The organism is Peribacillus butanolivorans (assembly GCF_001273755.1).
Classification (GTDB): domain Bacteria; phylum Bacillota; class Bacilli; order Bacillales; family DSM-1321; genus Peribacillus; species Peribacillus butanolivorans.
Map to the genome: position 1 here is coordinate 3,132,876 of NZ_LGYA01000001.1, position 45,417 is coordinate 3,178,292.

A 45,417-nucleotide genomic window follows, 5' to 3' on the forward strand; every position below is an offset into this window, starting at 1 on the left:
TATCTGCTTCATTTACTCTGTACCACCTTCGGCAGTAAGGACTTTGTTTTGTTTCGCAAACTCATCCAATGATACCTAGCCTTATATGAAGTTCGTGTTCCTCAGACCGGAGGTTTGCCGCTTGCTTCCTTCAGATTCCACGTCACCGTGGACACCCTTGCATTAAGCTAACCACTACTACTGCCTTCATGGTTCGGGTCTTTCACCCTATAGATTGCACCCATGCCGGGCGCACGAAAAAGCTGCCTTAAAGACAGCTCAGATCTTAAGCTAACGCACCTGTTAGTTCAACAAGCGACATAATACCATAGGATTTTTTTTAGTTAGAACGTACGATAAAAACGTTTACCATCAGATATAAAGAAAAACCCTTGGAATTTAGAACCTGCTAGAAATAATGTAAGGTATTTGACAACACTTGGTTACGCATGTAATCCTCCATTTTAAATCTTGACCTAACTTTCTTTTTTAGTAGTAGGATAAAGCTAATCAAGGTTCTTGTATATTAAATCTTTCTTTAATCCTTTTTAATTGTTCTTCTACTTCTGATTTATCTTGGGGATAGTCTTCAAGATAACTAACACAATCTTCTCTTAGATATCTATAGAATGTCAGATAATCTAAAATAATTTCTTCGTCTTCTTCTACTGCAGGACGATCAATGTAATAGGCTATTCCTTCTTTACCAAAATAATCTTCTTCCCACTCTTCATAATAGTCGGCAAACACAAACCTTGCATATTCAGTTCCATATCCTTCACCATCCGCATAACTTCTTAAGATTCTTAAAAATTTACCGTCTCCCATATGGTGATAGAAGTACCTTATCAATTTTCTCTTTTTATCTTCCACGATGCTTCCAACTCCTTAATCCAGTGTAGGGAAGAAATTCGTTATTTTTCCTGAATCATCAACAAAGCCTCTAAATTTGAGTCCGTTAGAGGCCACTCCTACTTTCTCTCTCCCAACGATCTTCCCATTTTTCATAGCTTCTTCTCCCCATTTTAGCATCTGTTCGTCTGATATTATCTTCGGATCGTAGACTGTTTTGGGATGGGAAACTTTCTTAAGCTCTCCAGGTATTATCTTTCCTTCCCTGTCTAGTTTAGGTAAGCCATATTCTATTTCATGCACACCCTCGATGGTTGGGTGCTTTCTTCTTGAAATGATACATTCCTTTAAATCCCACCCTTTCTCTTTAAATGCCTTTTCGAAATTATGGAGATTATGTCCTCCAACTACTCCCTTCCCTTTTCTCCTAACAATTTCTTGTACCTCCTTAAGATGTTTATCATATCCTGGTTTAAACGTAGTTTTCTTTCCAGTGAACGATTCCAAGATCCTTTTTAGATAGGGTTTTATTCTCGGTGAAACCGAGTCACCTAGTTTTACAAGGGCTTTACCAAATGGAATTCGACTTACCAGTGCACTAATTCCCAGTGCAAGGGCCGTTTCTGGCGTAAGTAATTTTTTAGGATTGCGGATGATGTCTGCAGTCTGTCGACCACCTGCAGCAATTCCGATTCCAGTCGATACAGCACCTATTGCCGACCAGAATCCTAATAACGGGAACGTTAAGGCAAATGCTCCAAGTACAATCAACCCTTTTTCCCAAGCAGATAAACCATCCCACCAGTTTTGCAGATTATCAAATAAACAGGCAATACAAGCCTCGGGGCCATTGACTGTAACTCCCCAGTTAGATAGAAACATAGCTGTGAATAATGCTACAAACACAACGATTAAAGCTTTGTAGTACTTCTGAATATTGGCTTCTAAGCCTGATAAAAGTTCCCTGGCTTCTGTTTTACCGTGTAACAGTGTAAATCCTAGTTCTCTCCGTTCTCGATAAAATAGTAGCAAGTATCCAAAACGCTGTCTTTCCTCAAAAACACTTCTGAATAGATTCCACAATTCAGAAACAGGATTGATAATGGTTTCCCCATCCATCAGAAGAATCTTCTCTCTTACTCGGTTCAATTCCCAATAATCGATGATTACCGCAGTACCGAGCATCATTAAAAACACCGGTTTTGCGGCATAGCCGCTTCCTAATAAATCATGTATTCCGGTTAACCAATCCGGAGCTCGGTAACTAGCATTCCATATTGAGTGATCAAAAATGGCCCAAACTAAAAGGATAACAGGAAAAATATAAGAAGATCTCTTTAATTTACTTTTAAACCTCACTGCTAACCCGATTCCTAACGTTACCATAGCGGTTAGCAACGAATGCCCAGCAGACATTTTGTCAGGTAAAAAGCCCTCCTCAAAGTAGCCAGGAAATAGTGTAAATAAATCCCAATGGAGCACTTTCCCCCCAAATAGTGTCACACCATAATCGAAAATACCTCCAGAAACCAATCGACGTGTGGTTTCCTCCAAAAATTGAAAACCAGCTCCCGTTGCCGCACCAATAAGGGCATAATCGCTTAAACTTAAACTGGATGCACGTCGTGACAAAAATAGATAAACTCCAATGGGGATCAGTTTTAACACTTCTTCAGCAATCGGGGTTATAAATGCTTGACTCCATACATCTTGTTCCATCCCACCGAAAATAGCCGTAATGAAACTAACGATAAAAGAATTCAACGGTACGATTATCCATGCCCCCACCAAAAAGAAATAGGTGTACTTCTTCCATGTTAAAGTTTTACTACGACATAAAAACCAAAATTGCAAAATGACGTAAAATGACCACAAAAACTGGACGAACATTTTTCGGGAGTCTTCCATAAAAATTAAGCTTAATACCAAGGCACATAGCGATATCCAAGAAAAAATCGTAAAGATTCTTAAAATGTATGGATGGTTCTGAATCCATACATTCCAAAGGTGAAAGATAGACTCGAGCTTCTTCCTTAAAGTCACTCTAACCTTTTCAACCTGACTCGTCATATTGCACCACTCCGATGCAGTTATTTTCATTCCTACATGATTTAAATAAAGTTTATGAGGATAACGGCTTCTTACGATTTCATACTATACTCCAATTTACTAAAAATTGGAATAGGTCGAATTTTACAAATATTTTTAATTCATTATTCCTATGTTAATATCTAGAAAAGGACATATATATTATTGGATGGTAAAAATAAGAACTCAAAAAACCCTAAAGACAACAACATCAGGGTTTTAGAGGATAAAAATCTGAGCTATGAATGAATTATTTGTTGATAGATACCTTGGTTGTGACAAGAATGGATACCATAGCCCTTTTTTACAAGCGCCTAGTTCGCACCTAGTATTAACCAGTTTCTTCACCCCTTATTTATACACCTAAGAATCCACCTATCATCATACATCCAATAACACCAGCACAAATAACAGTCTGCAACTTTTGGATTTTTATAGTTATTTCCCCTTTGATTCCTCTAAATAGAACCATTCCTCAATTGGTACATCGTTTTTAACTTTTAATGAAAATTCTAAACTATGGATTATAGATGAGGTAAAAGATTACTATGCATTGAATAACGAATTTATAGAAGGAAATGGCGTTGTAAAAAGTGAATATAAATAATAACTAAAAAGCCTACGATCCTTGCTGATCAAGGATGTAGTTTTTTTTAGAAAGAGGCTTTAATGCAATTACAGGCTATAAAACATATAGAAAGATGTAATATTTCAAAAAAGCTGATTGGTGTTAGTTGCCAATCAGCTTTTTATATATGAAAAATTCCACTTTCCTTGATATTTCTTTCCATCCATCTTGAAGTCAGCAAACACTTCCTAAAACAGTTCAGACTTGAGCTCAAAGCGAGGGTATGCGTCTGAATCCTGCCAGCTGTAAATACATCCGACACGCCCCTTTGTTTCTATAAAATACTATACGCTCTTGATGCATTCATACCCATAACCTGTCTGCACAGGCTTTCGCATAGAAGTAAATTCTTTAGCCCATATATTAATGGGAACTTCTGATATGCCATATTCGCTGCTTAGTTCTCGTACCGAATACCCGTGTGATAAAGATTTACTATGATTTTCTTGAATTTATTATTATATTTTTTACCTGTATTCTTACGTTCCAAGACGGACACATCCTCTCAAAAATCATTGTAAGGACTTAACTAAAATGTGTCCATGAAACTATACTAACTCCACATTTTAGCCTCGGTTTTAAACTGTATTCCTTTATCCACATTTGTAATTTCATTCAATTTGTTTAAACTTTTTTAAAAAAAAATATTTGTTAGTCTTCTTTTTAACAACCTGTCCAAACCAATTAATACTTTCCTCATAGGATGATTAAAAGTACTTATATCGAAATGGAGGATACAAACCATTGAGTGACACAGATTTTTTACATGATTCTCCCAAGGGCCCAAAAGGAAGACTAATTACTGGCCATTCAAAGGAGTTTATTTCAGATACACTTGGCTTTCTTACCCACTTAGCAAAAGAATATGGAGATGTTGCTAAAATTCGTTTTGGACCTTTCCAAAATGTTTACTTCATTTCAAATCCGGATTTAATTAAGCAAGTACTTGTAACAAAACAAAAATCCTTCTTGAAATCAAATGACTTCCATGCATTAAAACCAATTATCGGAGAAGGCCTTCTTACGAGTGAAAAAGAATATCACATGCGCCAAAGAAGACTTATACAACCCTCTTTCAAAAAGTCTCATATTAGCAATTATGCCCAGGATATGATTGATATAACAATGGACTATATATCCACTTGGAAAAACAGGGAAGAACGGATTATTACGGAAGATATGATGAGCATGGCTCTCGGTATTATCAGCAAGACCATGTTCAGTATGGACCTCAAAGAAGGGTATGACGTGCTCGGGGAACCTATAGAATCATCCATGAGAATTGCCGTCAAAAGGATGAGAACACTTCTTCAATTGCCACTATGGGTTCCAACTAAAAATAACCGTGAATTTAAAAATTCGATACAAAGACTTGATACAGTGATTTATAACTTTATTGAAAAACGTAGGGCAGATGCAGAGAGACATGAGGACATGCTTGGGATTTTAATGGATGCTCGAGATGATGAGGATGGCTTAGCTATGACAAACCAGCAGGTACGTGATGAGCTAATGACCATTTTCCTTGCCGGTCACGAAACAACTGCAAACGTGCTTTCCTGGACCTTATACTTGCTTTCACAACACCCTGATGTGGAAACTAAACTTTTCAATGAAATAGATAGCGTAATCGGTAATCGTAACCCTACACCTGGCGATTATATGAAATTAACGTACACACAAAATATTATCTTGGAATCAATGCGCATATACCCGCCTGGCTATATCGTATCACGGAAAGTGGAGGAGGATGTAGTAATAGGAGGATATCATTTTAAAAAAGGCGATATGATCTTGTTAAGTCAGTATGTGATGCAACACAAGCCTGAGTATTTTGATAATCCAGATTCTTTTAATCCTGAGCGATTTGAAAACAACTTTGTGAAAACTCTACCTCAGTTCGCTTACTTTCCGTTTGGCGGAGGTGCGAGAGTTTGTATCGGTAATCATTTCGCAATGATGGAAACTGTACTTGTCCTAGCGTGCATTGCTCAACGATATCGGATAAGGCTTGCGCCGGACCATCATGAAGTAAAACCACTTCCGTCTATTACACTTAGACCAAGGCGTGGATTGCGCATGATAGTCGAAGATAGAAAAGAGTCTTTTCGTGAACCCTTAGTTGATGAATAGTAATATAGATTTAAATGACTTGAGGCGGCCATTTGGCTTTGGAGTATTTGGGTGTGTTGGCCATTTTAGAAGATCCTATTCTTTCAATAACCATTTTTAGCAGATCTTTCGTAGGAGACATAATATCATGTGATAGATTTCTAAGAAAACACTATTTATTTTCACCTCTGAAACAAAGAAACAAAAGGCTGCAATGTTCTTCTTCAAGAAAGCATTGCGGTCTTTTCATGTTTCTAGGCATTATGCCAAAATAGATACATATATTTAAAGCTTCAGGATAGCTATTAAATTATTGGACACATAAATTTATATCACCGGCATAAAAGATTGTATGGCTATTTTTTACACTCGCTGGTTTTGAAACAAGGATCATTTCGAATCTAGTAAATTACGTTGTTAGCTTAATTGCATGGGGTTCCGCCAACATTTTATGTCAATAAAATCCAACTTCCTTACAAGAAAAAGAGAGAGAACATTAATTGTCTCTCTTCCTTTTATACTAAATTCACTTAACTATTAAAGGTATATAATCTGCAGTTGCCCAATTGTTCATGGGTACTACTTTATATTTTACACCAGTCTTCAATGTATTATTTGTAACATCGAACAAACCAACCGAGCCTTTACGAGAAGAGAAACGATATTGTGCTTGTACCGTGCTTCCATCTTCGCCTTGCAATTGTATGCTTCTGCCTGCAAATAACTCCATGCCTGGATCTTTATCTAATACAATTTTAATAGTCTTGTTATCAATAGCTTCTGCCGATTGAAGTTTAAGTGGGGCGATGTATTGTGCCTTAAACCTTTTATTTTCAAGATCTGCCCATTTTGATGTCACTGTATATGTTACACCTGGTTTCAATTGTCGTCCTTCTGGTAATCGAAATTTTGGGGCTTGTCTTCCATCTGCTGCTTGTGTAAAAGGAAGGTAATTCGCAACAAAACGTTCTCCGTTTCTGCCTGTAATCGTTACAACACGATCACGTAAGGACGAAATAATTTCGAAACGTTTCCCATTTTCGTCTTTGTTTCTGTTATCTAATTCAAATGCTAAATCACCTCGACCTGCCCGATACGCTTCGATAATATTTGCGTAGTCTGTTACACCATCTTCTAAAAATGATTCCAATTCAAATGTGTCATTTGTTACTTGTTGGGTGTTACGAATATTAATTTTCTCATCTGTTCCTTCAAAGGTTTTTACTCGTTGCCCTTTGTAGCTTATTGAGTATTTGGTGTCATCCTTTTGAATTTCAACTGGCACGATGTATGTGCTTTTTGCTCCTGTTTTCAAACGTGGTACATTGACTATGCTCATGCCATGATTAAATTCGAATTGTTTCTTAATATTCTCCAAATTGTTTGGATCCACATCTTCTGCAGCTAATGGTTTATTAAAAGTGACCTGTAAAGTCATCGTATTCAATACGTTTATGTTCGTAATCCTTGCTTCTTGTTGTTTCTTCTCTTGTTCTACTAGGTGGTTACTTGAAGCCTCTACGTTTAATGTTTGGTTATATGTCGCTATTCCAGACGATATTACAGATACAACTAGTACAGCTGGTACTATACGTTTTTTTATATTCATTTTTCTCTATCTCCTTTATTTTGTTATTTGTTATAAAACTTATAATACAAGTAACATCTAAACTGGCTATAAAAAAATTCTTAATAAAATATTAAATTTATTAATTTTTTTTACTATGAAAACTACATAAAATAGGGAACTCTGAACGAAAATGATCCCTCTTTTCAGCTTGATATATTATTGAGTTCTTATAGATTCTCTTCTTATTTTGCTGTTAAAGTGACTGTATCTGGGTTTGCCCAGTTACCCATAGTTACTACTGAGTATTTGACGCCTGATTTAAATGTATTATCGTTTAACACATCAAAGATTCGTATGGTCCTTTACAGGGGGAGAAGCGGTATTGAGCTTCTATATTTCTGCCGTCATCACCCTTTAATTCCACTTTACGACCAGGAAATAGCTCCATACCCAGATCTTTATCAAATGTATTCGGAACGATTTGTTGTCGATTGCTTCTGCAGACTTGAGTGGAGGTGAGGCAATCGCTTCAGCAATAAAGCTTGGATTTTTGATTTTTGCCCAATCACACATACCTACTGGTAAACGCAACAATTTGATTTCACCACACCAGTAGGAAAGCTTAGACCATCTGGTTATTTTGCCCCTTCTTTTGTCAAAATCTGTTCAATCTCTTTAAAGCCTTTCTCGCGGGCATGTTGCAAAGGGGTCACATTATTATGATCAGCTATGTTCACATCCGCCCCATGATCTATCAGCAATTGTACTGTTTGCTGCTGTTTTTCATCTCCATTACTCAATATAATTGCCTCCAATAGAGCCGTCCAACCTAGGTTATTAACGTGATTTATATCAATATCAGTATTGGTAAGAAGTTCTTTGATCACATTCACATAGCCATGTTCCGAAGCAGGGATCAAAGCAGTTCCTCCATAACGATTGGTAATCGTGGGATCCGTACCTGCATTAATTGTAAGCTTCAGGATTTCAAGGTAACCTTCTGCACCCGCATATAGGAAGGGATTGTTTTTCATGTCATCTTGGATATTAACATCTGCACCTGCTGTAATTAGGATTTTTGCAGTCTCAACATTATTGTTATAAGTCGCAATCATAGTGGCAGTTCGCCCTTCGGAGTCCTGTGCATTAATATCTGCACCTTCCTCAATCAACCTTCTTATCGTTTCTGTTTCTTTTCGTTCTGCTGCTTGAATTAGTTGTTCATTCACTCCTTCTCTCTCCTTTCCCTGTATTTTCAGGTCTTCCTTGTCATCTGAGACACACCCTTGAAGCAAGAGAATGCATCCTATGATTACTGCCAGCCACTTCCACATAAAATACACGTTCCTTTAAAATTTGTTATTATCACTGTTTTTCTTGACCCATAAATCAAAGGCCTAGATGCACTTTTCATCTCAATATTATGAAAGTGTCCTTCTTTCTAATCTCTCCTAGACACGTAGGGCAAGGTCGCCACTGGCTTAACTCTCTCAAACGGAGAGAAATTCGCTTCCCGAATGCTTTCATTTCGGTTTGATTTGTCGGATTCCTTGTTTCCAATGCATCATTAATACCGATAGCAATGAGTTTCCCGTTTTGTACAATAACAGCCCCAAAAGGACGTTCTCCTTTTTCAGGTACATTCTGATGTGCAATTATTGAGGCTCCATGAAATATTCCTCCCTTATAAATTTTCAGTTAAACTTTTTTATTCCGTCTTAAATTATGTTAGTACTTAATCTTAAACTCCCTCTAAATAATTTCTTAAAAAAAGATAAACTTATTAATAAAATTTATTAATGTTTATAAAAAATACCCGCCACCTTTGTGACGGGTCAAAACACATTATTTAAACATTAAAGCGATATCCGGCTCCCCAAACGGTTTCCAAGAATTTTGGATGTGCAGGATCTCTTTCGATTTTTTCACGTAATTTTCTGATATGGACAGTCACAGTTGAAACATCCGCAGCTGACTCCATCCCCCAAATTCTTTCATAAAGTTGCTCTTTGCTCAACACTTGGTTCGGGTGCATCACAAGAAACAGTAACAAATCGAATTCCTTTGTAGTAAACGGAATTTCCTCTCCATTAACATGAACTTTTCGCGCCGACTTATCGATCGAAATTCCATGAACGAAAACTGTATTTGTTTTGGCTTGACTTCCTGCTAAACGTTCATAACGGGCTAAATGCGCTTTCACTCTAGCAACCAGTTCATTTGGACTAAAAGGCTTCGTAATATAATCGTCTGCCCCTAAACCAAGACCTCGAATTTTATCAATATCTTCATTTTTGGCGGACACAAGCAAAATTGGAATGTCTTTGACAGCACGTATTTGTTTGCATATCTCAAATCCATTTACTCCTGGAAGCATGATATCTAGAATAATTAAATCATTATTTTCTTGAAGTGCCTGTTGAAGTCCAGCATCACCTGTATGTTGAATATTGACACTAAAATCATTAATTTCTAAATAATCTCTCTGCAATTCTGCAATGCTAACATCGTCTTCAATAAGTAATATTTTTTTCATATTTCCTCACCTTTCTTTAGGGAAAAGAAGACACTTGTGCCTTTTCCTATTTCGCTAGTAGCCCAAATATCCCCTCCATGCTCGTAAATAATTTGTTTTGCAATCGCAAGTCCTAACCCACTTCCGCCTGTCTGAGAATTTCTAGATTGTTCTGCGCGGTAAAAGCGATCAAAAATGTAAGGTAAAGCAGATGGTTCTATTCCTTGTCCGTTATCTACTACTTGAACGACTACATCATATGGTCCTTCATGCAGAGAAATGGCAATGTTCTTTTTTTCTTTATTCGTATACTTCACACAATTACTGATTAGGTTAGCCAATACGCGTTTTAATTTCTCTCTATCTGCTGTCACGTTTATCAGTTTATACATAATATGAAGTTCAATCTGGATCCCTTGTTGAAGTAAATCCAATTGAAGCTCGTCTACGTAGTCTCTCATATATTTATCCAGTTCGACAGTTTCAAAAGTGAATGGTTCTTTTTTTAAATCCAGCTTAGAAAATAAGAACAGTTCATCTATCAATGAATCCATATCTTTTGCTTTTAAGTATACAGTTGATAAGTACTTTTCCATTTTCTGCGGAGTGTTTGCTACACCGTCTTTTATACCCTCAACATATCCAATAATCGAAGTAATCGGCGTTTTCAAATCATGTGAAATATTTGATAGAAGTTCTTTTCGATTTTCCTCATACTGAAGCTGGATAGTAACGGACTCTTTTAATTTTATTCTCATTTCATCAAACGTTCTATTTAATTGTCCGATTTCATCATTCGAGGTAGCTTTGATTTCAAAGTTTAAATCTCCTGATTTTATTCGTTTGGCACCTTCTTTAAGAACTGAAATGGGCTTGATGATGCTTCGTGAAACTAAATAGTTTAAAAGCCCAATAATCATAATAAACAAAAATAGCAATAGACCAAATAAAATTGGAAACAACTCTCGAGCCAACTCGGCATAGGAACTCGCCTTTCTCAATACAAAAATACTACCTTTGCTTTTATCCAAAAAATAAAAATCAAACTTCACATACGTGAAAAAAAAGTCTTCGATTTTAATCGTATCTCGCGTATTGATGTTTGTTTCTTCAAATCCAGGAAGTGACTTAACCAATACCTGCTTATCCAAAGAGGGGGAAGCATACTCGATGTTCGTATCTTTTCTAACAACAATCTCGATATCCTTCTGTTCAATTTTCTTCAGCTGCTCTTCGTTTAGAAGCTGCGTAGGATTATTTTTAGCCAATAGCTTTAAATCGAGAAACGCACTTTCTTCTATTGTAGTCAATGGTTTTTGGACATAAGATTTTTTGTAAAAATACTCTATAGATTTTATATCGCCCGTTATCGCAATAATAATTAAAAACCCAGCCGCTAACAATAAAGTGATAGAAAAAAGTATCACTCCAACGTAAGACAACAGAAATCTCGTTTTAATTGACATGTTAATCACCTCAGTACTTACTTTTCACTCTGCTTCTTAAAGGTATTTGGCACTATATAAACCATTTTCCTTAGAATTTTTGTTTTTTATTCAGTATGGTGTATTAAACACCTTATCACTAGCTTGTGCTTAAAATGGGGATTTACCATTTACAAAGAAACTAAAAGAACAATAACATACAAACCTTAAAACTTTCTAAAATATGTATGAAAAATCCCTAAATATCTTAAAATATTTTGTTGAAATATCACATCAGACCAAACTTGGTCGATTTCAAAATGGGATAATTCCAACCGATTGACAGCGCTAGGTCTTCTTATTTTTTCATGAAATGGCAGAAGTATTTTTTCAAGGAATTATAAAGGATGAATAGGATGAGTCAGGTAAATGCCACTTCTTTAAAATTTTCTAAAAAACGGGATATTATCAGTTACCCTATCAGGATTACAATCTGCAAGAATGGGGCGATACAGAAGAAGACCTTCCAAAGACCATAAGATGGTAGAAGGTGCTTTAAAACTACATACTTCTCATCAATATAACATCAAAGAAATTGCGGATATGACGGGTGTTAGTATATCAGTATTATACCGAGCTTAGGAAAAAATTTAACCTTGGGGTTGGAATAGAGGGATTATCCTGTGGACATAAGAGCAACGGAACTACTTGCAACTGATAAAAGAAAGAATTTCTTAACAATCCCTTCTACTTTAAGCAATTGAGAATTAGCATACGACTATACCTTTACACAAGATGATATGGAAGAAATACAAAAACACTACGGTTTTTCTAATTTTTCTGCCCACTCAGATCGGGTTATTTAACAGTCATTACTAACATGCTGACACACGAAAAGGCGATCCTTCTTAATATAGAATCGCCCTCTTTATATTTGGTTTTCAGGAATCAAATATCACTTACAAATTATTGTATCGTCAAGCCGGTTAAACCCATAAATCATGTAACGATTCATTTACTACGTATATGAATTCCTTCAATAAAAAGGACTTACTTCCAAAATAAATTCTCCTTTGGAAATAAGCCTGATATTAGAAATTACCTATTCACTTCTTCCATAAAGGACTGCAAATCTGCTTTTGTTGCTTTAGAGAACTGTTTGATTTGTTCTACGTTTTTAACCGGGTTTCCAGATTCACCAATTAAAGGATAAAGATTTTTCTCAATTCTCTCATACCAATCGGGGTACTGATCTTCTACTTGCTTTTCAATCGTATCCCAGCTAGAACTAATTTCTTTGCCAATTTCCTGAATTTTAGCTGAGTCTGCCCTCGCATTTACTTCTTGATCCAAGGTACTTATCGATTTAAGTACAGTATTGACTCCATTTTTAATTTCCTTGTTTGTCCCATTATTTTCTTTCATATTAGTAACTGGATTTGCTTCCTCTACTTGTTGTTTTGGTGTACTCCCAGGTTCTTCAGGTTCGGCTGTATTATTGCATCCAGCCAAAAAGAGTGTTCCGAAAATGAATCCAACTACATATAAACGAAAAATTTTCAATGTTTTTCCTCCCTTATACTGTAAAAAAACAGGTACCTCCCACAACGGTATACAAAATGAACCCTTCATTCAATCCATTTTGATTTACGCGGGCCAATAGTAACCTCTCCATCAGTTGGTATTTCCATCTTCCCCATTTTATAAACACCCCTTCATAAGGGAGGTAATATCTTTATGAAAAATTCAATTCTTTATAAAAAAGTTTTAACAAACGTCTTATTGAGCTTTATTGCCCGTTTGATGAATATTAGGTATGAACTTATAATCTTTCATCCTGCCGTGTATTTTTTTGTAAAAGGTCGCGGATTTCCTTTAAATATTGATCGGATGCTGGTACCTCTTCCTCGTTCACTTGTTTTTTTCTAATAATAGAATTCGCCATCTTCATAAACAGGAAAATCGTATAGAATTCCTCCTTAGTTTTGAGTTAGATTATACTCATACCTTATAAGGAGCCCTATTTTTTTCAAAGTCGAAAAATAACGATCTATAGGAATGCTCCCCTGCCAATTAGCACAATAAGAAAAAGCTGCCACATATACAGCTCCGATTGTTAATGAATCTATGTATTGTAGATTTGCAGGACAAATCAACTTTTGGTCGAACTTTCTTATAGAGCATTGAATCAGAGGAGAGTGGGATTATGTTCTTATCGAAAGAAGCTTTGTTTGATATTATGGAAGGAAACAGGAGATTAACAATGCGTGTGATTGAAGCCTTTCCGGAAGAAAAATTATTTCACTATACACCGGTCGAGAAGCTTCGTCCCTTCGCAGAGATGGTTAAAGAAATTATGAACATTGAAAGAGGATATATGCGAGGTATTGCGCTCGGTGAGTGGGAGTTTCAAGATTCGTTTGCTACTCTTTCTACAAAAGAGGCACTAGTAAAAGCATGCGAGGATGTGCGGGAAGATACTAGAAAAATGTGGAATAATATTACTGAGGGAAAACTTGAAGTGGTTGAAAAGGATCCCTTTTTTGGACCTTCACAAAGCCACTTTGCAAGACTTCAATATGCCTTGGAAAATGAAATACATCACCGAGGACAGGGTTTTATCTATCTTAGAACACTTGGGATTGAACCACCAGAATTTTTTGTCAGGTAAAATGAAATCTACTGAAAAGGAAGAGATGAACTTGAAATGAGTTTCTCTTTAAAAAAACCAAACCTCTAAAAAAGGTTTGGTTTTTTTGGCGAAATATTAGTTTTAGCCTTTTTACTGCTATTTGGCTTTGGTAGTAATGTATCTGGACTAATTGGACCTTGTGTAGTATCGGACAGAAACGGCAATAGAATTTTGGATGTTCTGTAAGATCGGTTCAATAAAGATGTTTAATTATACTCTCATACTCTCACAAAACACTGTCATAGCTAACCTAGACGGTGTTTTAAATAGTATATTTCTGTATTGTGAATTACATTGCTTAAATTGAATAACAATAAACCGTTTATAATCTAAGTCTGCTTCCACAATTGCCCTGATAGTTGAAGAACAAAAGTACGAAATTAGATAAGAAAATTTCTCATTGATTCAGGTACTAGTTCGTGAAAGAAGATGCAATTATAATCCATTTAAAAAAGTATTGGATTTTATTTTGGATCAATTGTTCATACTAATATAAAATACCTGTTACAAAAGGAGAATATATGCCAAATCAAGAAAATAATAGCCTTAATCCAGTCCCACATAAAAATCAAGTTAATCGATTAAATAAAAAGATTGATACATACGACATACTTAAACAAGCAATGGAAGTGGATACAGATGTCAATGAAGACCCAAATCGGGAAAGATTATTGGATGAATCAGTCGATTCTTTTCTAGAATCGAAAGAAGAATGGGAATATTAGAGCAGGAAATGTCGTCGCACATGTCCTGTTTTAGGAGCACCTAATGCTTTTATATTCAATTATCCTTCCATTATTTGAATAAGAAAAAACGCTACTTTAATTATCACGCCCTTTAATACAACAAATTATTGCGTAAAAAACCCTCTTGTACGTATAAAGAGGGTTAACTATATAGGTTTAATTATTAAGAATCGTTCTTTAATTGAAAACCTGATTTTTTAAATGGTGTTCCATATGTTCAAGATAGTCTTGAATAAGCCACTCGAGAGTCTTCATTTGATTATTACCAATATCACATTGATACGTTAATTTTTCATAAGGCGTCTTAGCAATAATTTTTATTATTTTTTTATTTAAGCCACACCATAGATTTATTATTTCTTCAATAGATATATCTTGATAATCCTGTATATCCACCCACTGATCTTGATTATATGGGGTAAGAGCAAATGGTTGTTCTTCATATTGAATTTTGATAAATCTTTCAAGATTATTAATAGCAGAATCACATAAATGGCCCAAAATCTCTTTTTTTGACCATTTATCTGGCATAGGTCTTTGTGACACCTCTAATTCAGACATCCCACTGAACTCATTCGGGACCTTAATTATCCAATTATTTATTTTATCAACTACGCTCTGCATATTTTTCTCCTCTCATTGTTTAAAGTATTTCTTCATTTAATCAAGCCTCTTTAATAAAAAGAATAAACATTTAAATCATTCAGAATATATTCATTACCTTCTTCAAGTATCCTGACCCATTAGATCCCCTAGATAAAGGGTGCTGCAGCAACCTCCCTTTTCGCATTCAAGTGGATAGACCTAATATTGATTCCAATTATTTACCTGGATATTATTATAGTGGAATATAAAAAACGACTATCTTTATAAAATAGTCGTTTTTTATGCAAATATTGCATTTAAAATTTGTTCATTTAAAAATGGTAGAGATAATTTTTTCTGTCGTCATCTCACTATCTACCACATATGTTCCAGGACGTAATCCGTTGGCCTTACCTTTCTTTTCAACTTCATCAGAAAAATCCTTTGCATTCTTAATAACTTTTGCTCGTTGAAGGGTTTTACCAACGTCAATACTTGTCGAACCTTTAGACACTTTTAGAACTGTACGGTACACGACCTTTTCTGTTGTTTCTGTTTTCGCTTTATCTTTAATGGATTTCGTTTCAGCAAGCTGATCTTCCCACTCTTTTTCTGAATGTATGACATATCCTTCAGAAGACAGCAAATCTTTCATATCATCTTCTGACAACTTCTCTGAAGTCTGTGTTCCGGTCGCTTCACTGGGACCAAAGAAGTATACTGCACCGCACAAACCCGCCGCAACAATAAGACCTCCTGCAAAGCTGCGCATTGATTTAGATGTCATTGGCAACGTTTCTCCTTTCATTAGTTTTTATGTAAGGAGTAAGCAAGCGTTCTATCTCATTTTCTGACTGTTGTGTTTTCAATGCGATGCTTTCAAATGAATACCCGCGCTTATGTAAGTCGAGAACCTCACGTAACAAGAGCCGCTGTTCAGAAGAACCTGCAAGAATGCCTGTCTCTTGTGCTGTAATTTCAGCATCTATCTCGATTTTTCGTATTTTTTCTTGTAGTTGATTTACTTCATCTCCAAAAGTACTAGCAAACTGTTCTAATTGTTTATCCACTTTTATTGAATCCGTTTTAATAAACGACAAAATGAACAGTAAAACTGCTACACCAAACAAAATGACTAACGCCCATTCCATCATTCTATGTCCCTCCTTAATCTTTGAATCTATTTTCTCGCTTTCTAATTATATATTGATTCGTACGAAAACTCGATTTAAATGAATAAAATACCACAATAGTCTCGTAGTTTATACAGAAAAATACATAATTAGCCTATTTCCAAGTTTATCAACAGCCAACACACTCATATCTATCATACCATATAAGGACAATGTTACCATAAAAAAAAGACTTGTTGCCTATCAGGATAATAGGATGAAGATTTTTTATCATGTTAGTTTTTAGCCCACTCTCATATGAGGTAAACTCTGACAAAAAGAACAAATTGGATTAGCTCTACTTGCAACAGCTAATCAAGATGAAAACGTATTTGAACGAGCCAATTTGATATTCACCGTAATCTAAATCCTCATATTGTTTTTGGACACGGTAATCATTTCTGTTGCGCCACTTCACTCACGTTCCCGAAACCATTTACTGATGTAATCGAGAACAGTGCGGTATATGGACAATACCTATTCAATTGAAAAAATAAAAATGTAACGCCTTCTACTATTTTAGAATGCGTTACATTTTAGAGTATTGTCCCTGGTGGAATTGGGATGCAGAAATAAATCAGAGCAAAGGATAGGTAAAGCTTTGGAGCTATATAAAAAAAGAAAATTTACTAATTAAGATCTTTCGAGATTATAGTGCAAGAACCTCATTTATGTACTAGATCTAAATATGGATTTTATTCTTCTACTTCAAGCAAAAAAGAACGATTCCTTTAAAAGGAATCGTTCTTTTGTTTGTGTTTAATTTTCAGTAGTTTCGCTTACTCCTGAATAGCTTTTCTTATGCTTCACGACAAAGTAAAGCAGTGTCAATATCATAAAACCAATTGTAAAGCCAAGTAAAACATAGACGTTTTGCCACATTAAACCAAAGTTACCACTTGATATTACTTCTTTAAATCCTCTTACTGAGAATGTCATCGGTAACCAATTATTGAATATTTGTAATGGTTCTGGTATTAATTCAAGTGGGAATGTTCCAGCACTTGTCGTTAACTGCAAGATCAAGATAACTATCGCGATGAAACGACCTGGATCTCCCATTGTTGTTACAAGCAACTGAATCAATGTAATGAATACCAAACTCGTTATAATCGAGAATATTACGAATAACGGTACACTTTTCACTTCCATATCCAGCAGTACTAAAGTTAATCCTGAGGCAATAATTGCTTGGATAATACCTACTGAAGCAATAATGCCAAATTTACTTAAGAACCAAGTGAACCCGTTTTTCGGAATTCCAATCGGCTCTCTTAATGGAAAGACAATTGATAGTAATAGGGCACCAACGAACAAACCTAATGATAGGAAGTAAGGGGCAAAACCTGTTCCGTAATTTGGAACTTTATTGATACTCTCTTTTTCAACCTTAACAGGTTCTGCAACCATGTTATACGTTTCTTCACCAGCATTAATATCTGCAGAATCTTTAGCAGCTTTACTGATTTTATCCTTAAACTCTGTCGACCCTTCTGCCAACTTACTTGTTCCACTTACAATTTTACTAGATCCATCAGCTAATTGACTAGATCCATCAGCTAATGCTGCCGATCCTGCTGTAAGTTGATTGACTCCATCTGCAAGTGTCGTTGAACCTGCAGCGAGGTTTTGGCTACCAGTTTTTGCTTCTGATAATTTCTCACCGAATGTTACTAGTCCTACTCTTAATTGAGCTTGACCTTCTTTTAATTGAGCTGCCCCTGTTGCTAATTGAACTGCTCCTTCATTTAATTGAGAAACACCTGTTTGAAGAGCTTTTTGCCCATTATTCAATGTGGCAATATTTTCAGAAAGACTAGCTGAACCTGCTTCAATTTGACCTGCAGAGCTAGCAAGCTCTTTATTCCCAGCTTCAAGCTTTGTTGCACCTTCTGACAGTTGTGCAAATGCTTGCTTCAAAGCTGCTTGCTGTTCTTCAGGTAATGCTCCCATATACGGTTCTAATTGCGATTGAAGGGTAGAAACTCCTTCTTTCAATCCTGATGCCCCATTAGCTGCGCTATTTGCACCTGTTTCAAGCTTTTGTAAGTAACCAGTAAGCTGCTTACTTCCATCATGGATTTTTTCAGTACCCGAAACAACCTCATTCATCTTCGCTTCAACTGTACCAATGCCAGAATGAGCTTTTTCTATACCGGCTTGAAGGCTTCCTGCCCCATCTTCTGCCTTTTTCGCTCCATCAATCAATTGATTTTGAGCGTTAGATAACTGGCCCAAACCATCAGCAAGTGATTGTGCTCCTTTTTGTAACTCAACGGTACCGTCCTGAACTTTCTTAGTTCCACCTGTAAATTCAACTTGTTTCTCAGCTAATGATGTTAATTTTTCTTCTAAAGTTTTTACACCATTATCAACGTCCAGGATTCCATCTTTCAGTTTCCCAGCTGCTTCATCCGTTGACTGAAACCCTTCACCCATTTCTGTTATGATGTCAAACATCGTTTCTGCATATGTCTCAGTTACTTTTTCTGCTAGAGCCATTTGGATTTTTTGAACAGCTGTTTCTCCTATTTGAGCTGATAAGAAGTTAAAGCTTTCATTTGGAACATACTTTAATTCGAGTTTTTGCGGCTTATCATCCATTAACGTCGTCGCGTTTTTCGAAAAATTCTCTGGAACTTCTACTAGTAAGTAATATTTTTGATCCTCTAAGTTTTTGTAGCCCGTTTTACGATCAACAAACTGAAAATTAAAATCCTTACTTTTCTTCAGTTTTTCTACAAATTCATCACCGAGTTTTAACTCTTCTCCCTCTAACTTAGCACCAGTGTCGTTATTTACAATGGCAACTGGTAAATCTTCTAGGCGATCATACGGATCCCAAAAAGCCCATAAAAACATACCACTATACAAAATAGGAATAAATAGAATTGCGATAATTGGAATAAGCAGTTTTTTATTTTTATACAGGCCAAGTAACTCCTGTTTTATTAAACTAGATTTCAAAGAATCCCCCCCTAAGAATAAATGACCAATTAATTCATTCAGTCATTTTTTTGTAAATAATAATGACTATCAGGAGTGACAGCCAATCCGTTAAACAAATATAACTGAAATAGTTCTGCTATTTCTTCTTTTTCAAGTGGTTTATGATTTCTTTCCCAATCGAATATAAGTGCTAAATATATCTTCAACATGATAAAAGCTGTTATTTCAGGATTACATGGAGAAATATCTTTCTTTTCGATAGCTATTTTAATTTTCCCCTTAATATAGGAAATGATTTCTATTTCTAATTCATTTAACATTTGTAAAACTGCTGGCGTTCCCATTTCTTTTTCTTCCTGAAATAGCTTCAGTGATAATTGATGCTCCTTTCTGAATTCTAAAATTCGATATAGTGCACTATGCAGGTTTTCATAAAAGGTTAAGTTTGGTTTAATTGACTGCTCAGCCTCATATTTCATTTCTTCAATCATTCGTAACACAATCTCTTTAAACAATTGCTCTTTATTGGCATAAAAAGTATAGATGGTCCCCTTGCCGACATTTGCTATTTTCGCTACTTGTTCCATAGTTGTAGCTTTATAACCAAAGAGTGAAAAAGACTTTGTCGCAGCTTCTAATATTAACTTTTTCCTGTCAATTGACATATATCACCTCGAAATGACCGTTTGAACAAATCGGTCATTAAGTTATTTTATGATATTAACAAATTTTTTTTATTATAGCAAGGCTTCTTTTTTAAAGTTTAGGAACATCATATCTTTCTATCATCTCTTTTTGCTTTATTACCCATATTGATTACTTACTATTAAAGTATAATAAATGACAAATAAGGATCTAAGCGATAAGATATAGACAATTAGGTTCCTTTTCCTGATTACTTAAATAGGTTGGTGTAAAGATAAAGACCATGAAATGAAACAAAAGGTAACCAATACAAATATGCATAGTATGCATATTAAGGAGGACACCATGATTATTAAGATAAATAATATACCGCGTTTCATGCAGGACGAAATCGAAAAACTTCAATCAAAACTGTCTCCATTATTGAAGAAAAATATGAAATACGTTTTTTTTTCAACCGTGATGATAGGGTTTTCCATCATAAATCTATTTTTTCTTTTATTTAAAAATGACTCATATCCAATCTCTAAAATTGCCCTTGCAATATATGCATTAGTGGGTGCTATAGGATTTGCCCTTTTAAAGGAAAACAAACACAACCAAAAAGAAATAGTGAAAATGAGCCAAAAATATATGCTGGAGAGAATGAAAGAAAGCAACTATTTAACCGATGCCAGGAAAAGTAATTACTATAAAAAGGTAAATGAGCAGCCGCTATCTGCAATGAATGTCTTTTTGGAGTTTCTCGCAGAAGAGGAACAAAGGAAGAACCAACCCTTCCAAAATGAATAAATATAAAATGGAAGTTCGCAAATTTTTATAACTTTATCGGTCGTTGAAATAAGTTAACAAACGATTAGCGCTTTTTAAAAAATATAAGGTTAAACAAACAACTCAACCAGTATGCTCCGGTAGACTACCGATTCATACTGGTTGTTTGCTAGGCTTTTAAACTGTCTAACTAACGAGGTAAGACCACTTTACGATAGATCTATTCCAAAAAAGGTTGAATAATATTTCTTGGCATTCACAAATTCTTTGAATTCTCGTGTCTTTTTAATGCTGTGTACTTCCATTGGCAGAAAGTAATTAGTCATGAAGGGCCTTATCAATAAGTTCATGAAAATAGACTGCTGCATGTTCTGTTGGAGAAAAGATACCATTTGTAAACACCTGGTAATTTAATCCTTTTTGCAATTTTTCCACCAGTTCAAAATCTTCCTGCCGTACTTGATCAACAAATTTAAAATAGTCTTCTTTTTCTATTGTTGTTTTTTCATTGAGGGAGTAATCACGATAAATACCTAGCGACGTCTCTGCATCAACAGGAATTACTTGAATGGTATTCACATTCCCGTCTCCTGGATAAACGTTAATCATCATATTGGGCCAAATCCAATAAAAACACGCTTGGTCACCTTCAGCATTCTTACTTGCTGACATATATTGATAGGTAAATTTGTCGTGTGTCGTTGTGCAAAAGTTCGATATATCAAAAGATTTTGCAAAGCCAGGATGAGCAATGGAACAATGATCACATTCAAGGTAGTTGTCAACAACAGCTTTCCAATTAGCCCTAACTACTCGACGAGTTTCCCTAACTAGTTTTAGAGAATCAAAGAAGGGATACTCTTTCATTTCCTCTAAAAATTCCTGATATGCTTCTGCCAGAGAAGGAGCATTTTTGTCTAGATTGACAAAAATCATAGCATTCTGAACTTCTAAGCGAATGGATTTCATACAGCCGTGTACTGTTACTGACAATAAAATTTAACACAATAACCCCGTTCAAGAAATCCTGAACGGGGTTATTCAATAAACACGACCTGTTTTATATTGAGTATTTGAGAACAAAGAGCTCAGTTGTCCATCATCGTAGATCAGTTCAATTCAAGGAGGTTTTACTTACGACTTACTTAAAATAGGATCTGCTATGACGAGAATTTTCCCAGCCTTGATATCCTCCACATACTGATCGATTTCTGCTTTATCTAGACCAATATCCAATAATGGTTTCTTCAATCCTCCGGCACCTGATGCTGCCCCAGCTGCCGCTCCTCCAAATGTGGTGAAAATAGGGCCTGCAGCTAATATCGGGCCGATTCCAGGTACAGCCAATGCACTCATCCCAATAACTAAACCAGTTAAACCAAGAGCGCCACCTGCTGCTGCACCGGCTACGAATCCACCAGTCTTTGTAGGACTCACTTCCTCGGCTTCATTTGGTAATTTATCAATATTTTTAGCGACTACTGATATTTGATCAGATGAATATCCTTTTTTCTTTAAATTTTCAACTGCTAAGGTTGCTTCATTTTCATTATCATATATTTCTATAAATCTATTGTCCATGGTATCTTCTCCTTTAAAAGTAATGTACTATTCAATACCCTTAAGTGAGTTTTGATAACCATCTACTAAAAAATGGAATTACCCCCGGATTTGTCCCTCGCCATAAATAAAATATTTGCTTGAAGTTAATGCCGGCAAGCCCATTGGTCCACGTGCATGAAGCTTTTGTGTAGAAATGCCTATTTCAGCGCCATAACCGAATTCAAATCCGTCAGTAAAACGTGTGGAAGCATTATGATAAACTGCTGCTGCATCTACTTTATTCAAAAAGACAGCCGCATTTTGTTCATCTTTTGTCAGGATTGCTTCGGAATGATTTGTACCATATCGATTAATATGTTCAATAGCATCTGAAACACAACTGACGGTTTTCACGCTAATTTTCAATGCTAAATACTCTGTTGACCAATCTTCTTCCGTAGCAGTTTTCGCTTCAGGAAAAACGTTACAAACCGCTTCATCACCGTATATTTCAATGCCCTTTTCGTTCAGGACTGCCAAAAGACGCTTCCCATTTTCTTCTAACCATTTTTTATGAATAAGCAGGCTTTCAATCGCGTTACAAACGGAAGGACGCTGTGTTTTACCGTTTAAGACAATATTCTCTACCATGGTTAAATCTGCCGTCTCATCGATGAAGATATGACAATTACCTGCCCCCGTTTCAAGGACGGGGACGGTGGACTCCCTAATTACTGTTTCAATTAAATTCTTTCCACCGCGCGGAATCAAAACATCTAAATAATCTTTAAGGTGAAAAAGTTCCTTAGCTGTTTCACGACTTGTATCTTCAATTAATTGAACAGCATCTACAGGAATTTTCGTATTCTTCAATGCTTTGTGAATAGAAGAGACTAGCGCCATATTGGAATACTTGGCTGAAGAGCTTCCCCGTAATATAACCGCATTCCCTGTTTTTAAAGATAATGTAGCTGCATCAATAGTCACATTCGGTCTTGCTTCATAGATCATTCCAATAACACCGATTGGGACACGTAATTTTTTAATTAATAAACCGTTTTCTTTTTCTATCATTTCCAATTTTTCACCTATTGGATCTTTTAATTCAATCAATAGCCGTATCGCCGCGGCAATGTCATCAATACGTTTAGGGTTTAACATAATTCGGTCTAACGTAGACTCACTAAAACCTTTTAGCCGGCCTTGTTCGAGATCCTTTTGGTTTTCTATTAACAAACTTTCTCTATCAATAACTAGTTGCATGGCGATTTTCTCAAGCGCCTCATTTTTCTGTTCGGTAGACAGTCCGATTAGCTGATAACTTGCTATTTTCGCTGCCTTTCCTTTCTCAATCACTTCACTCATTTTATAAGCCCCCTTTACCTTCGATAAAATTGATATACAACTATGCCTTCACCCATTTATCACGATGGATTACTTCAATGGAAGTTAGTACAAGCTCCGTTGTTCGTTTGCCCATCGCCAGTTTTAACTCCGCTTCGGAATATAGAACCTCTCCACGTCCTAATAATCCATTTGGCCCGAAGACCTCGACGACATCTCCCTTATTGAAAACTCCTTTAATATCATAAATCCCAGCCGGTAATAGACTGCTGCCATTTGAAACTAGTGCCTTTTCTGCACCTGCATCGACATAGATTTTCCCGGATACTTTTGAATGAAGGGAAATCCACTGTTTGTTTTTTGTAACAGTTGTTAAGACATCATTGCCAATATACGTGCCATCACCATTTCCTGAAAGTATTGTAAGAAGCTTTTCACTGCCCTCTCCTGAACCGATAAATACTTTGACTCCAAGAGACAGTGCTGTTTGCGCTGCAATCAGCTTGGATTTCATTCCCCCCGTACCAACACTTGAACCCGCTCCTTCAGCCATTTGTAATAACTCTTCGGTAACTTCGGAAAGCTTATCAAATCTGTTAGCCTCTGGATTTGTTTGGGGATTGGAATCATAGAGCCCATTAATATCAGTTAAAATAATCAGGTTGTTGGCATGGACAAGCCCGCTTACAAGAGCAGATAGCATATCATTATCACCGAAAGTCAACTCTTCTACAGATACGGTGTCGTTTTCATTTATTATCGGGAGAATGCCCCGCTCAAGCAATTCCATTAATGTAGCATAGGCATTTTTATACCGATCTTTTTTTGAGAAATCTTTTCTTGTAAGTAAAATTTGTGCTGGAACAATTCCAAAGTGCCCCAATTGTTCCATATAAGACTGGATCAACAGGCTTTGCCCGACGGCTGCAGCTGCCTGTTTTCCTTTTAGAGTAACAGGTCTTGAAGGGTATCCGAGCTTGCGAAAACCGGTTGCTACAGCCCCTGATGAAACAAGAACAACTTCATGTCCAGCCTTCCTTAATGCTGCCACTGCCTGGATATGATCGGAAAATTTCTTTTGGTCGATTTCACCTTGAGTGTTGGTTAAAGAACTACTTCCTATCTTTACAACGATGCGCTTCTTTTCCATCGATTTTTTCCTCCAATTAATATCTTAGACATGAAAAAAAGCCCTTTTCGTCCTCGAAACAAGGACGAAAAGGGCTTCTCTCCGTGGTACCACCTTCATTGAATGCAAATTTATGCATCCCACTTTGCCTGATAACGCCAGGATTTGCGCCTATGTTTCGCATAGGACTCAAGAAGCAGGTTCTGCGCTTTTCTGTCGCGGGTCTTCCAGCAATTAACACCGCTCTCTGTCACAGTAAATTTTCGCATACTAATCTTCCTTCAACGTTCATGGTTTTAATATAGTATGCAAAATTATCATCTTGATGTCAACACCATTCAAAAACCTTTATTAAATCTTAAAGCGCTATCGCTGGGCCGAAGAATTCATAGTGGATTTTTTCTGGATCTATCCCAAGCTCTTTCAGACAAGTAATAATAGCTTTCATAAACGGGACCGGACCACATACATAATAATCTGCTTCAGGTTTTACATGACTGCTTAATAGTTCCGCATCCATATAACCTTGCTTCTCAAAATTCGGTAAGTTCTTATCTTCTTCGCTCGGATTTTTATAAACAAAGGATAATTGATAATTAGTCAATTTTTGAGAAAGTTCTGTCAACTCACTTCTAAACGGCTGCAATGCACCATTTTCAGAGGCATGAATGAATTGTACATCACGTTCGGGCTTTTGATCAGCAACCGCATGTACCATGCTCATGAAAGGAGTTATTCCAACGCCGCCGCTAAGAAATACTAGAGGTGTTTGTTTTTCCATGTTGATAGTGAAATCTCCAGCAGGAGCGGTTACGTCTATCATGTCTCCCACCTGAATAACTTCATGCAGATAGTTTGAGACTCTACCATCTGGAGAGATTCCCGGCTTTTCTTTTTTGACAGAAATCCGGAAGTAATCTTTTCCAGGTGAAGCTGATAAACTATACTGACGGTTGAATAAGTAACGTTCACCCTGTATCTCCATACGTATGGTCACATATTGTCCAGGTAAAAATGATGGAACCGCATCACCATTTGCTGGCTTTAAATAAAAGGAAGTAATTACATCGCTTTCCTGTACTTTTTCCACTACAGTGAATGGTTTGAAATCAGACCATCCTCCGTCCTGATTGGAAGCTTGATCGTACATTTCCTTTTCTATGCTAATAAATACACCGGCAATGACTCCATATGCCTCTCCCCACGCATGGATGATTTCCTCGGTAGCCGCATCTTTTAATACTTCTTTAATTGCTCCTAATAAGAATTCTCCTACAATAGGGTAATGTTCCGGTTTAACAGCCAGACTTCTATGTTTTTGTGCTATTTGTTTCACAGCTGGTAAAATCGTTTCAAGTTGATCTATATATTTAGCTGCGGCTAATACGGTGTTAGCAAGTGCATTTTGTTGGCGTCCTTTTTTCTGATTGGCGTGATTGAAAACATTCAATAGTTCAGGATGCGCTTCGAAAAGATTTTCATAAAATACAGTTGTAATAGTTGTACCATGTACTTCTAATACAGGTACAGTGGATTTGATGATGTCGATAGTTTTTTGGGATAGCATGTGTAAACCCCTCTTCTTAAACAAGTATTTTAAATACATGTTTATCTTAGAACTTAATGACTTGAAAAGCAATATATAAAATACATCTTTTTATACTATTAGTATTAATGTTTAAAAAATGTTCACATTTATGATATAGTCAAATAGGGATAGAATGTGAGGCGATAAACATGAGGTTAACGAGTTATTCCGATTACTCACTAAGAGTGTTGATTTACCTGGCTTCCCAAGATCAAAGCAAATTGTCAAATATTAAAGAGATTTCTGAGGTTTATCAACTATCAAAAAATCATCTCATGAAGATTGTTTATAATCTCGGTAAATTAGGTTATATTGAGACAATACGCGGACGAAATGGCGGTTTCCGGCTCGCAAAACCTCCTGCTGAAATAAATGTAGGGGAATTAGTTCGGAAAACTGAAGAGGATTTTTATTTAGTGGAATGTTTTAAAGATCACGATAACTGTGTGATTTCTCCCGTTTGTTCATTAAAATTCGTACTTAATAATGCCTTAGATGCTTTTCTAAAGGTCCTTGACCAATATACTATTGCTGACTTCAGCGAAAATAAAGCAATGCTCAAAGCCTATTTCGATTCGGTAAAGCATAGTGAGAAAGAGCCCGATTTATAATAATCGGGCTCTTTCCTCATTTACCTATAATCCGTTCAATCTGCAATTCTTTTTCTAACCTTAAATCTATGATACCTGATTTAGTTTTCATTAAAACTTTAAGAGGCTCGTAAGGATTTATCATGATAATTGTTCCGATTTGTTGATTAGTAAGCATGACTTCTTTCCCAACTAAGGTACCCATTAATTGGTTAATGAATACTAGCAACATTTTCGGATTAAATTTCCCAAAAACATCGCGGTTCATTTGCTCAATCACCTTATAAAATGGCATTGCCTGATGATAAACACGATCTGATGACATAGCATGAAATACATCAGCTATTGCAACGATCTTCGAAAGATAGTAAATATTACTTCCTTTCAATTTATGGGGATAACCTTGCCCATCTTCCCTTTCATGGTGCTGAAGAGCCGTTAAAGCAAGCCCAGGGATACATTTAAGGAGTTCGTATCCATAAATTGTATGGCGTTTTATTTCCTCATACTCTGTCTCAGTCAGTTTCCCCGGTTTCTCTAATAATCTCTCAGGAATCCCCGTTTTACCTACGTCATGCAGAATAGCTGCCAATGTCAGATCTGAAAGACTTTCCTTCGATAAACCAAGCTTTGTTCCCAAATAAGTGGCAATGATTCCTACACCAATATTATGCTTATACGTATATTCATTTTTTGCCTGCATCTCTTTGAACAGGTAATAAATATCAGGGTTCTTTGCAGCCTCCTCGATGATAGGTACAATTTCAGCTTTAATTCCTTCAACAGTTTCAAGCTGAATATTTTCTTCTTTACGGATGTCTTCAAATAAATTTTTAATTTGCTCAGAAGCGCCGTTAATTTTTTCATGAATACTTACGCTGGGTTGTACATGTCGTTTAACTGATTCGCTTTCTTTCCCTTTATTCATTTCTTCCATTATGAAATCAATTTCAGGAATTGTAAGAGGGGAAATCTCATTATTTAGCTTCCCTTTGCTATATTTCATTTCTCTCACACTTTTCTCTATTTTTTACCTACAATACCATATTATTCATTGGTTTTGTGTGAAAATGAAAGCTATTTTCTTTGCCTAAGAACGGTCGTTAAGTTCATTGCCGAGCTGTTTTAATTTCTCACCAACAGTACACTGAGAAATGCAGAATTGGTGAGCATATGAACGACCATATTCTTTTCGAAAATGTTTTTGTAAAAAACATTCATGGCAAAATAAGGAAATTACATCTTCTACTTCTTCATATATTTTTTTCCTGTTCATTTTTGTTACGACTCCTTTAACTCAGCAATTTCCGATTTGCTAAATATGACTTCTCCCTGAAGAGCAAGTGTTGCCAGACGATCGGCTTCCTGGTTCTCTTTCCGTGAAATTGGCTTATAGACCGGGATAATCTTTAATTTTTCTAACTTCGCTTCTATACGGTCCAGCCATTTATTTAAGTTTTCCTCCATACAGGGCCATTCTCCAGAAAGTTGGTTTAATACAACAAGAGAATCACCTTTAAATAAACAGCTTTGGTGGTGGACTCCAAGTTCCTCCATCTGCCTCACTGCTTCATAAAAGGCAGCATACTCTGCTTCATTATTGGATTCAAATTGCTCAAGCCTTAGGTTAGTCCGTATACGCCAGTGTTTTTTCCCTTGTCGATAATATATAGCTGCACCAATTCCGGCTACTCTTTGCTCTTTTTGAAAACCCCCATCAAAAAAAACCGTCACATCCTGAGGTTCCTCCTCTACCTCTGTTAAGAGTTTCTTTAACTCTTTTTTTGTCCAAATTGTATCGAATTCATCCTTGAATTCCACTTCCTTCAAACGTCCCGCCTTTTCAAGATCTTCTGTAATGACTAAGGCAGTACCAGCATCCAACCAATCGGAAACAAAATCGGCAGTTGGTTTTTTTGAAGCATGATATGTCCATTGCATAATTACCTTCAATGATTTCCAGCTCCTTGTCATCTATTCCATGATAAATTTTGTCAATTTTCATACCTATTTTTCGTAATACCATTTATAATATAATGTAAACAATCAAATATTCTTTTAATTATTTCTTTATAGTTCCCATAACAGCCTGAAATTCTCTTGTTGAATTAGAATCTTTTTAATTTCATGATTCACATCTTTCAGTCTTTAATTATTATATGAAACAACTACTAATCATAGCATATGAACAGTGTAAACTCGAGGAGGAACATCATGATTGAAGTGTATATTGATGGAGCCAGTGCGGGCAATCCGGGGCCGAGCGGCGCAGGAATTTTCATTAATAATAACGGTGTAGTCGAGCGTCATTCCATCCCACTTGGAAATATGGAAAATCATGAGGCGGAATACCATGCTTTAATCAAGGCATTGGAGATATGTATATCCAGTCATTATCAAGTCGTTTCTTTTCGGACCGATTCCCAGGCCATCAACCAGGCCATTGAAAAAAGGTTTGCTAAAAAAAAATACGCCACCCTGCTTGATCAAGCACTTAAGTTATCAGACCAGCTTGAGTTATTTTTTGTGAAATGGATTCCAAATCTCGAAAATAAAAGAGCGGATGAGCTAGCACGACGGGCCATTCGTTTAAACAAAGTTGAGGAAAATAATGAAAAAGACAGCTGATGTTTCATTATTGTTTGTTGTATTCATTTGGGGTGTCACATTTGTTATGGTGCAGAATGCCCTTTCTTTTCTTGAACCTTTCACATTTAATGCTATCCGGTTTTTTATGGCCTTTGTTTTCTTGTTTATACCTTACTTATTAACCTTACATAAAAGGGGAAAAACCTGGAACAAGAAATTGTTAATTGCAGGACTTCATATCGGGGTATGGCTTTTCTTGGGTTATGGCTTTCAAACAATAGGCTTGAATTATACCACCCCTGCCAAAACTGGCTTCATAACAGGCTTAAGTGTTGTCATGGTACCAGTTTTTTCTTTGTTGCTATTAAAACTGAGGCTATCACGTAATACAGTAATGGGTGTCGTTGCCGCAACGATTGGGCTTTATTTAATGACTTTCGCCGACCGCTCTAACTTGAATGTTGGTGATTTTCTAGTATTTTTATGTGCGATCAGTTTTGCCATGCAGATTATTACGACTGCTAGGTATGCTAAAACCCTTCCTGCCTTACCGTTAACTCTGATTCAAATTTTCACGGTTTCTTTTTTATCCTTAGGTTCAGCCATATTATTTAATGAAGATTATTCTGTAATCTTTAAGTCGGAAGTCATGTTACAGCCAGAGGTCTGGACCGCCTTATTGGTCACGGCTGCTCTTGCAACGGCATTTGCCTTTTTCGCACAAACCTTCTTCCAGGCTTATACGACACCTACAAGGGTCGCATTAATCTTTTCAATGGAACCGGTTTTTGCGGCGTTTTCCTCATTCATATTGATTGGGGAAAAATTGACTTCTGCTTCAATCATCGGCTGCGTATTCATTTTCCTTGGAATGATTCTCGCTGAGTTGCCATCGAAGAAAAAGAAATCGATAGCAACTCAAGATTTTTCTTAAAAGACTAAATAAAAATAAATCGGACTTCTAAATTACGAAGTCCGATTTATTTTAGCAGTCCCTGCTTTTTTGCAAACGATACCGCTGCACTGCGAGTTTCAATGCCATTTTGTTTTAAGTTTTCTAAAAAGGAAATATAAAAGCTACCATCAAAATTCTTTTGAACTTTCAATGTCAATTCGATTGCTACATTGACTAAAATATCACTGGCGTTTGTATAGCGTTTGCCAAAATAAATAAAACCAATAGCATCATTCCCAAAAGTGAATCCCTTTCCTTCTAAAAAACTCACATACTCTTCAGTTGATTGCCCCACTTCTGCATCCACTCCATAATACTTGCCTTAATTTCATCTTACCGTAAATATAAGATTTTGCCTATCCATTTTTCGACAAAATACTTCCTATAAAAATAAACGGGGTTCCCAAGGGAACCCCGCTTCATTTATTTTACAGCATTCGCAGTAAAGTCCTAAATTCATGGTCTCTAGCCAGATTTTTCACTTTTTCACGGTCATACTGATACACCGCTTCATCTAAGGAGCATGAAACAGGTACGTCACACTTGATTTCGGCAAGTTTTCTCGATAGGTGAAGCATATCGACAGCCGATTCAATCTTAGATCGCTGCCCCTTGGTTAATGAAGCAACATTTTCAAGAATACCTTCTATATTTTGATACTGAATCAACAATTTCAAAGCTGTCTTTTCCCCAATTCCTTTGACGCCGGGGTAGTTATCAGCTGTATCTCCCATTAAAGCCTTTAAATCAATCATTTGTCTTGGTGTAATCCCTTTCCATTCAAAAAAGCTATCGGGATTATGCACTTCATAATTACCATACCCTTTTCTCAATAAAAGTACAGAAATGTTTTCTTCAATTAACTGAAGCATATCTTGATCTCCTGTCAATATGCCTACTCGACTATGTTCAGCAGATGCTTTTGCTATTGTCCCAATACAATCATCAGCTTCGTATCCGGAAAGCCCAATGTTCGGGATATCAAAGGCTTCAACAGCTTTTTTTGCTAAATCGAATTGAGGAATCATTTCAACGGGTGCTTCTGAACGATTAGCCTTGTATCCATCAAATAGTTCATTGCGGAAAGTTTTGCTTCCCATATCCCAACATACTGCTACATGACTAGGAGAAAAATGATTCACCGCTGTCAGCATATGCTTTAAGAAACCCTGTACGGCATTTGTTGGAATACCTTTTGAGTTAATCATAAATTGACCTGTAACGGCTGTTGCATAAAAAGCTCTAAATAAAAGCGCCATCCCGTCGACAAGCATAAAGGAAGGATGCTGTTCGTTTTCTTTCATTAACACATTTATCACCTCTATCATGATGTATATCTATTTTAACATAGCTGTCCACCTTTTTGAGGATCGTTAATTGGAAAACCTAATCATTCAATAGGATTATCAGAATAGGAAATCCAGTCACTAAAACTACCGACATATACCTTCACATCTTTAAAACCAGCTTCTTTTAAGGCTATATAATTGGGAGAAGCCGTCACACCTGATCCACAGTAAACGATAATCTCCTTATCTCGGCTGATTTCTGTGAAACTTAACTGAAGTTCTTCCGATTTTTTAAAATATCCATTTTCAAGAACCTTTGTCCATACCTTGTTAACTGCCCCAGGTATATGTCCGGCTTTTTTATCAATCGGCTCTTCAATCCCTTGGTACCGTTTAGACTCCCTTGAATCAATTAAAACAACATCATTAGGCCTATTTACTGTATATTCCTTCACTTTTTGATAAGAAGCCAAAACAGATTCATTTAAATCTATATTATAATGGGTTGAAGCATATTTCGACTGATTCGTTTCGAGCGGATAGCCCGCATCCTTCCATGCCCTAAAGCCGCCGTTAAGTACAAACACTTTCTGATGACCAAGATAGCTCAGCAGCCAGACAAACCTAGAAGCAAAGGAACCTTCTCCCCCGTCATAAGCAATAAGTACCGTATCATTGGTAATACCATTTGATTCAAGCCTCTCTTTTAATGTATTAAGGTCAGGAAGAGGATGTCTTCCACCATGCTTTTCAACCCGTCCGGATAAATCTTTTTCAAGATCAAAATAGACAGCACCCGTAATATGTTCTTTCTCGTATTCAATATAACCCACATCAGGGGCTCCTAGCTGAAAACGACAGTCACAGATTCTAATATCTCTAGAATTCAACAGCGACAACAGCTCTTCTTTTTCCATTATATAACCCATCTACACATCTCCCTCTTTCAAAATGGACCAAATTAATTGATTAAGATCCTGTTCCATGTGCTTCCCTATAGGAAGCTTAGTTATTTCATTCTTTATGGAAGGTAATTTCCCTTCCAAAAACTCAAGACTTTTTATACTTTCATGTTTTGAAAATTCTTCTTTTTGTTTTGCTGTAAATATTCGCGTCATTCTGCTTTTCATTTCCTTATCAATTAATACGGAATCGAGTAATTCCCAAACGCATAAAGGTGGAAGGGCTCTAAACAGGATTAAATATTGCAGTACTAAATAGGAACGATAAACTTGTACCCATGTTTTCAGCACTTTTTTTTCGGAACTACTTGTTTTTGTCAATTGCTGAAGATTGCCTGTCATCATCCGGTAGTAATGATGTACTAGAGCCTTTTTGGAATAGCATTCTTCGATTAACCCCTTCATCACCCGACAATAATCCGGTTGAACAATCAGTTGGATGGGTGACTGAAATAATTCAAATAGTGCGGGATTGCTCTTTAACGTTAGCCGTGATGTTTTAAATAGATCCCAGCCTTCCACGTCACAAAAGCCTTCATTCAATTGAATCACTTCGTCGGGTTGACTAAGTGAGAGATAGGATCGCCTATCATTATGAACATATATAAACCGGACATCAATATCTGAATTGGCTGATGATAAACCAAAAGAATGGCTGCCAGTTACAGCAGCCATTAATATTGTGATATTCTTTTTCTTTTCTAGGTTTCTCAAAATTGAAATAAGGTTTTCTTTCATAAACGAACCTCGTTTCTATTACAAATGCATTTTTTCCAATTCAATTACAGCCTTTTCATAATACGGTAAATCAACCTTTTCTTCTAAGGCTGCACGTAAGCCTGCGAAAATATCCGATATTTCCGTTTTATATTCTTTTTGAATGGAAAGTAACTCTTGATCAAGAATTTCCGTATACATTTCGAATATTCTCCCACCTTGCTCTTTTACATATATAAGGGCAGGTTCATCCAAACGCTGCTGAAGTCCCTCGCTCATTTTCACTTTCTCATTTTTTTCAAAGAAAGCCTTTGGATTTTTAAACAGCGCCAATTCTTTTTTGAATTCACTCGTGTCTAATTGGACAAAAGCACCCGAAAATTCAAGGGAATCCCTCTCATTTGGTTCATATGGCTGTAACGAAAGAGTTTTTCTTACTTTCTGTATCTGCTGAAGCAATCCGACTTGTTTCTCATTCAATAATTTATTGACGAACATTTCAGTCCTTAACGCCGTAGCACGCATTTCCTGTGCAAGGTCAAAGCCTAGTGCTTCTAATAAATTCTTTAATGCTTGTTTAAGGACCAGCTTCAGATCCTGCCCATCGTCTTTAATGACAGCCGGATTGAAAGATTCCTTGAAGAAATCATTAAACCGGAAAAATACGCGTTGTTTACTATAGAAAGTCAATTCATCAATCTCTTTTTTCAATCGTTGTTTTTCGGCGTCTCCTCTAATGACTTCCAGAAGACCAGAAATAGACTGCGCCTCAAGAGCGAGAGTCTCGAGCGCTTTTTGTTTCGCTTTTTCATCCTGCTTGGACGCTGTAATAACATCTCGAAGCAGTTCTTCTGTTCTTTTTACAGCAGCCTGCGCTGATTCAATTGCCAGTCCTGTTAAGTCGTTCTCGATGAAAGAATCAAATTGTAATTGGAATTCCGAAATTCCACTATTAGGAAGGAAAGAGTGCATAAATGAACCTGGAATTTGTTTTTCTATTAATGCTCCCTTACTTGTAAGCGGGAACAGCTTTGGAAAACGGATTCCGAATCCATTTAATTGATCTTTCACATAATCCATAACTTCGTCCAGTTCGTCAGTAGTTTGAGCAAGATCGACCGCATTGACTATAAAGAACATCTTATCCATAGCAAAGGAATCTTTCACTCGCCCAAGTTGGATTAGGAACTCCCGATCTGCCCGAGAGAATGGGTGATTATAATAGGTCACAAAAAGAATGGCATCAGAATTCTTAATATATTCGAAAGCAGCACCAGTATGCCGAGCATTTATTGAATCCGCTCCAGGAGTGTCAACAAGTACCATTCCCTGCTTTGTCATTTCACAGTCATAACGCAATTCAATCAAATCAACGAGACACGATTTGGACTCTTCGGCAGCAAAACGTTTAAACCCTTCAAGGTCCACTGTGATGACCTTTCCTAAATCACTTTTGTGAGGAGGCAATCCTTGATAAAAAGCCCTCAGGAAAGATAGATGCGTTTTCCCTTTATCCACTTCACCTGCTGTTTCAATGATCTGTCCGGCAAGATGGTGAGCCTCATCGAGTGATTTTGCTGTCTTACCAAAAGCAACTAAAGCTAAGGTTACATCTTCTAGCAGCATAGCTTCGGTTTTTAATTTAACTGTTGCCGTACCATGTGGATGCTCAGCATCAGATGACATGATTTTGTTAATGGCAGCAGTAGTAGGATTTGGCGAAACAGGAAGAACGCTTTCTCCCATTAACGCATTTGCAAATGAAGATTTGCCTGCACTAAATGCACCGAATAGCGCAACCGTGAAAGTCTGCTTTTCTAGTCGGTTTGCCTTATCTGTTAATTCTTTATAAAGTGATTGAAAACCTTTCAAAGGTTGAATTAGTTTGGCTGCCTGCTGTAAATTTGATGCAGTCTCCATTAACTTTTCCTTCCCACGTAAATCTATCGTATTAGATAATGGAACGCCTACAGTTGATTCTGCTACCTTTGTTTCGATTTCAAGATCCGCCGCATGTAGTTCGTTTGCCTGCTTAGCCCTATTGTCATCATTCGTGTTCATAATTTTGACTGTAATATTTTTTTCTTCTTCATCCCATTCAGTCAAAAGTGTCTCGACATAACGCTCATCCATTAGCGATACCGTTTGATTAGCAATACCCTCTAATTGTTCTGTTTGGGACTCGATTTCTGCATTCATCGCTGCGGTAACTTTGAGGGCTTCCGCAAATTCAGCAAAACCTTCAAGTTCATTATCGATGGATATCGTCTGTTGCTCCACTATACCCTGCATGACAGCAATCATGCTGTGCAAAAATTCTTCAGCTTCATCACGTGCCTTTTTTTTGATAGAAGAGGCCAAATCATTTGTATAGTTTAAAACGTATTCACCTGTAATATTGACTTGGGGCTTTAAAGAATTTTTTATGTAAGCTTCTGTCACCTCGATGTGTAGGGCCTGAGCTTTACTTTCAAGCGTTGGGTCATGGACTTCAGCTTCAGTAAGGGTTTTAACCGCTAACTCTTTAAGATGCCATTCAAGCTGGGTTTTGACCTTCTCTTGTAAATCTGCCAAGAATACGTTAAGACGCTCCTCGCGCTCGGCCTCCGTTTTTTTCTTGGCAAATAATAGCCCCATTTTAAAATCGGGCTGTGCTGATTCCAAGAATGATTTACCTAGGTCCCGTGTAGCCGCCGGCATGATGTAAGCACTTTTCAAAATGGTTTCTAAATCTTTGGCAAATTGCACCTTTACATTCTCTAAACGTTCTGTTAATGATTTTTTTCCCTTTATAAGGCTGTCCACTTTATTTGTTAGGTCGATTCGCTCTTCATATGGAAGTTCTGATAAAACTTCAAATTCACTGGCATGATCCTCTTCATACTGTTCCTTCAGCCAAATAAGGTGTCTTTCGATTAGGGCCTTTGCCGATTGCATTATGGCATCTTTCCCATCATTTTGACCTTTCTCTGCCATTTCATATATAAATTGACGAACGGTTTCGATTTCATTCTCGCTATTGTTCAAGTCTCTGACTGATGTATAAAATATTCCATCAGGGTATACATTCCAGTTTGCAAATGCTTCAGAAACAGATAATTTAAAATCTTGGAAGCTGAGCTCATTTTCATCATGTTTATCAATCATATTGATAATTAAATATGTTGGTTTTTCCGCTTCTAACAATTCTTTAGTAAAAAGAAAGTTCACTTCTGATTGAACATGATTATAATCCATAACATAGAAGACTACATCAGCAAGATGCAAGGCCGATTCAGTAGAAACTCTATGTGCATCATCTGTCGAATCAATCCCTGGCGTATCCATGATGGCACATGACTCTGGCAGTGAAAACTGATTGGAGCTTATTGTTATTGCCGATACTGAATCACCATCTTTAGCAAATTTCTTTACCTCTTTAAAATCATAAGGTGCGGGAAATACAACCGGTGCCTGATGATGATAAAAGACTTTGGCATAGTCCTCCCCTTTTTGAACCTTAACCGTATTGGCACTCGTTGGAATCGGACTTGAAGGCAATACTTGATCATCTAGGAAGAAGTTGATCATGCTTGATTTCCCCGCTGAAAAATGCCCGCAAAAAGCAATGATAAATTCCTCATTTTTTACTTTCATGATTAGCTGTTTCAGTTTATCAGCATTGCTTGTATCTCCTGCTGATTGAAATTTCTCATACATGGCAGTCAAAATCCCCAATTTAGACTGTTGCTTTAACGTTTCTTGAATCATGAATCCATACCCCTTAATCTATCGTCATTTTAATAATCTTATTGTAAACGATTTCGATTGTTATTCATACCGAAAGCTTTTAGTTTTACTATATGAATTCTTACAAAACGTGTTCAGAAAACAAAAAAATCCACCGATTGGTGGGTTCCACTTTGTTTGTTTACAACTTCGTAATTACTTTCTGATTGCATAAAAAAACCAGGTAATTTACCTGGTTGTAGGAGATGGGTTATATGTAGCTCGGTTTTCAATTGTTGACTCCGTATAAGCTTTTACTGCCTTTGCCGGTTTTTGAATATTACTTAATACATGTTTCATCACAAAACTATATGTAGCGATTGTCAATAAAATGAATAACCAGACCATTACGAACACCATCCTCTTTTATATTGGGTAGCTTTTAAGTTTCAAAAATATTTATCAGTAAGTGAATGAGAATAATTTTCATCTTCAATTAGAATCTTATCACGAACGATAATCATTTTCAATAAGAAAAATGAAACTTTTATTATTTTTGCTTAAAAACTGTAGAATATTCTGTGTGTGTTTTTAAAGCCTTCTCTTCCAAGGGGATTCTCACCGCCATCATCCAGGCGTTCAACAAACTAAAAATAATAGCTGTATAATAAGCATTGAATAATAAGGAAATGACGATAATCTCCGTTGCTACAATGAGATAGTTAGGATGTTTGAAGTATTTATAAGGGCCTTTAACTACAACTTCGGCATTTGGCACCACTATGATTTTCGTATTCCAATGTTTTCCTAGTGAACTGATTACCCAAACCCTGCCTGACTGAGCAATGAGAAAAAGAGTCAACCAGATCGGCCAAAGCGTAGCAATTTTCCTTTCATAGACCATTACCTCGATAGTGAGTACAATAAAAAAACTCAGGTGCATCAGAACCATCCACCGATAATGGGACTCACCGAACTCAACAGCCCCCTCCATTTTCAACTGCTTTTCGTTTTGTTTTGCAAGATATAATTCAACAAGACGCTGAATAGCAATCAGCGCAATAAAAATGGTGAAAATCATCATTTCCACCTCATTAACACTAGTTCTGAAGAAAACCCTGGCCCCAATGCAGCTGCCAAGCCATATTCACCTATATTCCCGCCACGAATCATGAATCTTTCTAGTACATACAAAATCGTAGCCGAAGACATATTTCCGAACTCCCTCAATATACCCATTGACTCTGCTGTCATGCTTTCATTAAATCCCAGAGCTTCGTGATAGGCATCGATTACTTTTTTTCCGCCTGGATGCGCTATAAAATCTTTCACATCCCCCAGCATCAATCCATTCTCCACTAAAAAAGATTCCACGTTAGGTTTAAGCCAATCTTTGATAATGGTTGGAATATCTTTTGAAAAAACCACGTACAACCCTTGATCTTTAACTTCCCACCCCATTACATCCAACGAATTTGGCATAAGCGTTGATTGTGAATCTAAAAATTTTAAATGCTGATCTTTTTTCGAGAACTTTTCAGCTGACACTTCATCACCACAAATTAAAACGCAGCTAATTCCATCAGAAAATAAGGATGTTCCAATTAAATTGCTCTTGGAAATATCGTTTCTTTGAAAGGTTAAGCTACACAATTCCACACTTAATACTATGACCTTTGCTTTCGGATATGCTTTACAATATTCAAAAGCACGCGTTAGCCCACTCGCTCCCCCCGCACACCCTAGCCCCCATATGGGAATTCTTTTTGTATGTGGGTTAAAAGGAAGTTCATTCATTATTCTTGCATCAATGGTAGGAGTAGCCATCCCTGTACTTGATATATAAAAGAAGGCATCAAGCTCACTTGGCTGCAGTTTATCTTTTAAAAATTCAGTGTTAGCTAAACATTTTTCAATTGCTTCTTTACCAAACTCGACTGCTTGTTTAATATATATATCATTCTTTTCCGCAAACGTATGTTCCTCTCTGAACCAATCAAGATCATTTGAAAAATAACGATTTTCGACTTGGCCATTTTTAAATGCCCGCAATAATCGTTCAATATTCTTAAAAGAGGAACCAAAGATTTCCCTGGAAAATTCCATGATCTTTTCCTGTGAAAGTAAATAAGGAAGTTTTATATGAGATGCGGATAATAAATATGGCATGAACCCACCCCTTAATATACATGATATGGTTAATATACCCACAATAACCCATTTAATGCTTTAACGATAAATAGTGATATATATATGTTTTTTATAAATATTTTGTTTTTTTCATTTTATAAAATAGGTAAAAAAAACTATATATTTGATAAGATATTCAAAACCTTCTCTTTTTTCTAATCAGCCTTCGAACAGGAAACCATCAGCGTGCGAATTGGCATGACAGTTGATTTCCGAGGAAGGTTTTTCATTGAGGAACTAGTGGATGCATGAGTAAAATAGTCGAGCCATGTTTGGTATCCCTCTAGAAGGAGAAATGCTTGACTCATTTGCACTGAGCTTGGCAATATGCTAGCTGTTAATATAGCAGCATCCTTAATTATGGATATTACCCCTCCAACCGTTCTTGTCGGTCAAATATACGGCTTTAATCAAGTAATCATTTTCCCGATTATACTGAATGGGACCCATAAGATTCATTTTTATCTTGATGATTGAAATGTAGTTTTTAAACATAAAACCCCCCTTACCTTCACAAGCGGTAAGGGGGGCCTTCATTCTTCCTTCTTTATTGAGGATTGGTTTTGTACTTGTATAATGATATTTTGAAATTCCTCTTTTCCGCACACACGGCATCTAAATTCCTGATTTAATATAGTTCGACAATGAATACAATATTTTTTTTCCATCTCTATCACTTACTTTCTTGTATAGATACTATCAATATATTCAAAAAGTGAAGAGAGTTTCCTTTTATCTGTTAAATCTTTTTTTCATTATAATTAGAATTCTCTGGAGGGCTTTCTTTCAATCCGGTAATGTTTTAATAACCAATCAGAATAAAAAAATACTGCCTCAAACGCAAAAATATCTGTGCGTTTGAGGCAGTTTACTCTAAGGTATAAATCTATCAGCTTTTTCGAAACTATTTAGGCTACTTTCCGTCCTTCGATACGTGCTTCTTTCACTTTCCCGTTTGCAGGAACGATATTGAAAACAATATTCAAGAAAATAGCAGTCAAACTTCCTGCCACAATTCCGTTATCCGTTAAAATTTGGATACTTTCTGGAATTTGAGCAAATAGCTCAGGAACAACCGTTACCCCAAGTCCCATACCTACTGAACATGCGATAATCAATAAATTTTCTTGGGAAGCAAAGTCTACTTTGCTTAACATTTTAATTCCTGCTGCAATAACCATTCCGAACATGGCTACCATTGCTCCGCCTAATACAGATGAAGGAATAATGGTTGTGAACGCACCAATTTTAGGAACAAATCCTATCAAAATAAGCATGCCAGCTGCTGTATATATGACATTTCTTGTCTTAATACCGGACAATTGAATAAGACCGACATTTTGTGAAAATGCCGTATAAGGAAATGCATTAAACAAACCGCCTAGCATGATCGCAATCCCCTCAGAACGATATCCACGTGCTAGGTCATCTTCTGAAATCTCTTTATCTGTAATTTCCCCTAATGCATAATAAACACCTGTTGATTCCACTAAGCTAACTATTGCCACCAATGTCATTGTAATAATAGCTGTAATGTTAAATGTCGGAGTTCCAAAGTAGAAAAAATGAGGTAAATGCAACCAAGTAGCACTTGCTACTGAGCTAAAATCCACTTTACCCAGGAAGAAAGCTACAAATGTTCCGACTAGTAAACCTAATAAAATAGAAATAGAACGAACAAATCCCGTTGAGAATTTATACATAAAAATGATAAATAACAATGTTCCAAAACCAAGACCCACATTATTCAAGGCACCGAAATCAGCTGCACCTTGGCCGCCCCCCAGATTGTTAATCGCAACTGGAATGAGAGTGATTCCGATAATCATAACTACTGATCCTGTAACAACAGGAGGGAAAAATCTTGCCAACTTACCAAAAAACTTACTTATTATAACCACAATCAATCCTGAGACCAAAATGGCTCCATAAATGGTAGTGACTCCATATTGGGTACCAACCGCAATCATTGGGCTAACTGCTGTGAATGTGCAGCCAAGAACGACTGGCAGCCCAATTCCAAAGAATTTATTTTTCCACACTTGTAATAAGGTTGCTATACCACACATTAAAATATCAATCGATACTAAATAAGTTAACTGAGCTGCCGTTAAACCCAACGCCCCACCGACTATCAGGGGAACAACAATCGCACCTGCATACATCGCAAGTACATGTTGTAATCCTAAAGAAGCAACTTTTATTGGTGATTGGTTAGACATTTACTGTTGCCCCTTCCTGTTCCTCAGCGAATGTTATCTCGCCGAATTTCAACTTTGCGATTCGAGCTAGAGATTCCACCTGGAAGCCTTGTTCTCTGAGATCCTTTCCACCACTTTGGAAAGCTTTCTCAATTACAATCCCAATACCAGCCACTTCTGCTCCAACTTGGTTACAAATATCCGCCAAACCTCGGGCTGCTTGACCAACTGCAAGAAAGTCATCGATGATCAATACCTTATCTCCTGCTTCAATATATTTATCGGACACCGTAATTGTATTCGTTTCTTGTTTAGTATAGGAATGAACAGTTGCTGTCACTAAACCTTCAGTCAAAGTCAGTGATTTACGTTTACGTGCAAAAATTAGCGGAACTTCTAATTCTAAGGCCGCCATCAGTCCAGGTCCAATCCCTGAAGATTCAATCGTCAGTACTTTTGTTATTTCCTTCTGTTCAAAACGTTTCACAAATTCCTTACCGATTTCTTTCATCAGGATAGGATCCATTTGGTGGTTTAAGAATGAATCTACTTTTAAAATATCTTCTGATAAAGCTTGACCCTCGGACAAGATTTTTTCCTTTAAAAGTTGCATGAAGGTTCCTCCCAATCTTGGATGTTTATTTAACCCATAGTCATGCAGATGTTTCCCGACAAATAAAAAGCCCAAGAAACATTGCAGCACTTTTTTTAGAGTGAGGCAATATTTCTCGGGCCTAAATGAAAAAGGACTCAACAAAACCCTTTCATTGTGCGACAAGATCTATTACTCACCCATAGTCGAATTATTTACGGTAATTCGGTAGAAACTTGCAGGCCATATCCCTGCTATTATACGAGTGAAACTTTATATTTTTGTAATATATGAATTATAACAACGCTTTCTCTATTTGAAAAGGTATTTTTAACAAAAACCGAACTTTCACTTTAAAAAATAAATGATCATTCGTATTTTTAGAAAATTTAGAAATTGACTATCGTTTCATAGGATTTTTTCCTACCATCTATGTGTGAAAAAATCCAGACTATATAATCTTCACAATTTTTTCACAACTTGATACACAATCAAAAGCAAATTTTTATACTTACTTCAACTTTACACTATATCGAACTTATAAAAGTAACGATTGAACAAATTGTGAAAAGAGAAAAAGTGGATTCTAATTTACCATTACTTTTGTATGATGAACATGTACTCATGTCTTTTAGGGAATTAGAAAGGAGTGAAAACGATGGCCGTACCTAAACTTAAGAACAAATCACAAACAAAAGAGACTTCTAATTTAAAAGGTACACTTGCTTCTGTTTTAATACTAGGAATTATTCTAATTATTGTATGGGTCAGCATCTATTTTATTTTTGTAAATCGTTTAGGCTAATTGAGGAGGAGAAATAATGCACATGCACAAGTTTGAAAAGGTTTGGTTGATTTTCGGTACAGTAGCCCTGCTAGTATTCTTGACAGTGCTTGGGGTTAGTGCTTTCTATCTAGGGAATCAACCTCCCAGCTGTTTAGTTACAATTGATCCTGAAAAAGTGGAGGTCACTGCTCCATTTAATGCCCCTGGCCTATATGAAGTCACAGGAAAAGATTGGGACTATGAATTAGTGTTTGTAGCTTCTGCCTTTTCGTACAGTCCTGCAAAAGTGGAGATCCCTAAAGGTTCAACTGTCAAGGTTATCGCAACATCAAAGGATGTTATCCATGGCTTTGAGATAGCTGGGACTAACGTTAATATGATGCTTGAACCTGGATTCGTCAGTGAATATACCACTAGATTTAATAATGAAGGAGAAAATTTGATTATTTGCAATGAATATTGCGGGGTTGGTCACCACATGATGAGCTCCCGTATCGAGGTGGTTTCAAAATGAAAAAAACGGCTGAAAATGAAAAAGTTCACCCACTGGATGCAAAACTATCCATGGCTCATTTCTATGTAGCCATTATTGCTTTAGCACTTGGAGGATTTGCAGGATTACTTCAAACTTTGGTTCGCTCAGGCAGAATGGAATTACCTGCCGGTATAACGTATTATCAATTACTTACGGTTCACGGAGTTTTACTTGCTCTGGTGCTAACAACTTTCTTTATCATAGGATTTCAGCTATCAGCAGTTAGTAAAACAATCGGTCCATTGTCCACCCCTTCCAGAATTACAGGCTGGATTGGTTTTTGGACAATGACACTCGGCACTGTTATGGCCGCTGTTATGGTTTTATTAAATGAAGCATCTGTCCTTTATACTTTTTATGCACCTCTTCAAGCGCATCCTATTTTCTATGGTGGCTTAACACTTGTGATCGTTGGCAGCTGGATTAGTGGTGGAGCCCTTATAGCGGCATACCGCAAGTGGAAGAAAAACAATCGCGGCCAAGCAAGCCCCTTATTAAGTTTTATGGCGGTTGTAAATACTCTACTTTGGATTGTTGCTACTATCGGAGTGGCAGCTACCGTGTTATTTCAAATTCTCCCATGGTCATTAGGCTGGGTGGATTCTATTAACGTTTTAGCAAGCCGAACTTTATTTTGGTATTTCGGTCATCCGCTCGTATATTTTTGGTTGCTACCAGCTTATATGTGCTGGTATGTAGTGATTCCTAAAGTCATTTGCGGGAAAATTTTTTCAGATTCATTGGCTCGAATGTCTTTTATTCTTTTCCTGCTTTTCTCTATTCCTGTTGGACTTCATCACCAATTGCTAGAACCCGGTATCGATCCTATCTGGAAGTTTTTACAAGTGATTTTAACCTTCTTAGTCGTTGTTCCATCTTTAATGACTGCCTTTTCTTTATTCGGATCTTTTGAACAATACGGACGTTCTCAGGGTGCCCAAGGGATATTCGGTTGGTTTAAGATGCTTCCTTGGGGAGATGCGCGTTTTACGGTTCCTTTTATCGGAATGGCGGCTTTCATACCAGCAGGTGCCGGAGGATTAGTCAATGCCTCAAACCAATTAAACCAGGTTGTCCATAATACTATTTGGGTTACAGGACATTTTCATTTAACGTTGGCGACTTCCGTAATCCTAACTTTCTTTGGGATTTCATATTGGCTCGTTCCCCATTTAACTGGACGCACCTTAACAAAAAAATTAAATAAATTAGCGATTATTCAAGGGGTCTTTTGGGCAATTGGGATGTCCTTTATGTCTGGGGCTATGCATATCGCTGGATTGCTAGGAGCACCTCGCCGCTCTTCGTACTCCACTTATGGAGATTCCACACAGGCACTTGATTGGATTCCTTATCAAATCGCCCAAGCTGTAGGTGGAACCATACTCTTTATCGGGATTATTTTATATATCATTATTTTTATACAGGTAGCCTTCTTTGCTCCAAAAGGCAACGAAGAGTTCCCTGTTGGTGAAGTTACTGATAAGGCCGAAAAAACGCCACTCATTTTTGAAAATTGGAAATTATGGCTTGGAATAACTGCAGCACTCATTCTCTTTGCGTATACAATTCCGTTTATTGATATTCTCCAAAATGCACCACCGGGATCAAAAGGATTTAAATTATGGTGATCCTACACAATAAAAAAAACCTTGGCAGATTTGCCAAGGTTTCAGTTTGTAGACAAAAGGGGTTCGGAATTATAAAATTCCGAACCCCTTTTGAAATTCTCTTTGAATTTTGGCCCAAGGTTAAGATATTGGGGCTCTACGAGCCCACTCTGTTAGGCCATTTTTGGACCTTTCCATGTCCAATTGGCCATCTTCTTTAAATTAATGGCAGTGAAAGTAAGCATCGCCTGCATCGACAATTTTTTAAGTCCCCTTAAAGTAGTCCAACGCATACCATGCTTTTCTTTTGCATCTGCGAATACACGCTCAATCGTTTCTTTACGTTTCGCATATATAGGTT

General features: G+C 36.7%; 45 protein-coding genes, 1 riboswitch and 1 other annotated feature. Of the genes, 11 read left to right on the forward strand and 34 right to left on the reverse strand.

The features are described 5' to 3' along the window. Positions 1 to 489: 489 nt before the first annotated feature. Together cdiI and AKG34_RS14340 are read right to left on the reverse strand one after the other, a co-directional pair. Positions 490 to 852: a ribonuclease toxin immunity protein CdiI gene (gene cdiI, locus AKG34_RS14335; RefSeq protein ID WP_053346692.1), complete on the reverse strand. Its 363-nt coding sequence runs from the start codon at positions 850 to 852 to the stop codon at positions 490 to 492. 15 nt (positions 853 to 867) lie between these two features. Next, positions 868 to 2,931 carry a PrsW family glutamic-type intramembrane protease gene (locus AKG34_RS14340; RefSeq protein WP_083450798.1) on the reverse strand — a complete coding sequence of 688 codons (2,064 nt, stop codon included), beginning with the start codon at positions 2,929 to 2,931 and terminating at the stop codon, positions 868 to 870. Between the two features lie 1,360 nt (positions 2,932 to 4,291). Between AKG34_RS14340 and AKG34_RS14345 the strand changes: the two genes are divergently transcribed. Next, on the forward strand, positions 4,292 to 5,680 hold the full coding sequence (locus AKG34_RS14345; protein WP_053346694.1) for a cytochrome P450: 1,389 nt from the start codon (positions 4,292 to 4,294) through the stop codon (positions 5,678 to 5,680). A 505-nt stretch (positions 5,681 to 6,185) separates the two neighbouring features. On the opposite strand, the gene AKG34_RS14350 is transcribed toward AKG34_RS14345, so the two are convergent. From AKG34_RS14350 to AKG34_RS14370, 7 genes are all read right to left on the reverse strand, one after another. After that, positions 6,186 to 7,268, reverse strand: a complete 1,083-nt coding sequence (locus AKG34_RS14350; RefSeq protein ID WP_053346695.1) for a hypothetical protein — start codon at positions 7,266 to 7,268, stop codon at positions 6,186 to 6,188. A 375-nt stretch (positions 7,269 to 7,643) separates the two neighbouring features. After that, positions 7,644 to 7,823 (reverse strand): hypothetical protein, encoded by a 180-nt coding sequence (locus tag AKG34_RS28020; RefSeq protein ID WP_236694955.1) that lies wholly within the window; start codon positions 7,821 to 7,823, stop codon positions 7,644 to 7,646. A 41-nt stretch (positions 7,824 to 7,864) separates the two neighbouring features. Then, on the reverse strand, positions 7,865 to 8,563 hold the full coding sequence (locus AKG34_RS14355) for an ankyrin repeat domain-containing protein (RefSeq protein ID WP_169787519.1): 699 nt from the start codon (positions 8,561 to 8,563) through the stop codon (positions 7,865 to 7,867). A gap of 76 nt (positions 8,564 to 8,639) precedes the next feature. Beyond that, on the reverse strand, positions 8,640 to 8,927 hold the full coding sequence (locus AKG34_RS29715) for a tRNA-specific adenosine deaminase (protein ID WP_083450799.1): 288 nt from the start codon (positions 8,925 to 8,927) through the stop codon (positions 8,640 to 8,642). A 151-nt stretch (positions 8,928 to 9,078) separates the two neighbouring features. Then, the gene (locus AKG34_RS14360) at positions 9,079 to 9,765 is read right to left on the reverse strand and encodes a response regulator transcription factor (protein WP_053346696.1); all 687 of its coding nucleotides are present in this window, start codon (positions 9,763 to 9,765) and stop codon (positions 9,079 to 9,081) included. Further along, positions 9,762 to 11,210, reverse strand: coding sequence for a sensor histidine kinase (locus tag AKG34_RS14365; protein ID WP_053346697.1), 1,449 nt, complete (start codon positions 11,208 to 11,210; stop codon positions 9,762 to 9,764). The genes AKG34_RS14360 and AKG34_RS14365 overlap by 4 nt, the downstream gene beginning before the upstream one ends. Positions 11,211 to 12,266: 1,056 nt before the next feature. After that, the gene (locus AKG34_RS14370; protein WP_053346698.1) at positions 12,267 to 12,731 is read right to left on the reverse strand and encodes a hypothetical protein; all 465 of its coding nucleotides are present in this window, start codon (positions 12,729 to 12,731) and stop codon (positions 12,267 to 12,269) included. Between the two features lie 174 nt (positions 12,732 to 12,905). On the opposite strand from AKG34_RS14370, the gene AKG34_RS14375 reads away from it, so the two are divergent. The 3 genes from AKG34_RS14375 (at position 12,906) to AKG34_RS14385 (ending at position 14,585) form a co-directional block, all read left to right on the forward strand. Further along, positions 12,906 to 13,097, forward strand: coding sequence for a hypothetical protein (locus AKG34_RS14375; RefSeq protein ID WP_053346699.1), 192 nt, complete (start codon positions 12,906 to 12,908; stop codon positions 13,095 to 13,097). A 277-nt stretch (positions 13,098 to 13,374) separates the two neighbouring features. Beyond that, entirely contained in the window at positions 13,375 to 13,839 is a 465-nt protein-coding gene (locus AKG34_RS14380; RefSeq protein ID WP_053346700.1) for a DinB family protein, read from the forward strand. A gap of 542 nt (positions 13,840 to 14,381) precedes the next feature. Further along, entirely contained in the window at positions 14,382 to 14,585 is a 204-nt protein-coding gene (locus tag AKG34_RS14385; protein WP_053346701.1) for a hypothetical protein, read from the forward strand. A gap of 198 nt (positions 14,586 to 14,783) precedes the next feature. Here AKG34_RS14385 and AKG34_RS14390 read toward each other — a convergent pair whose 3' ends face one another. From AKG34_RS14390 to AKG34_RS14410, 5 genes are all read right to left on the reverse strand, one after another. Next, positions 14,784 to 15,230, reverse strand: coding sequence for a DinB family protein (locus AKG34_RS14390; RefSeq protein WP_053346702.1), 447 nt, complete (start codon positions 15,228 to 15,230; stop codon positions 14,784 to 14,786). Between the two features lie 289 nt (positions 15,231 to 15,519). Then, complete coding sequence (locus AKG34_RS14395; protein ID WP_053346703.1) at positions 15,520 to 15,978, reverse strand: hypothetical protein; 459 nt, start codon at positions 15,976 to 15,978, stop codon at positions 15,520 to 15,522. After that, positions 15,968 to 16,345, reverse strand: coding sequence for a hypothetical protein (locus AKG34_RS14400; protein WP_236694956.1), 378 nt, complete (start codon positions 16,343 to 16,345; stop codon positions 15,968 to 15,970). Before AKG34_RS14400 ends, AKG34_RS14395 begins: the two co-directional genes overlap by 11 nt. A 777-nt stretch (positions 16,346 to 17,122) precedes the next feature. After that, complete coding sequence (locus AKG34_RS14405; protein WP_053346704.1) at positions 17,123 to 19,330, reverse strand: YhgE/Pip domain-containing protein; 2,208 nt, start codon at positions 19,328 to 19,330, stop codon at positions 17,123 to 17,125. A gap of 38 nt (positions 19,331 to 19,368) precedes the next feature. Continuing rightward, the gene (locus AKG34_RS14410; protein ID WP_053346705.1) at positions 19,369 to 19,977 is read right to left on the reverse strand and encodes a TetR/AcrR family transcriptional regulator; all 609 of its coding nucleotides are present in this window, start codon (positions 19,975 to 19,977) and stop codon (positions 19,369 to 19,371) included. A 325-nt stretch (positions 19,978 to 20,302) separates the two neighbouring features. Between AKG34_RS14410 and AKG34_RS14415 the strand changes: the two genes are divergently transcribed. Continuing rightward, positions 20,303 to 20,749 carry a DUF5392 family protein gene (locus tag AKG34_RS14415; RefSeq protein WP_053346706.1) on the forward strand — a complete coding sequence of 149 codons (447 nt, stop codon included), beginning with the start codon at positions 20,303 to 20,305 and terminating at the stop codon, positions 20,747 to 20,749. 297 nt (positions 20,750 to 21,046) lie between these two features. Here the strand turns inward: AKG34_RS14415 and AKG34_RS14420 are convergent, their stop codons facing one another. From AKG34_RS14420 to hmpA, 5 genes are all read right to left on the reverse strand, one after another. Next, complete coding sequence (locus tag AKG34_RS14420) at positions 21,047 to 21,721, reverse strand: SRPBCC family protein (protein ID WP_083450800.1); 675 nt, start codon at positions 21,719 to 21,721, stop codon at positions 21,047 to 21,049. 141 nt (positions 21,722 to 21,862) lie between these two features. After that, complete coding sequence (locus tag AKG34_RS14425; protein ID WP_053346708.1) at positions 21,863 to 22,309, reverse strand: general stress protein; 447 nt, start codon at positions 22,307 to 22,309, stop codon at positions 21,863 to 21,865. 78 nt (positions 22,310 to 22,387) lie between these two features. Next, on the reverse strand, positions 22,388 to 23,635 hold the full coding sequence (locus AKG34_RS14430; protein ID WP_053346709.1) for a glutamate-5-semialdehyde dehydrogenase: 1,248 nt from the start codon (positions 23,633 to 23,635) through the stop codon (positions 22,388 to 22,390). A gap of 40 nt (positions 23,636 to 23,675) precedes the next feature. After that, positions 23,676 to 24,764: a glutamate 5-kinase gene (gene proB, locus AKG34_RS14435; protein ID WP_053346710.1), complete on the reverse strand. Its 1,089-nt coding sequence runs from the start codon at positions 24,762 to 24,764 to the stop codon at positions 23,676 to 23,678. Positions 24,765 to 24,821: 57 nt separating this feature from the next. Then, positions 24,822 to 25,037: a binding site (T-box leader), on the reverse strand. A gap of 64 nt (positions 25,038 to 25,101) precedes the next feature. Next, on the reverse strand, positions 25,102 to 26,310 hold the full coding sequence (gene hmpA, locus AKG34_RS14440) for an NO-inducible flavohemoprotein (protein WP_053346711.1): 1,209 nt from the start codon (positions 26,308 to 26,310) through the stop codon (positions 25,102 to 25,104). A 170-nt stretch (positions 26,311 to 26,480) separates the two neighbouring features. On the opposite strand from hmpA, the gene AKG34_RS14445 reads away from it, so the two are divergent. Next, positions 26,481 to 26,942 (forward strand): RrF2 family transcriptional regulator, encoded by a 462-nt coding sequence (locus AKG34_RS14445; protein WP_053346712.1) that lies wholly within the window; start codon positions 26,481 to 26,483, stop codon positions 26,940 to 26,942. A 16-nt stretch (positions 26,943 to 26,958) separates the two neighbouring features. Here the strand turns inward: AKG34_RS14445 and AKG34_RS14450 are convergent, their stop codons facing one another. The 3 genes from AKG34_RS14450 to AKG34_RS14460 all read right to left on the reverse strand — a co-directional run bounded on the left by AKG34_RS14450 (position 26,959) and on the right by AKG34_RS14460 (position 28,874). Beyond that, the gene (locus AKG34_RS14450) at positions 26,959 to 27,927 is read right to left on the reverse strand and encodes an HD-GYP domain-containing protein (protein WP_053346713.1); all 969 of its coding nucleotides are present in this window, start codon (positions 27,925 to 27,927) and stop codon (positions 26,959 to 26,961) included. A gap of 84 nt (positions 27,928 to 28,011) precedes the next feature. Then, complete coding sequence (locus AKG34_RS14455; protein ID WP_053346714.1) at positions 28,012 to 28,197, reverse strand: zinc-finger domain-containing protein; 186 nt, start codon at positions 28,195 to 28,197, stop codon at positions 28,012 to 28,014. Between the two features lie 5 nt (positions 28,198 to 28,202). After that, positions 28,203 to 28,874 carry a reverse transcriptase-like protein gene (locus AKG34_RS14460; protein ID WP_309446286.1) on the reverse strand — a complete coding sequence of 224 codons (672 nt, stop codon included), beginning with the start codon at positions 28,872 to 28,874 and terminating at the stop codon, positions 28,203 to 28,205. A gap of 261 nt (positions 28,875 to 29,135) precedes the next feature. On the opposite strand from AKG34_RS14460, the gene AKG34_RS14465 reads away from it, so the two are divergent. After that, a complete protein-coding gene (locus AKG34_RS14465) occupies positions 29,136 to 29,549 on the forward strand; it encodes a reverse transcriptase-like protein (RefSeq protein WP_053346715.1) in 414 nt (137 codons plus the stop codon). Continuing rightward, positions 29,533 to 30,444 (forward strand): DMT family transporter, encoded by a 912-nt coding sequence (locus AKG34_RS14470; protein WP_053346716.1) that lies wholly within the window; start codon positions 29,533 to 29,535, stop codon positions 30,442 to 30,444. The genes AKG34_RS14465 and AKG34_RS14470 overlap by 17 nt, the downstream gene beginning before the upstream one ends. Positions 30,445 to 30,490: 46 nt before the next feature. Here AKG34_RS14470 and AKG34_RS14475 read toward each other — a convergent pair whose 3' ends face one another. From AKG34_RS14475 to AKG34_RS14520, 11 genes are all read right to left on the reverse strand, one after another. Beyond that, the gene (locus AKG34_RS14475) at positions 30,491 to 30,772 is read right to left on the reverse strand and encodes a DUF6123 family protein (RefSeq protein ID WP_176527531.1); all 282 of its coding nucleotides are present in this window, start codon (positions 30,770 to 30,772) and stop codon (positions 30,491 to 30,493) included. A gap of 121 nt (positions 30,773 to 30,893) precedes the next feature. Beyond that, a complete protein-coding gene (locus tag AKG34_RS14480; RefSeq protein ID WP_053346718.1) occupies positions 30,894 to 31,769 on the reverse strand; it encodes a 5'-3' exonuclease in 876 nt (291 codons plus the stop codon). 86 nt (positions 31,770 to 31,855) lie between these two features. After that, the gene (locus AKG34_RS14485) at positions 31,856 to 32,683 is read right to left on the reverse strand and encodes a sulfurtransferase (RefSeq protein ID WP_053346719.1); all 828 of its coding nucleotides are present in this window, start codon (positions 32,681 to 32,683) and stop codon (positions 31,856 to 31,858) included. Next, positions 32,684 to 33,454 (reverse strand): DNA polymerase beta superfamily protein, encoded by a 771-nt coding sequence (locus AKG34_RS14490; RefSeq protein ID WP_053346720.1) that lies wholly within the window; start codon positions 33,452 to 33,454, stop codon positions 32,684 to 32,686. Positions 33,455 to 33,472: 18 nt separating this feature from the next. Further along, on the reverse strand, positions 33,473 to 37,183 hold the full coding sequence (locus AKG34_RS14495; RefSeq protein ID WP_053346721.1) for a dynamin family protein: 3,711 nt from the start codon (positions 37,181 to 37,183) through the stop codon (positions 33,473 to 33,475). A 207-nt stretch (positions 37,184 to 37,390) separates the two neighbouring features. Then, a complete protein-coding gene (locus AKG34_RS28340) occupies positions 37,391 to 37,549 on the reverse strand; it encodes a hypothetical protein (RefSeq protein ID WP_157443918.1) in 159 nt (52 codons plus the stop codon). A gap of 142 nt (positions 37,550 to 37,691) precedes the next feature. Next, positions 37,692 to 38,222, reverse strand: coding sequence for an isoprenylcysteine carboxyl methyltransferase family protein (locus AKG34_RS14500; RefSeq protein ID WP_053346722.1), 531 nt, complete (start codon positions 38,220 to 38,222; stop codon positions 37,692 to 37,694). Continuing rightward, on the reverse strand, positions 38,222 to 39,310 hold the full coding sequence (locus tag AKG34_RS14505; protein ID WP_053346723.1) for a type III polyketide synthase: 1,089 nt from the start codon (positions 39,308 to 39,310) through the stop codon (positions 38,222 to 38,224). The genes AKG34_RS14500 and AKG34_RS14505 overlap by 1 nt, the downstream gene beginning before the upstream one ends. Positions 39,311 to 39,685: 375 nt before the next feature. After that, positions 39,686 to 39,826 (reverse strand): hypothetical protein, encoded by a 141-nt coding sequence (locus AKG34_RS28025; protein WP_161804941.1) that lies wholly within the window; start codon positions 39,824 to 39,826, stop codon positions 39,686 to 39,688. 413 nt (positions 39,827 to 40,239) lie between these two features. Next, positions 40,240 to 41,553: a nucleobase:cation symporter-2 family protein gene (locus AKG34_RS14515; protein ID WP_053346725.1), complete on the reverse strand. Its 1,314-nt coding sequence runs from the start codon at positions 41,551 to 41,553 to the stop codon at positions 40,240 to 40,242. Next, positions 41,546 to 42,145, reverse strand: coding sequence for a xanthine phosphoribosyltransferase (locus AKG34_RS14520; RefSeq protein ID WP_053346726.1), 600 nt, complete (start codon positions 42,143 to 42,145; stop codon positions 41,546 to 41,548). Before AKG34_RS14520 ends, AKG34_RS14515 begins: the two co-directional genes overlap by 8 nt. 162 nt (positions 42,146 to 42,307) lie before the next feature. After that, a riboswitch (purine riboswitch) is annotated at positions 42,308 to 42,409 on the reverse strand. 373 nt (positions 42,410 to 42,782) lie between these two features. Here AKG34_RS14520 and AKG34_RS14525 point away from each other — a divergent pair. From AKG34_RS14525 to AKG34_RS14535, 3 genes are read left to right on the forward strand one after another with little or no spacing between them, the layout of a single operon-like run. Next, complete coding sequence (locus AKG34_RS14525) at positions 42,783 to 42,929, forward strand: hypothetical protein (protein ID WP_053346727.1); 147 nt, start codon at positions 42,783 to 42,785, stop codon at positions 42,927 to 42,929. A gap of 16 nt (positions 42,930 to 42,945) precedes the next feature. Then, positions 42,946 to 43,425 (forward strand): cytochrome c oxidase subunit II, encoded by a 480-nt coding sequence (locus tag AKG34_RS14530; protein ID WP_053346728.1) that lies wholly within the window; start codon positions 42,946 to 42,948, stop codon positions 43,423 to 43,425. Next, entirely contained in the window at positions 43,422 to 45,077 is a 1,656-nt protein-coding gene (locus AKG34_RS14535; RefSeq protein ID WP_053346729.1) for a b(o/a)3-type cytochrome-c oxidase subunit 1, read from the forward strand. Before AKG34_RS14530 ends, AKG34_RS14535 begins: the two co-directional genes overlap by 4 nt. Positions 45,078 to 45,229: 152 nt before the next feature. On the opposite strand, the gene AKG34_RS14540 is transcribed toward AKG34_RS14535, so the two are convergent. Further along, positions 45,230 to 45,417: transposase (locus tag AKG34_RS14540; protein WP_083450802.1), on the reverse strand; the 188-nt coding region annotated here is incomplete at its 5' end.

Excerpts from the sequence above, each read along its gene's own strand:
- AKG34_RS14525 (WP_053346727.1), top strand. The coding sequence starts at position 42,783 with ATGGCCGTACCTAAACTTAAGAACAAATCACAAACAAAAGAGACTTCT.
- AKG34_RS14530 (WP_053346728.1), top strand. The coding sequence starts at position 42,946 with ATGCACATGCACAAGTTTGAAAAGGTTTGGTTGATTTTCGGTACAGTA.
- AKG34_RS14485 (WP_053346719.1), bottom strand. The coding sequence starts at position 32,683 with ATGGGTTATATAATGGAAAAAGAAGAGCTGTTGTCGCTGTTGAATTCT.
- AKG34_RS14535 (WP_053346729.1), top strand. The coding sequence starts at position 43,422 with ATGAAAAAAACGGCTGAAAATGAAAAAGTTCACCCACTGGATGCAAAA.
- AKG34_RS14360 (WP_053346696.1), bottom strand. The coding sequence starts at position 9,765 with ATGAAAAAAATATTACTTATTGAAGACGATGTTAGCATTGCAGAATTG.
- AKG34_RS14375 (WP_053346699.1), top strand. The coding sequence starts at position 12,906 with ATGAAAAATTCAATTCTTTATAAAAAAGTTTTAACAAACGTCTTATTG.
- AKG34_RS14415 (WP_053346706.1), top strand. The coding sequence starts at position 20,303 with ATGATTATTAAGATAAATAATATACCGCGTTTCATGCAGGACGAAATC.
- AKG34_RS14450 (WP_053346713.1), bottom strand. The coding sequence starts at position 27,927 with ATGAAATATAGCAAAGGGAAGCTAAATAATGAGATTTCCCCTCTTACA.
- AKG34_RS14380 (WP_053346700.1), top strand. The coding sequence starts at position 13,375 with ATGTTCTTATCGAAAGAAGCTTTGTTTGATATTATGGAAGGAAACAGG.
- AKG34_RS14505 (WP_053346723.1), bottom strand. The coding sequence starts at position 39,310 with ATGCCATATTTATTATCCGCATCTCATATAAAACTTCCTTATTTACTT.
- AKG34_RS14490 (WP_053346720.1), bottom strand. The coding sequence starts at position 33,454 with ATGAAAGAAAACCTTATTTCAATTTTGAGAAACCTAGAAAAGAAAAAG.
- AKG34_RS14470 (WP_053346716.1), top strand. The coding sequence starts at position 29,533 with ATGAAAAAGACAGCTGATGTTTCATTATTGTTTGTTGTATTCATTTGG.
- AKG34_RS14480 (WP_053346718.1), bottom strand. The coding sequence starts at position 31,769 with ATGAAAGAAAACGAACAGCATCCTTCCTTTATGCTTGTCGACGGGATG.
- AKG34_RS14355 (WP_169787519.1), bottom strand. The coding sequence starts at position 8,563 with ATGTGGAAGTGGCTGGCAGTAATCATAGGATGCATTCTCTTGCTTCAA.
- AKG34_RS14395 (WP_053346703.1), bottom strand. The coding sequence starts at position 15,978 with ATGACATCTAAATCAATGCGCAGCTTTGCAGGAGGTCTTATTGTTGCG.
- AKG34_RS14400 (WP_236694956.1), bottom strand. The coding sequence starts at position 16,345 with ATGATGGAATGGGCGTTAGTCATTTTGTTTGGTGTAGCAGTTTTACTG.
- AKG34_RS14430 (WP_053346709.1), bottom strand. The coding sequence starts at position 23,635 with ATGAGTGAAGTGATTGAGAAAGGAAAGGCAGCGAAAATAGCAAGTTAT.
- AKG34_RS14495 (WP_053346721.1), bottom strand. The coding sequence starts at position 37,183 with ATGATTCAAGAAACGTTAAAGCAACAGTCTAAATTGGGGATTTTGACT.
- AKG34_RS14365 (WP_053346697.1), bottom strand. The coding sequence starts at position 11,210 with ATGTCAATTAAAACGAGATTTCTGTTGTCTTACGTTGGAGTGATACTT.
- AKG34_RS28340 (WP_157443918.1), bottom strand. The coding sequence starts at position 37,549 with ATGGTCTGGTTATTCATTTTATTGACAATCGCTACATATAGTTTTGTG.
- hmpA (WP_053346711.1), bottom strand. The coding sequence starts at position 26,310 with ATGCTATCCCAAAAAACTATCGACATCATCAAATCCACTGTACCTGTA.
- AKG34_RS14425 (WP_053346708.1), bottom strand. The coding sequence starts at position 22,309 with ATGGACAATAGATTTATAGAAATATATGATAATGAAAATGAAGCAACC.
- AKG34_RS14445 (WP_053346712.1), top strand. The coding sequence starts at position 26,481 with ATGAGGTTAACGAGTTATTCCGATTACTCACTAAGAGTGTTGATTTAC.
- AKG34_RS14340 (WP_083450798.1), bottom strand. The coding sequence starts at position 2,931 with ATGAAAATAACTGCATCGGAGTGGTGCAATATGACGAGTCAGGTTGAA.
- AKG34_RS14515 (WP_053346725.1), bottom strand. The coding sequence starts at position 41,553 with ATGTCTAACCAATCACCAATAAAAGTTGCTTCTTTAGGATTACAACAT.
- AKG34_RS14520 (WP_053346726.1), bottom strand. The coding sequence starts at position 42,145 with ATGCAACTTTTAAAGGAAAAAATCTTGTCCGAGGGTCAAGCTTTATCA.
- AKG34_RS14390 (WP_053346702.1), bottom strand. The coding sequence starts at position 15,230 with ATGCAGAGCGTAGTTGATAAAATAAATAATTGGATAATTAAGGTCCCG.
- AKG34_RS14410 (WP_053346705.1), bottom strand. The coding sequence starts at position 19,977 with ATGTCAATTGACAGGAAAAAGTTAATATTAGAAGCTGCGACAAAGTCT.
- AKG34_RS14500 (WP_053346722.1), bottom strand. The coding sequence starts at position 38,222 with ATGATTTTCACCATTTTTATTGCGCTGATTGCTATTCAGCGTCTTGTT.
- AKG34_RS14455 (WP_053346714.1), bottom strand. The coding sequence starts at position 28,197 with ATGAACAGGAAAAAAATATATGAAGAAGTAGAAGATGTAATTTCCTTA.
- AKG34_RS14350 (WP_053346695.1), bottom strand. The coding sequence starts at position 7,268 with ATGAATATAAAAAAACGTATAGTACCAGCTGTACTAGTTGTATCTGTA.
- AKG34_RS14385 (WP_053346701.1), top strand. The coding sequence starts at position 14,382 with ATGCCAAATCAAGAAAATAATAGCCTTAATCCAGTCCCACATAAAAAT.
- proB (WP_053346710.1), bottom strand. The coding sequence starts at position 24,764 with ATGGAAAAGAAGCGCATCGTTGTAAAGATAGGAAGTAGTTCTTTAACC.
- AKG34_RS28025 (WP_161804941.1), bottom strand. The coding sequence starts at position 39,826 with ATGTTTAAAAACTACATTTCAATCATCAAGATAAAAATGAATCTTATG.
- AKG34_RS14465 (WP_053346715.1), top strand. The coding sequence starts at position 29,136 with ATGATTGAAGTGTATATTGATGGAGCCAGTGCGGGCAATCCGGGGCCG.